The 55,293-nt window shown below is 69.2% G+C and carries 57 protein-coding genes and 2 pseudogenes (2 of these 59 cut by a window edge); 28 read left to right on the forward strand and 31 right to left on the reverse strand.

The window, feature by feature from the left end; all coding sequences use genetic code 11:
• Window positions 1-182 (reverse strand): annotated as a pseudogene (locus ATK30_RS47750) (glutamate-cysteine ligase family protein); it reaches 1,315 nt to the left of the window's first position.
• 217 nt (window positions 183-399) lie between these two features.
• Here ATK30_RS47750 and ATK30_RS22915 point away from each other — a divergent pair.
• The 3 genes from ATK30_RS22915 to ATK30_RS22925 are packed head-to-tail and all read left to right on the forward strand — an operon-like array spanning window position 400 to window position 2,210.
• Window positions 400-1,221 (forward strand): TrmH family RNA methyltransferase, encoded by an 822-nt coding sequence (locus ATK30_RS22915; protein ID WP_167441981.1) that lies wholly within the window; start codon window positions 400-402, stop codon window positions 1,219-1,221.
• Between the two features lie 32 nt (window positions 1,222-1,253).
• The gene (locus ATK30_RS22920) at window positions 1,254-1,844 is read left to right on the forward strand and encodes a DUF2537 domain-containing protein (protein WP_101437354.1); all 591 of its coding nucleotides are present in this window, start codon (window positions 1,254-1,256) and stop codon (window positions 1,842-1,844) included.
• 18 nt (window positions 1,845-1,862) lie between these two features.
• On the forward strand, window positions 1,863-2,210 hold the full coding sequence (locus tag ATK30_RS22925; RefSeq protein WP_101437355.1) for an MmcQ/YjbR family DNA-binding protein: 348 nt from the start codon (window positions 1,863-1,865) through the stop codon (window positions 2,208-2,210).
• A 21-nt stretch (window positions 2,211-2,231) separates the two neighbouring features.
• Here ATK30_RS22925 and ATK30_RS22930 read toward each other — a convergent pair whose 3' ends face one another.
• The 3 genes from ATK30_RS22930 to serC all read right to left on the reverse strand — a co-directional run bounded on the left by ATK30_RS22930 (window position 2,232) and on the right by serC (window position 4,936).
• Window positions 2,232-2,633 (reverse strand): YunG family protein, encoded by a 402-nt coding sequence (locus tag ATK30_RS22930; protein ID WP_101437356.1) that lies wholly within the window; start codon window positions 2,631-2,633, stop codon window positions 2,232-2,234.
• An 81-nt stretch (window positions 2,634-2,714) separates the two neighbouring features.
• A complete protein-coding gene (sepH, locus tag ATK30_RS22935) occupies window positions 2,715-3,551 on the reverse strand; it encodes a septation protein SepH (RefSeq protein ID WP_101437357.1) in 837 nt (278 codons plus the stop codon).
• Between the two features lie 260 nt (window positions 3,552-3,811).
• Entirely contained in the window at window positions 3,812-4,936 is a 1,125-nt protein-coding gene (gene serC, locus ATK30_RS22940; RefSeq protein WP_101437358.1) for a phosphoserine transaminase, read from the reverse strand.
• A gap of 266 nt (window positions 4,937-5,202) precedes the next feature.
• Between serC and ATK30_RS46905 the strand changes: the two genes are divergently transcribed.
• Window positions 5,203-5,337 carry a hypothetical protein gene (locus ATK30_RS46905; protein ID WP_279630012.1) on the forward strand — a complete coding sequence of 45 codons (135 nt, stop codon included), beginning with the start codon at window positions 5,203-5,205 and terminating at the stop codon, window positions 5,335-5,337.
• Window position 5,338: 1 nt separating this feature from the next.
• Here ATK30_RS46905 and ATK30_RS22945 read toward each other — a convergent pair whose 3' ends face one another.
• The 9 genes and pseudogenes from ATK30_RS22945 to ATK30_RS22985 form a co-directional block, all read right to left on the reverse strand.
• On the reverse strand, window positions 5,339-6,685 hold the full coding sequence (locus ATK30_RS22945) for a serine hydrolase domain-containing protein (RefSeq protein ID WP_101441009.1): 1,347 nt from the start codon (window positions 6,683-6,685) through the stop codon (window positions 5,339-5,341).
• A 57-nt stretch (window positions 6,686-6,742) separates the two neighbouring features.
• Window positions 6,743-7,669, reverse strand: coding sequence for a PfkB family carbohydrate kinase (locus ATK30_RS22950; RefSeq protein WP_101437359.1), 927 nt, complete (start codon window positions 7,667-7,669; stop codon window positions 6,743-6,745).
• Window positions 7,662-9,082 (reverse strand): annotated as a pseudogene (locus ATK30_RS22955) (purine-cytosine permease family protein). Before ATK30_RS22955 ends, ATK30_RS22950 begins: the two are co-directional and overlap by 8 nt.
• 20 nt (window positions 9,083-9,102) lie before the next feature.
• Window positions 9,103-10,092, reverse strand: coding sequence for an ADP-ribosylglycohydrolase family protein (locus ATK30_RS22960; RefSeq protein WP_101437360.1), 990 nt, complete (start codon window positions 10,090-10,092; stop codon window positions 9,103-9,105).
• Window positions 10,089-10,829 (reverse strand): GntR family transcriptional regulator, encoded by a 741-nt coding sequence (locus tag ATK30_RS22965; RefSeq protein WP_101437361.1) that lies wholly within the window; start codon window positions 10,827-10,829, stop codon window positions 10,089-10,091. The genes ATK30_RS22960 and ATK30_RS22965 overlap by 4 nt, the downstream gene beginning before the upstream one ends.
• 107 nt (window positions 10,830-10,936) lie before the next feature.
• Complete coding sequence (locus ATK30_RS22970; protein ID WP_101437362.1) at window positions 10,937-11,560, reverse strand: response regulator; 624 nt, start codon at window positions 11,558-11,560, stop codon at window positions 10,937-10,939.
• On the reverse strand, window positions 11,557-12,744 hold the full coding sequence (locus ATK30_RS22975) for a sensor histidine kinase (protein WP_244194700.1): 1,188 nt from the start codon (window positions 12,742-12,744) through the stop codon (window positions 11,557-11,559). The genes ATK30_RS22970 and ATK30_RS22975 overlap by 4 nt, the downstream gene beginning before the upstream one ends.
• Entirely contained in the window at window positions 12,723-13,526 is an 804-nt protein-coding gene (locus ATK30_RS22980; RefSeq protein WP_101441010.1) for an ABC transporter permease, read from the reverse strand. The genes ATK30_RS22975 and ATK30_RS22980 overlap by 22 nt, the downstream gene beginning before the upstream one ends.
• An 11-nt stretch (window positions 13,527-13,537) precedes the next feature.
• Window positions 13,538-14,377, reverse strand: coding sequence for an ABC transporter ATP-binding protein (locus tag ATK30_RS22985; protein WP_101437364.1), 840 nt, complete (start codon window positions 14,375-14,377; stop codon window positions 13,538-13,540).
• Between the two features lie 152 nt (window positions 14,378-14,529).
• Between ATK30_RS22985 and ATK30_RS22990 the strand changes: the two genes are divergently transcribed.
• Both ATK30_RS22990 and ATK30_RS22995 read left to right on the forward strand, forming a co-directional pair.
• Entirely contained in the window at window positions 14,530-16,236 is a 1,707-nt protein-coding gene (locus tag ATK30_RS22990; RefSeq protein WP_101441011.1) for an SDR family oxidoreductase, read from the forward strand.
• Between the two features lie 14 nt (window positions 16,237-16,250).
• Window positions 16,251-16,832 carry a TetR/AcrR family transcriptional regulator gene (locus tag ATK30_RS22995; RefSeq protein WP_101437365.1) on the forward strand — a complete coding sequence of 194 codons (582 nt, stop codon included), beginning with the start codon at window positions 16,251-16,253 and terminating at the stop codon, window positions 16,830-16,832.
• A 49-nt stretch (window positions 16,833-16,881) separates the two neighbouring features.
• Here the strand turns inward: ATK30_RS22995 and ATK30_RS23000 are convergent, their stop codons facing one another.
• Entirely contained in the window at window positions 16,882-18,021 is a 1,140-nt protein-coding gene (locus ATK30_RS23000) for a citrate synthase 2 (RefSeq protein WP_101437366.1), read from the reverse strand.
• Between the two features lie 439 nt (window positions 18,022-18,460).
• Between ATK30_RS23000 and ATK30_RS23005 the strand changes: the two genes are divergently transcribed.
• Genes ATK30_RS23005 through ATK30_RS23030 form a run of 6 tightly spaced genes read left to right on the forward strand, consistent with a single transcriptional unit; the run spans window position 18,461 to window position 22,902 of the window.
• Complete coding sequence (locus ATK30_RS23005) at window positions 18,461-18,763, forward strand: urease subunit gamma (RefSeq protein ID WP_101437367.1); 303 nt, start codon at window positions 18,461-18,463, stop codon at window positions 18,761-18,763.
• A 10-nt stretch (window positions 18,764-18,773) separates the two neighbouring features.
• Window positions 18,774-19,079 (forward strand): urease subunit beta, encoded by a 306-nt coding sequence (locus ATK30_RS23010; RefSeq protein ID WP_101437368.1) that lies wholly within the window; start codon window positions 18,774-18,776, stop codon window positions 19,077-19,079.
• On the forward strand, window positions 19,079-20,800 hold the full coding sequence (locus ATK30_RS23015; protein WP_101437369.1) for an urease subunit alpha: 1,722 nt from the start codon (window positions 19,079-19,081) through the stop codon (window positions 20,798-20,800). Before ATK30_RS23010 ends, ATK30_RS23015 begins: the two co-directional genes overlap by 1 nt.
• Complete coding sequence (locus ATK30_RS23020; protein ID WP_101437370.1) at window positions 20,800-21,486, forward strand: urease accessory protein UreF; 687 nt, start codon at window positions 20,800-20,802, stop codon at window positions 21,484-21,486. The genes ATK30_RS23015 and ATK30_RS23020 overlap by 1 nt, the downstream gene beginning before the upstream one ends.
• On the forward strand, window positions 21,476-22,177 hold the full coding sequence (gene ureG, locus ATK30_RS23025; protein WP_101437371.1) for an urease accessory protein UreG: 702 nt from the start codon (window positions 21,476-21,478) through the stop codon (window positions 22,175-22,177). Before ATK30_RS23020 ends, ureG begins: the two co-directional genes overlap by 11 nt.
• A complete protein-coding gene (locus ATK30_RS23030; RefSeq protein ID WP_101437372.1) occupies window positions 22,174-22,902 on the forward strand; it encodes an urease accessory protein UreD in 729 nt (242 codons plus the stop codon). Before ureG ends, ATK30_RS23030 begins: the two co-directional genes overlap by 4 nt.
• On the opposite strand, the gene ATK30_RS23035 is transcribed toward ATK30_RS23030, so the two are convergent.
• A complete protein-coding gene (locus ATK30_RS23035; RefSeq protein WP_101437373.1) occupies window positions 22,867-24,546 on the reverse strand; it encodes a purine-cytosine permease family protein in 1,680 nt (559 codons plus the stop codon). The two genes, ATK30_RS23030 and ATK30_RS23035, sit on opposite strands and share 36 nt — an antisense overlap.
• A 244-nt stretch (window positions 24,547-24,790) precedes the next feature.
• On the opposite strand from ATK30_RS23035, the gene pdxH reads away from it, so the two are divergent.
• From pdxH to ATK30_RS23055, 4 genes are all read left to right on the forward strand, one after another.
• A complete protein-coding gene (gene pdxH / locus ATK30_RS23040; RefSeq protein WP_101437374.1) occupies window positions 24,791-25,456 on the forward strand; it encodes a pyridoxamine 5'-phosphate oxidase in 666 nt (221 codons plus the stop codon).
• A 475-nt stretch (window positions 25,457-25,931) separates the two neighbouring features.
• Window positions 25,932-27,206, forward strand: a complete 1,275-nt coding sequence (locus ATK30_RS23045) for an MFS transporter (protein ID WP_101441012.1) — start codon at window positions 25,932-25,934, stop codon at window positions 27,204-27,206.
• Between the two features lie 36 nt (window positions 27,207-27,242).
• Window positions 27,243-27,806, forward strand: a complete 564-nt coding sequence (locus tag ATK30_RS23050) for a DUF3558 family protein (RefSeq protein WP_167441983.1) — start codon at window positions 27,243-27,245, stop codon at window positions 27,804-27,806.
• Between the two features lie 46 nt (window positions 27,807-27,852).
• A complete protein-coding gene (locus tag ATK30_RS23055) occupies window positions 27,853-29,226 on the forward strand; it encodes an APC family permease (protein ID WP_101437376.1) in 1,374 nt (457 codons plus the stop codon).
• Here the strand turns inward: ATK30_RS23055 and ATK30_RS23060 are convergent.
• The gene (locus ATK30_RS23060; RefSeq protein WP_101437377.1) at window positions 29,186-30,814 is read right to left on the reverse strand and encodes a thiamine pyrophosphate-binding protein; all 1,629 of its coding nucleotides are present in this window, start codon (window positions 30,812-30,814) and stop codon (window positions 29,186-29,188) included. The two genes, ATK30_RS23055 and ATK30_RS23060, sit on opposite strands and share 41 nt — an antisense overlap.
• Window positions 30,811-31,608, reverse strand: a complete 798-nt coding sequence (locus ATK30_RS23065) for a cyclase family protein (RefSeq protein WP_101437378.1) — start codon at window positions 31,606-31,608, stop codon at window positions 30,811-30,813. The genes ATK30_RS23060 and ATK30_RS23065 overlap by 4 nt, the downstream gene beginning before the upstream one ends.
• Window positions 31,609-31,796: 188 nt before the next feature.
• On the opposite strand from ATK30_RS23065, the gene ATK30_RS23070 reads away from it, so the two are divergent.
• The gene (locus tag ATK30_RS23070; protein ID WP_101437379.1) at window positions 31,797-32,939 is read left to right on the forward strand and encodes an aminotransferase class V-fold PLP-dependent enzyme; all 1,143 of its coding nucleotides are present in this window, start codon (window positions 31,797-31,799) and stop codon (window positions 32,937-32,939) included.
• Window positions 32,940-32,948: 9 nt separating this feature from the next.
• Window positions 32,949-34,385, forward strand: coding sequence for an amino acid permease (locus tag ATK30_RS23075; RefSeq protein WP_101437380.1), 1,437 nt, complete (start codon window positions 32,949-32,951; stop codon window positions 34,383-34,385).
• Here the strand turns inward: ATK30_RS23075 and ATK30_RS23080 are convergent, their stop codons facing one another.
• A complete protein-coding gene (locus tag ATK30_RS23080; protein ID WP_101437381.1) occupies window positions 34,386-34,949 on the reverse strand; it encodes a TetR family transcriptional regulator in 564 nt (187 codons plus the stop codon).
• Between the two features lie 87 nt (window positions 34,950-35,036).
• Between ATK30_RS23080 and ATK30_RS23085 the strand changes: the two genes are divergently transcribed.
• Window positions 35,037-35,762, forward strand: a complete 726-nt coding sequence (locus ATK30_RS23085) for an SDR family oxidoreductase (RefSeq protein WP_101437382.1) — start codon at window positions 35,037-35,039, stop codon at window positions 35,760-35,762.
• Here the strand turns inward: ATK30_RS23085 and ATK30_RS23090 are convergent.
• From ATK30_RS23090 to ATK30_RS23105, 4 genes are read right to left on the reverse strand one after another with little or no spacing between them, the layout of a single operon-like run.
• Window positions 35,749-36,501, reverse strand: a complete 753-nt coding sequence (locus ATK30_RS23090; RefSeq protein WP_101437383.1) for an MBL fold metallo-hydrolase — start codon at window positions 36,499-36,501, stop codon at window positions 35,749-35,751. The two genes, ATK30_RS23085 and ATK30_RS23090, sit on opposite strands and share 14 nt — an antisense overlap.
• Before the next feature lie 8 nt (window positions 36,502-36,509).
• Window positions 36,510-37,358: an MBL fold metallo-hydrolase gene (locus ATK30_RS23095; protein ID WP_101437384.1), complete on the reverse strand. Its 849-nt coding sequence runs from the start codon at window positions 37,356-37,358 to the stop codon at window positions 36,510-36,512.
• Window positions 37,355-38,170, reverse strand: coding sequence for an MBL fold metallo-hydrolase (locus ATK30_RS23100; RefSeq protein WP_101437385.1), 816 nt, complete (start codon window positions 38,168-38,170; stop codon window positions 37,355-37,357). The genes ATK30_RS23095 and ATK30_RS23100 overlap by 4 nt, the downstream gene beginning before the upstream one ends.
• The gene (locus ATK30_RS23105; RefSeq protein WP_101437386.1) at window positions 38,170-38,745 is read right to left on the reverse strand and encodes a TetR/AcrR family transcriptional regulator; all 576 of its coding nucleotides are present in this window, start codon (window positions 38,743-38,745) and stop codon (window positions 38,170-38,172) included. Before ATK30_RS23105 ends, ATK30_RS23100 begins: the two co-directional genes overlap by 1 nt.
• 88 nt (window positions 38,746-38,833) lie before the next feature.
• On the opposite strand from ATK30_RS23105, the gene ATK30_RS23110 reads away from it, so the two are divergent.
• Genes ATK30_RS23110 through ATK30_RS23120 form a run of 3 tightly spaced genes read left to right on the forward strand, consistent with a single transcriptional unit; the run spans window position 38,834 to window position 41,450 of the window.
• Complete coding sequence (locus ATK30_RS23110) at window positions 38,834-39,739, forward strand: aldose 1-epimerase family protein (protein WP_101437387.1); 906 nt, start codon at window positions 38,834-38,836, stop codon at window positions 39,737-39,739.
• Window positions 39,706-40,209: a GNAT family N-acetyltransferase gene (locus ATK30_RS23115; protein WP_101437388.1), complete on the forward strand. Its 504-nt coding sequence runs from the start codon at window positions 39,706-39,708 to the stop codon at window positions 40,207-40,209. The genes ATK30_RS23110 and ATK30_RS23115 overlap by 34 nt, the downstream gene beginning before the upstream one ends.
• Before the next feature lie 20 nt (window positions 40,210-40,229).
• On the forward strand, window positions 40,230-41,450 hold the full coding sequence (locus ATK30_RS23120; protein WP_101437389.1) for an amidohydrolase: 1,221 nt from the start codon (window positions 40,230-40,232) through the stop codon (window positions 41,448-41,450).
• Between the two features lie 93 nt (window positions 41,451-41,543).
• On the opposite strand, the gene ATK30_RS23125 is transcribed toward ATK30_RS23120, so the two are convergent.
• On the reverse strand, window positions 41,544-42,371 hold the full coding sequence (locus tag ATK30_RS23125) for an NmrA family NAD(P)-binding protein (protein ID WP_101437390.1): 828 nt from the start codon (window positions 42,369-42,371) through the stop codon (window positions 41,544-41,546).
• A gap of 65 nt (window positions 42,372-42,436) precedes the next feature.
• On the opposite strand from ATK30_RS23125, the gene ATK30_RS23130 reads away from it, so the two are divergent.
• Window positions 42,437-42,799: a winged helix-turn-helix transcriptional regulator gene (locus ATK30_RS23130; RefSeq protein ID WP_101437391.1), complete on the forward strand. Its 363-nt coding sequence runs from the start codon at window positions 42,437-42,439 to the stop codon at window positions 42,797-42,799.
• On the opposite strand, the gene ATK30_RS23135 is transcribed toward ATK30_RS23130, so the two are convergent.
• Window positions 42,796-43,941: an acyl-CoA dehydrogenase family protein gene (locus ATK30_RS23135; protein ID WP_101437392.1), complete on the reverse strand. Its 1,146-nt coding sequence runs from the start codon at window positions 43,939-43,941 to the stop codon at window positions 42,796-42,798. The genes ATK30_RS23130 and ATK30_RS23135 overlap by 4 nt on opposite strands.
• Window positions 43,942-44,044: 103 nt before the next feature.
• Between ATK30_RS23135 and ATK30_RS23140 the strand changes: the two genes are divergently transcribed.
• The 4 genes from ATK30_RS23140 (at window position 44,045) to ATK30_RS23155 (ending at window position 48,564) form a co-directional block, all read left to right on the forward strand.
• Window positions 44,045-44,632, forward strand: coding sequence for a TetR/AcrR family transcriptional regulator (locus ATK30_RS23140; protein ID WP_037369544.1), 588 nt, complete (start codon window positions 44,045-44,047; stop codon window positions 44,630-44,632).
• 55 nt (window positions 44,633-44,687) lie between these two features.
• Window positions 44,688-45,629 carry a carbohydrate kinase family protein gene (locus ATK30_RS23145; RefSeq protein ID WP_101437393.1) on the forward strand — a complete coding sequence of 314 codons (942 nt, stop codon included), beginning with the start codon at window positions 44,688-44,690 and terminating at the stop codon, window positions 45,627-45,629.
• Window positions 45,630-45,819: 190 nt separating this feature from the next.
• Window positions 45,820-47,136 (forward strand): citrate synthase, encoded by a 1,317-nt coding sequence (locus ATK30_RS23150; RefSeq protein WP_101437394.1) that lies wholly within the window; start codon window positions 45,820-45,822, stop codon window positions 47,134-47,136.
• A 69-nt stretch (window positions 47,137-47,205) separates the two neighbouring features.
• Window positions 47,206-48,564 carry a cryptochrome/photolyase family protein gene (locus ATK30_RS23155; RefSeq protein ID WP_101437395.1) on the forward strand — a complete coding sequence of 453 codons (1,359 nt, stop codon included), beginning with the start codon at window positions 47,206-47,208 and terminating at the stop codon, window positions 48,562-48,564.
• Here the strand turns inward: ATK30_RS23155 and ATK30_RS46305 are convergent.
• From ATK30_RS46305 to ATK30_RS23185, 6 genes are all read right to left on the reverse strand, one after another.
• Window positions 48,551-48,745 carry a MerR family transcriptional regulator gene (locus ATK30_RS46305; RefSeq protein ID WP_244194701.1) on the reverse strand — a complete coding sequence of 65 codons (195 nt, stop codon included), beginning with the start codon at window positions 48,743-48,745 and terminating at the stop codon, window positions 48,551-48,553. The genes ATK30_RS23155 and ATK30_RS46305 overlap by 14 nt on opposite strands.
• 94 nt (window positions 48,746-48,839) lie before the next feature.
• Window positions 48,840-50,018 carry an ABC transporter permease gene (locus tag ATK30_RS23165; RefSeq protein WP_101437397.1) on the reverse strand — a complete coding sequence of 393 codons (1,179 nt, stop codon included), beginning with the start codon at window positions 50,016-50,018 and terminating at the stop codon, window positions 48,840-48,842.
• Complete coding sequence (locus ATK30_RS23170; protein WP_208637659.1) at window positions 50,015-50,914, reverse strand: ABC transporter ATP-binding protein; 900 nt, start codon at window positions 50,912-50,914, stop codon at window positions 50,015-50,017. Before ATK30_RS23170 ends, ATK30_RS23165 begins: the two co-directional genes overlap by 4 nt.
• Before the next feature lie 2 nt (window positions 50,915-50,916).
• Window positions 50,917-51,177 (reverse strand): helix-turn-helix transcriptional regulator, encoded by a 261-nt coding sequence (locus ATK30_RS23175; protein ID WP_101437399.1) that lies wholly within the window; start codon window positions 51,175-51,177, stop codon window positions 50,917-50,919.
• Between the two features lie 65 nt (window positions 51,178-51,242).
• Window positions 51,243-52,778, reverse strand: coding sequence for a glycerol-3-phosphate dehydrogenase/oxidase (locus tag ATK30_RS23180; protein ID WP_101437400.1), 1,536 nt, complete (start codon window positions 52,776-52,778; stop codon window positions 51,243-51,245).
• Window positions 52,775-53,419: a TetR/AcrR family transcriptional regulator gene (locus ATK30_RS23185; RefSeq protein ID WP_101437401.1), complete on the reverse strand. Its 645-nt coding sequence runs from the start codon at window positions 53,417-53,419 to the stop codon at window positions 52,775-52,777. The genes ATK30_RS23180 and ATK30_RS23185 overlap by 4 nt, the downstream gene beginning before the upstream one ends.
• A gap of 16 nt (window positions 53,420-53,435) precedes the next feature.
• Here ATK30_RS23185 and ATK30_RS23190 point away from each other — a divergent pair, with 16 nt between their 5' ends.
• Window positions 53,436-55,046 (forward strand): FAD-binding oxidoreductase, encoded by a 1,611-nt coding sequence (locus tag ATK30_RS23190; protein WP_208637402.1) that lies wholly within the window; start codon window positions 53,436-53,438, stop codon window positions 55,044-55,046.
• Here ATK30_RS23190 and ATK30_RS23195 read toward each other — a convergent pair.
• Window positions 55,039-55,293: the end of a gamma-glutamylcyclotransferase gene (locus ATK30_RS23195; protein ID WP_101437402.1), read on the reverse strand. 276 nt of this gene lie beyond the right edge of the window; only the last 255 of its 531 coding nucleotides appear in the window; the start codon falls outside the window, past its right edge; its stop codon occupies window positions 55,039-55,041. The genes ATK30_RS23190 and ATK30_RS23195 overlap by 8 nt on opposite strands.

The following is a 55,293-nucleotide window of genomic DNA, read 5'->3' on the forward strand; positions in this document are numbered from 1 at the left end:
ATCGACGGGCGCAGTTGCCCGTCCACCAGATTCAGCTCGACTTCGAGGCCGATGTTCTTGCGGGGAAAGGAAAAACTTCCGTCAGTGAGCATTCGCGCCAGGGTGTCGAGGCACCGCTGGACCTTCCGGCGGTACCGTCCGCGATCGAGCCGGCCGGGGTGTGCCGAGAGATCCGTACCCATGGTTCGACGCGCTCCTTGGCTGCTGTCCGCAGTGGTCTGGGCGGCTGGGACGCCAGGCAGACCACCGTCGCACAGCGCGGCGCCATGGGCTAGCGGCCAAACTGGTGCTCTCCGTCACCGACGGTTGACCCTGCGCGAAAATAGGCCGTTTGCAGTAAAAGGCGCCATGCGTTCGGACCAGTCGGCGCGGGTTCGGCCGGGTGCGAGACTGTCCGATGTGGTTCAACTGATCTTCACTGAGGACCGGGCGCATCCGGGCCTCGACGACTTCCGCGACCTGTCCACAGCGGACCGTCGCCCGGACCGCCCCGGCGGGCGCGGGCTCGTGATCGCGGAGGGAACCGTCGTGGTCGGACGGCTGCTTGCTTCGCGCTACCCGGTGCGAGCGCTGCTCGGCGTGGAGAGACGGCTGCGGGAATTGGAAGACGAACTCGCCGGCGTCGACGTGCCCGCGTATGTGACGTCGGCGGAAACGATGGCGGAAGTCGTCGGTTTCCATCTCAATCGCGGCGTGCTCGCGGTCGCCGACCGCCCGGAACCGCCGACGGTTTCCCAGATCGTGGACAGCGCACAGGTGGTGGCCGTGCTGGAAGGTGTCGGCGATCACGAAAACCTCGGCGCGCTATTCCGCAATGCCGCGGCGCTCGGCGTCGGCGGCGTATTGCTCGGGCCAGGGTGCTCGGATCCGCTTTACCGGCGCAGCGTGCGCGTTTCGATGGGACATGTGCTGCGCGTCCCGTTCGCCACTTTCGACAGCTGGCCCGGCGGTCTGGATGTGCTTCGCGCACGGGGTTTCACGGTGGCCGCGCTCACGCCGCGAGCGGATTCCGTGCGGCTGCGCGGATTGCGCGAGAAGGTGCCGGGTCCGATCGCGTTGCTGCTCGGTGCCGAGGGACCGGGGCTGACGGAGGAGGCGATCGAGGCCGCGGACATCGCGGTCCGCGTGGAGATGGTGTCCGGCGTCGACTCGCTGAATGTCGCCACGGCCGCGGCGATCGCGTTCCACGAAGTCTCCGCGGGGGTCGCCCCACTACAGTGACCCCCGGCACGTTTCTTGCGGGGAGGGGCACGATGGAGCTGCGGATCCGCGGCGAGCAGGCAGTGCTCGCCGGGCCGGGCGGCGAGCACGCGCGCGAGGTCGACCCGCGCCGGCTCGCGATCGGTGCCGACCTCGCCCAGGCCTTGCACGAATGGGCGCGCGTGGCGTCGGCGGTAGCGCGCTCCGACGCAGGTGTCGACGTCGCCGGTTCGGTCGTGTCGCAACGCGGACGCCAGCTCGCCGCGCGGCTGGCCGCGGTGATGGGCACCCAGGTGCGCTTTGTCGACCCGGTGACGGGCGTGGAGACGGTGGTCGAACCGCCGCGGCGGCCGGATCAGCCCGCGCGGGCGCGCATTCCGGAGGAGCCGACGCCTTGGTGCACCGGGCTGACCGTGTCGGCGTTCGCGGCCGCGGTGGTGATCGTGGCGATGCTCGCGCTGGCTGGCACGCTCGCTCACGAGACAAGCACGTGGCTGGCGCTGATCGCGTCGCTCGTGGTCACCGGTGGTGTCGCGCCGTCGCTGTGGCTGGGGCGGAAGGTGCCGATCCTGCGCTGGGCGGTGTACGGCGCGGGCGGCGGCCTGGTGCTCGCGTGGATCGGCGTGCTGGCCACGGTCTTCTGACTCGCGGATACTGAGCCGATGGCTCCGCTCGACAAGCTGCGCGCGCTCTGCCTCGCCCTGCCCGAAACCACCGAACGGCTCAGCCACGGCGAGCCGACGTGGTTCGTCCGCGGCCGGAAGACGTTCGTGATGTTCGCCGACCGGCACCACGACGACAAGGTCGCGTTCTGGTGCCCCGCGCCGCCCGGCGTGCAGGAGGAACTGGTGCGCACCGAACCGGACCGGTTCTTCCGGCCGCCCTACGTCGGAGTGCACGGATGGCTCGGCGTGCGGCTCGACGTGGACGTGGACTGGACCGAGGTGGACCAGATCGTGCGCGAGGCCTACCGGCACGTGGCTCCGAAAAAGCTCGCCGCCCTGCTGTAGATCATCGCGGGCGTTTCCTGATCAAGCAGGGCCAGGCAGCGGACCGAGACGGGTGCTGAGCCGCTCGCGGAGGGTCTGGTACTCCGCAGTGCGCCGGAGCAGCCGCTGTGGGCGCTTGACGACGCGAGGCTCGGTGACCGTCTGGCCGAGTGGGAACTGTTCGCGCGTCAGGTCGACTTCAATGCCGCTGGGAAGCCTGTTCCACCAATGAAAGCCGTGGCGCTCCCCGGCGGACCAGACCTCGCCGACCATGAGGTCGCCGCCGAAGATGTCGTTGACGACCAAGGCCGTGATGTCGCAGTGGCCCCACGCGGGGTTGGCAGGCTGCCAGCCGACGCGAGCGAGGTCGTCCGGCGAACACGTGTCAGCTGCCCAGCTGTCGCGAAGGGCCTCGTCGAGATCAAGCAGGTTCCAAGGCGGCACGCAGGCAGCATGGCAGCCGCCACGCACCTCAGACCCCAGGATTGATCGGGGCCCGCCGCATCGGGGCTCGGCTCGGGCAGGTCAGCCGCGCTGGGTGCGGACCCCGAGCAGCACGTCCTCCCAGGAGGGCACGATCGGGTGGTTCTTCTTCGCCTTCGTGCGCGGCTGTTCGGCCTCGTCCCCGTCGGGTTCGCCCGGGACATGCGGGATCTCGCGCGCCTCGTCGTCGCCTTCGTCCGGACCCTCGATGGCGCGCTGCTCCTCGACGGCGTCGAGCGTCGGCTGGACCACCGAATCGCGAGCGGGAGCCAGCGCGCGCACGGTGCGCGGGGCGACGTACGAGTTCGGGTTCAGCAGGACTTCGGCGTTCTCGTCGAGCGCGTGCACCGTGCCGCCGTGCGCGCCGGGCGAGAACGACCAGTGCGCGCGGTTGTCGGAGCGGCCGGCCTTCCAGCGCAGCACGACGACCCACTTGCCGTCGTCGCCGCGCCAGGCGTCCCAGGTGGCCTGGTTGTAGTCGTGGCCCCGGACGCCGAAGGCGTAGGCGATGACCTCGCCGAGCGTCTGGACGTCGGGCCCGTCCTCGCGGACCGGGTGCGCCGACTGCGCGAGTTCCGCCGTGCGGGACCGTTCGAGCAGCACCGGGTAGGCGAAGCGCTCCACCCGCTGCGTCGAGACGCCCGCGCTGCTCGCGACCTGCTCGACGGACTCGCCCGCGCGGATTCGCGCCTGGATCTCGCGTGGCCGCATCTGGCTCTCCAACTCGATCTCGATCTGGCCCAGCCGGGCTATGTCCCCCCTCGCCGCCGCACGCAGTCTCTCGTCGGCCGGGAGCAGGAAGCGGGTACGGCTCGCCGGGTCCTCCAGCACGAGGGACTTCCCGTCCTCGTGCAGCCCGACCACCCGCAACGCCCGCATTTCTCGCCTCCCCGGTGTTCACCTTTGTGGGTGCCCACGTTAGAACGGCGCGTCGGCTTGACGTGCGAGGCGCGCCGACGCCTCACCCAACCGGACTCAATCCGACGGCACTTTCCCGGCCATTTTCAGGGTGCCGGAGATCCGGCAGAGACGTGACACGCCGACCACGGTGTGTCACGAACGAGTGGTCGTCACCGCACACCGCCCCGCGAGCCGGGCGGCTGGCGGGGCGGTATGGGCGTTTCCGGTGCGGTTTCGGGTCAGCCGAGCCGTTCGACGACGTATTCGATGCTCTGGGTGAGCTTCGTGACGTCGTCCGGGTCGATCGCCGGGAACAGGCCGACGCGCAGCTGGTTGCGGCCCAGCTTCCGGTATGGCTCGGTGTCGACGATCCCGTTGGCGCGCAACGCCTTCGCGACCGCGGCGGCGTCGACCTCGTCGGCGAAGTCGACCGTGCCGACGACCTGCGAGCGCAGCTCCGGGTTCGCCACGAACGGCGTGGTGTACGACGTTTTCTCGGCCCACTCGTACAGCCGGTTCGAGGATTCCTTGGTGCGCGCGGTGGTCCAGGAGAGGCCGCCCTGGCCGTTCATCCACTCGATCTGCTCGGCGAGCAGGAACAGCGTCGCGACGGCGGGGGTGTTGTAGGTCTGGTCCTTGCGCGAGTTGTCGAGCGCCGTGGTGAGCGACAGGAATTCGGGGATCCAGCGGTCGCCGCCGCCGATCTCGCCGATCCGCTCGATCGCCGCGGGCGAGGCGAGCGCGATCCACAGCCCGCCGTCGGACGCGAACGACTTCTGCGGCGCGAAGTAGTAGACGTCGAAGTCCTCGGCCTTGACCGGGAGACCGCCGGCGCCGGACGTCGCGTCGATCGCGACCAGCGCGCCGTCGCTGCCTTCGGGACGCCGCACCGGCACCGCGACGCCGGTAGAGGTCTCGTTGTGCGCCCAGCCGACGAGGTCCGCGCCCTGCTGGTAGGCGATTTCCGGCGCGCTGCCCGGGTCGGCCTTCACCACGATCGACTCGCCGAGGAACGGCGCCTTGTTCGTGACGGTCGCGAACTTCGAGGAGAACTCGCCGTAGGTGAAGTGCTGGGCGCGCTCGCGCACAAGTCCGAACGCGGCGGCGTCCCAGAACGCGGTCGTCCCGCCGTTGCCGAGGATGACCTCGTACCCGTCCGGGAGCGAGAACAACTCGGACAGCCCGGCGCGCACCCGCCCGACGAGCGATTTGACCGGCTTCTGCCGGTGCGAGGTGCCGAGGTAGGTGGAACCGGACCGGGCGAGGGCGGCGAGCTGCTCTTCGCGGACCTTCGAGGGTCCGCAGCCGAAGCGGCCGTCGGCCGGCTTGAGGTCTGCTGGGATCGTCAACTCAGCGTCGGTCATGTGCTTAGTCTCTCAGGTCGGGACAACGCAGGTAACGGCGGTTGGCGGGTGTCCGACATGTGGAATCGTGACGGAAACGCACGGTTACCGGCCGCGCTGGGGATGGTTCGGCGGCTCCGGACGGCCGGTGCAGATTCCCGCGCTGGTCTGGGCCGCGCTGCCGGATCGGCACGGGTGGCCCGGCGACCTGGTGACCGGCTGCCTCGTGGTCGAACCCGGCTGGCCCGCCGCCGAGCTGATCGAGCACCGGCGGCTGTGGGTGTTCGGTGCGCCGCGGATGGGCGACGTCCTGGTGGGGTCTGCCCGGCCGGGACGTCTACGCGAAGGCGTGGCTGTCGCCGGCCGGACGAGCGCCCGACCTCGACGCCGAAGAGCCCGGCGTCGAGGTCGAAGCCGGGTGACTCAGCGCCACCCGTCCTCGTCCAGCCCGCCCGGGATCGGCGCGGCCGGGTCGTACGGCGTGCGGCTGAAGATGAACGTCGCGAGGTTGAGGTGGTTCGCCGTCCCGTTCGCGTCGCGGCCGACGGTGAGCGTCTCGCCCGCGTAGTAGCCGTCCAGGCCGATCCAGGCGTCCGGGCCCTCGGGGCGGAACCGCGAGGCCCGTCCGGCTCCGACGGCCGGGTTCAGCGAGATCAGGCCGTCGCCCTGCACGCGCAGGAAATACGGCGACGGGCCCCAGTGCCAGAGTCCGGTCAGCGCGAGCAGGTCCGGGTCCACAGTGGACGGGAACCACTCGTCCGGCAGCGCGGGCTCGAGGTCGTCGGCGGTGGTGAGCAGGTCGAGGCACAGCTGCGTGATGCCGACGCCGCCGGTCGAGTTCGCGAGGCACAGCGCGCCGGTGCCGCTGCGCGGGTCGACCAGGGTCGCGGCGAGGAAGCCGGGCATCGAGCCGGTGTGCCCGGCCAGGTGCCTGCCCTGGTAGCGCACGACCATCAGGCCGAGACCGAATCCGGTCGACCACACCTCGGTGTCGTCGACGGTGTTCATCGTCCGCATCTCGTCGACGGTGCCGGGGGAAAGCACGTCGCCGGTGTGGCCGCCGAGGAACGACGTCCAGCGGCCCAGGTCGGTGATCGTGGACCAGAGCTGGCCCGCGGGGGCCATCGCGCCGGCGTCCGGCCACTTCTCCGGCATGAGCACGTCGGCGAACGGGTGCACGGCGAATCCCTCGGCGTGCGCGCCTTCCGGGTGCGGGGTCGTGCGGTTCATGCCCAGCGGGGTAAGGATTTCGTCGCGCACGACGTCGAACCACGGCCGCTCGCGGTGCCGGGCGACCAGTTCGCCGAGGACGCCGTAGCCGACGTTCGAGTAGTGGAATTTGGAGCCGGGACGCAGCTTCGTCGCACCCTTTTCCAGGCTCGCGACGAGCGCCTCCCAGTCCGCGCCGGGCGAGCGTTCCCACCACTGGCCGGGCGATTCCGACGTGAGGCCGGAGGTGTGCGACAGCAGCTGCGCGATGGTGACCGAGCCGAACGCGGTGCCCGGCAGGTGCCGTTCCAGCGGGTCGGTGAGGTCGAGTTTGCCCTCGTCGCGCAGCCGCATGACCGCAGTCGCGATCATCGTCTTGGTGATCGACCCCAGGCGGTACTGCGTGTCGTCGTCCGGACGCCGGTCGCCGACGCGGCCGCGGGCACCGGACCAGACGACCTCGCCGCCTCGCACCACGGCGGCGACGAGGGACGGGGCGCGGCTGACGGACTGCTCCCGCGCGAGCAGTCGGTACAGGGCGAGTTCGGTGGAGTCGAGCATGGCCGCCATTCTGCCTGGGCCAGTCCCTTCCCGGACCGGCGGTTCGGCTGGCTTCGGTCAGCCGGAGGAGAGTGCTTCGTCGATCATCGCGGCGGTCGGAGCGGTGGCCGGTCCGCGCCGGGTGACGGCCAGCGCTGCCGCGACGTTCGCCCGGCGGGCGGCGGTCAGCAGATCGGACCCGCGGGACAGCGCCGCGGCGAGGACACCGCCGTGCGCGTCTCCGGCGCCATTGGTGTCGACCGCCGTGACGGGATGCCCAGGCAGGTGGGTCGCCGGTGTCCCGACGGTCGCGACCCAGCAGCCAGTGCTGCCAGTGCGCACGATCGCCGCCCGGCCGCGGACCCGCTGCGCCAGCTCGGCCGCGGCGGTGGCTGGCTCGTCGAGCCCGGTCAGGATCCGGGCTTCTCGGGCGTTCAGGCTGAGCACGTCGGTGTGCGCCAGCACGGCGGAGACCAGGCCGGGGTCGAGGTCGCCGACGAGCGGCGACGGATCGAACAGGACCCGGGCCGTCCGGGGCAGCGCCGTGAGCCAGCCCGGCAGGGCTTTCGCGTTGACCGGGTGGGCGAGGCTGTACCCGGAGACGTAGACCAGATCGTCCGGACCCACCGGGATCCGGTCCAGGTCTGCCCGGGTCAGCCGCCCCTCGGCCCCGACCGAGGTGACGAAGGTGCGTTCGGTGCTCGCGTCGACCATCGCGACGCAGTAGCCGCTGTCCACATCGGACAGACCGGGCTGGACGATCTCGAACCCGGACGAAGCCAGCGCGGACCGGACGATGTCGCCGAACGGACCGGTGCCGTACTGGCCGCCGAAGACCACGTCCAGCCCGTCGCGCCGGGCGGCGACCATCGTGTTGAAGCCGCCGCCGGCGGTGAGCGTGCTGGACGAAGCGACGATGTCGCCGCCGGGTTCCGGGAGCGCGTCGACCGCCAGGACGAGGTCGACGATCACGTTCCCGGTGAAAACGAGACGAGGGTCAGCCACGAGCCTGCTCCGGCACGGCGGGAACGGACGGGCGCACCTGGCCGCGGGCGCCGCCGAGTGCGAGGTAACCCGCGGCGCCCACGGCGAAGGCGACGATCCAGGCGATGCCGCTCTGTCCCATGCCGAGCAAGACGTAACCGGCGGCCACGGCCGCCAGCCAGCTGCCGACTGCCCGCCATTCCACGCCGCCGGTGTACCAGTACCGGCCGCCGCGGCCCATGTTCAGCAGCGCTTCCGGGTCGTACCAGCGCCGCTTGAGCAGATCGGCGAGGAAGACCGCGAGCCACGCGGTGATCGGGATGGCCAGCAGGGAGATGAAGCTGATGAACGGACCGTAGAACGAATCGGCGATCAGCATGAAGTAGATCGATCCGAGGAACGTGACGATCACGTCGACCGACACCGCCCACACTCGCGGGATGCGCACGCCGAGGGTGAGCGTGGTCAGCCCGGCCGAGTACACCGAGAGGTGGTTCGAAAGCAGCAGCCCGCCGAACGCGGCGATCAGGTAGGGCACGGCCATCCACGACGGCAGCAGGTCGCGGATGGCGGCCACCGGGTCGGTCGTGGTCGCGAGGGTGGTGTCGCCCGCGCTCAGCATCGCGCCGAGGCCGATCAACAGGACCAGCGGGATGCCCGCGCCGGCCGCGCTGGAGGCGACCAGGTGCGCGGCTTTGGCGCCGGTCTTCTGGTAGCGGGCCATGTCCGCGCCCGCGTTCGCCCAGCCGATGCCGGTGCCCGCGGCGATGGTGCCGATGCCGACCAGCACCGCGCTGAACGAGCCGCCCGGCGCCGCCGCGACCGCGGACCAGCGGACGGTGGCGATCAGCGCGATCGCCACCGCGATGTTGAGCGCGCCGAAGATCCAGGTCGCCCATTTCTGGATCACCAGGATCGCGGCGTGGCCGAGTCCGGACACCAGCAGCGTGCAGAGTTCGAAGATCGCGATGGCGCCCAGCGCGAGCAGCGGCACCGCCTTCGCCTCCGCCGGACTGCCGAACAGCAAGGCGAACAGGGACAACAGCACGAACGCGCCGGTGGTGGTGTTGACGGTCTCCCAGCCGAGCCGGGAAAGCAGCGACACCAGGGTCGGGCCGGCGTTCCCTCGGGGCCGAAAACCGCGCGGGACAACGTCATGCTCGGTGCCCCGCCGCGACGGCCGGCGGTGGAGATCACCCCGACGATCGCGAACGAACCGCCCGCGCCGATCGCGGCGACCACCAGCGCCTGCCACAGGTTCAGGCCCTGGATGGCGACCAGGGTCGCGCCGAGCGGCAGGCCGAGAATGGAGATGTTCGCGGCGAACCACACCCAGAACAGCTGGAGCGGGTTGCCGTTCCGCTCGTTGTCCGGGACAGGTTCGATGCCGCGCTGTTCGACGGCGGAGAGAGTGCGCATCGGGATTCCCAACATCGTCGGTGGTTAGGGGAGGGTCAGTCGCGCAGCGCGAGCAGTTCGCTGGCCAGCGATGCGAGATCGAGGTCGTTCGTCGTGAGGAGGACGGCGCGTTCGGAATCGGGCCACACTGCCGTTCCGTGGGTCGCGCCGAGGATCGCGCCGGCCATCGCGGTGACGGTGTCGGTGTCGCCGCCGAGTTCCGCCGCGAAGCACAGCGCGTCCCACGGCTCTTCCGCGGTCGCCGCTATGGCGAAGGCGGCGACGACGGATTCCTGTGACGCCACCGAAGTTCCGATCACTTCGGCGACCGCGTCGGCGCGTTGGGAGGCCGGCGTCCCTCGCAGATACGGGATTGCCCACCGCAAGCGCGGGCCGATTTCCCCGCCAGCGGCCCAGTGTCCGCGGCGAGCGCCTTCCTCGGCGGCGGCGATGGCGACCTCTACTGCTTCAGCCCGGTCGGCGCCGGCCACTCCGGCGCTCACGGCCGCACCGACCGCGGCCGCGCTGGCGATGCCGAGCGAAGTGTTGTGCGTGGCCACACTGGTCGCTTCGACCGCGTCGACGAACTTCGGGATGGACCGGGTGGACCGGGCGAGGCCGAGCGGAGTGATCCGCATGGCCGCGCCGTTGGTGGTGCCGTAGCGGCCCGCCTCGCCTGCCGGGACTCCGCCGGACAGGCGCTGCAACGCGGATTTCGTGCTGGGGCCGAGCAAATCGAGCGAACCGCGGGCGGCCATCGCGGCCTCCCAGTCCAGCAGCCGCTCAGCGAACACCGTCACGTCGACCTGGCCGGAGCCTTCGATCAGCAGCCGGGCTAGCAGGACGGCCTGTTCGGTGTCGTCGGTGATCGCGCCGGCGGGCATCCCGGCGGCGATCTTCTGCCGCGGGCCGGCCGCGCGGAAGCCGCGAATCGTCCCGTAGTCCTCGCGGATGTGCTGGCGGGACATGGATTGCGTCGGCATCCCGAGCGCGTCGCCGAAGGCCAGTCCCTCCAGCGCGCCGAGGGCGCGGTCGGACCTGGTCACCGGGCGGCGCCGAACTTCGTGTGCAGCCGGAACCGCTTCGGGTCGAGCCAGCTGGTGACCTTCTCCGCGAACCGGCCGTCCGCGGTGTAGGAGATTCGCACCGCGTGCAGGAAAGCGTCGTCCGGCCGGCGGCCGAGCAGTTCGGCGTCGGCGGGTTCGAGCGGGGCCACCGCGATCCACTGTTCGCCGCGTGCCGAGGTCAGCCCGGCCTCGGCCATGGTCGCCGTCAGCGAGTTGCCGACCAGCCCGTCGAGCGGCACGTCGGCGATCCGGCCGACCGCGGGCACGCGGCTGCGCTCCAGCGACACCGGAGTGCCGTCGGCCAGTCGCCGGACCCGGTCCAGGGCGAGGAATTCCATCCCCGCCGACGACACCGACGCGGCGAGTTCGGGGTCCACGACGAGCTGGGCCCGCACGATCTCGGCCTGAACCGGCGCACCGAGGACGGCGAACGCGTGCCCCCAGCTCGGCTCGGCGCCGAGCGGCTGGCCGTCGAACGTGACGAAGGAGCCGACCCCGGTCTGGGTGTCGATCAGGTCCTCGTCGGCGAGCGCGCCGAGCGCCCGCCGGATCGTGCCGCGGCTGACCCCGAAGCGCTGGGCCAGCTCGTTTTCCCCGGGCAGCAGCGCCCCGTTGCCGTAGCGGCCCGCGACGATCTCCGCACGCAGTTCAGCGGCGATTTCCTGGCGTTTCAGCGCCGTGCGGCCGGGTCGGTCCGGGCTTGTGTGCTCCACCATGAACCGGAACGGTACCTGTTCAGTACCTGTACCGTAAAGACCGGAGATCGGCCTAGCCTGACGAACTGAGGGTTGAGCTGGCGGTCGCGCGGAAAAACGACGGCGGTTCAGCCGAGCAGCTGCCGGTCCAGCGCCGTCGTCACCGCTGCGGTGCGGTCGGAAACGCCGAGCTTCGAGAACACCCGCAGCAGGTGCGTTTTCACCGTCGCCTCGCCGATGTGCAGTTCGCGGCCGATTTCGGCGTTGGTGCGGCCCTTCGCGACCAGCCGCAGCACCTCCACCTCGCGTGCGGACAGGGGCGACACCGGTTCCGGGTTCCGCATCCGGTGCACGAGCTTGCCCGCGACTGACGGTGCCAGCACGGTTTCGCCGCGGTTCGCCGCCCGGATCGCCCCGGCCAATTCGGTGCGCGACGCGTCCTTCAGCAGATATCCCGACGCGCCCGCCTCGACCGCGCGCAGGATGTCCGCGTCGGTTTCGTACGTGGTGAGCACGACGATCCGGCGCGCGGGCGTCTCCTTGAGGATCGCGCGGATCGCGCCGACGCCGTCGAGACCCGGCATGCGCAGGTCCATCAGGACGACGTCGGGTTGTTTCACGCGGTCGAGCGCCACCGCTTCGTCGCCGGAACCGGCTTCGCCGACCACGGTGAGGTCGTCCTCGGCTTCGAGCATGCCGCGCAGTCCTTCGCGCACCACGGGATGGTCGTCGACCAGCATGATCGTGATCACGCGGGCACCTCCAGTTCCAGTTCGGCGCCGCCGTTCGCGCCGGTCCGCACCTTCAGGGCGCCGCCCACCTGCTCGGCCCGCGAACGCATGCCGCGCAAGCCGAATCCGGTCCCGTCGGCGTCCGGGGTGAAGCCGCAGCCGTTGTCCGCTACGCACAACCGTATCGCTCCATCCACAGCGGACAGCCGTACGCGAACCAGGGTCGCGCCCGAATGCTTGCGCACGTTCGACAGCGCTTCTTGCGCCGCGCGCAGCAGCACCACTTCGACCGCAGTGGACAGCGATGGCAGCGCATCGTCCACTTCGCACTCAACGGGGATGCCGGTCTCCTCGGCGAGCCGATCTGCCTGGCGCTGCACGGCTTCCGGCAGCGACCCAGTGGCCAAATCGGACGGTGCGAGCGCGGCGACCATCGCGCGGGCTTCGGCGAGGTTCTCGCGCGCGGTGCGGCCGGCGAGGGCGAGATGTCTGCGCACTGTGGACAGATCAGTGTCGAGTTCGGACTCGATGGCCTGGGTCAGCGTGATGATGCTGGTGAACCCCTGGGCGAGCGTGTCGTGGATTTCCCGCGCCAGCCGTTCGCGTTCGGCCGCGGTGCCCGCTTCCCGCGACAGCCGGGCGACCTCGGCCTGGCTCGATTCCAGTTCGCGGATCAGTTCCGCGCGCGCGTGACTCTGCTGCAGAACGTCGCTGGTGACCTTCCCGGCCAGCACGCTGAACACGATGAGGATCGCGGTCATCGGCAGCAGAATCGACAGCAGCTCCCTGTTCCATCCGCCGCTGAGCACCGCCGAGACGGGTTCGAGCAGGATCAGCAGCGTCGTCGCCACGATGGCGGGCCGCAGGTCCAGCAGCATGAACAGCAGCGGACAGGCGAGAAAGAGCACGAAGCTCGCCACGGTGGTCGCGAGGATGGCGGTGGCGGTCAGCGCGATCAGCGCACCCGCCGCGATTCTGCGGGCGGTTTCGTTGTCGTCGCCGTGCACGACGCGCCGTCCGGCGGCGAGATACCCGACGGCGATCGCGCCCATCGCCGCCTCGGCCACGATTTTCGCCGTCGTGGACCCGTCGTTGGCGAACACCAGGAGGGCGGTCGCCACGTAGGCGACCGCGAACAGCACCTCCCAAGACCAGTACGACCGCTCCCACGCGTCGGCCTGGTTCACTTCGCTTCGTTTGTCCACCGGAACGTCACCTTCGCGAGCACCAGGCCCACCGCGCACCACACCGCCAGCACCAGCGCCACCTTCGGAAGCTCCCATGTCCCCGCCATTTCCTGGGTCGCGGCCTCCGGCGGAAGGAACACCGAGCGGAAGCCCTGGCAGATCCATTTCAGCGGAAAGAACGACGCGACGTCGACCATGATCCTGGGCAGATGCGTGATCGGCGTGACGAACACTCCGGAAATGAACTGCAGCACCAAGTACACCAGCTGCACCAGCGCCACGGTGCCGTTCGCGGTGCGGGTGGCCGAGCTGATCGCGATGCCCAGCAGCGTCGAGGAGACGATGCCGAGCACCAGCACCCAGACCAGGGTCAGCCACTTCGCCGGGTCCGACGGCAGTTCGAGGCGGAACAGCAACATCGCCACCGCGGCCATCAGCACGGTCTGCGACACGCTGGTCACCGCGACCATCACCATCTTGCCGACGAAATAGGCCGCCGCGGGCATCGGCGTGCCCCGCAATCGTTTCAGCGCACCGATTTCCCGATCCGCGGCGATGCCGATGCCGACGCTGTTGAACGACGTCGACACGATGCCCGCGCCGATCATCCCGGCGGCGAGCAGCTGTCCGGACGACACTCCGGTCTGCGCGGTCGGACCGTCCAGGATGGAGCCGAGCAGGATCATCAGCACCGCGGGCAGCGAGAAGGTGAACACCACCTGCTCGCGGTTGCGGAAGAACTGCCGGAGTTCGAGCGCGCCGCGGGCGAGGCCCAGACGGACCGTGCCCGGCACCGCCATCGTTGTCGTGGTCACGGTTGTTCCCCGATCAGGTCGAGATAGACGTCTTCCAGGCTGGGGCGGGTCACCGTGAGCCCGGCGAGTTCCCCGCGGTCGGCGGCGAGCTGCGAGACGAGTTTCGTCGGGAACGGCGTGCGCTCCTCGTGATCGCCGCGTTCGTCCTGCCACCGCACGACGGCCTCGGCGCGTTCTCGGCCGCCGAGCGTCGCCGGCGTCCCCTCCGCGACGACCGAACCGCGCGCGATCACCGCGAGCCGGTCGGCCAGCGCCTCGACCTCGTCCAGATAGTGCGTGGTGAGAAGGATCGTCGTGCCCTCGTGGGCGAGCGCGTCGATGAGCGCCCAGAACTGCCGTCGTGCCTCCGGATCGAAGCCGGTGGTCGGCTCGTCGAGGAACAGCAGTTCCGGACGTCCGACGATGCCGAGCGCGACGTCCACCCGGCGACGTTGCCCGCCGGACAACGACTTCACCCGCGCGCCCGCCTTCGCGGTGAGGCCGACCTGGTCGATCACCTCTTCCGGATCCCGCGGGTTCGGGTAGTACTTCGCGAAGTGCCGCACGGTTTCCGCGACGGTCAGTTCCGCCGCGTCGGTGGCCGTCTGCAACACGATGCCGAGGCGGGCGCGCCACGCGCGTCCCGCGGTACCCGGGTCCTCGCCGAGGACAACGGCTTCCCCCGAGGTCCGCTGCCGGTGCCCCTCCAGAATCTCGACGGTGGTCGTTTTGCCCGCGCCGTTGGGGCCGAGCAGGGCGAACACCTCGCCGTCGGGGATGTCGAGATCGATCCCGGCCACGGCGAGGTGGCCCGGGTACTCCTTGCGCAGTCCGCGCACTCGCACTGCTGTGCTCATGCCGTTCAGCGTGCGCCCCCGAGGGCGGTTCTCGGGACGTCCGAGCAGTGGAATCCGGCTGTCCGTCGAACGGTGGACACGCTGGTTTCCCGTGGAACCAGGCGGCTCGCTGTTGACAAGTTGTCTAACATGACAAGATGTCTCACAAGCAGGTGACTGCCAGCGACGGAGTCCGCCTTTCGGTCCGGGTGAGCGGCAATCCGGACGGGCCCACGGTCGTGCTCGTGCACGGATATCCGGACAACAGTTCGATGTGGGACGGCGTCGCCGAGGAGCTGCGCCGCGAGCACCGCGTGGTCGTCTACGACGTGCGCGGCGCGGGCGAATCCGACAAGCCGCGAGCGCGCCGGGCGTACCGGCTGGACCAGCTCGCCGACGACCTCGCCGCGGTGGTCGACGAGGTGCAGCCGTCCGGCAAGGTCCACCTCGTCGCGCACGACTGGGGTTCGATCCAGGCGTGGCACGCGGTCACCGGAGACCAGTTGCGCGGACGGATCGCCTCGTACACTTCGCTTTCCGGGCCCAGCCTCGATCACGCCGGAGCGTGGTTCCGGGCTCAGCTGACCCAGCCGACGCCGCGTCGCCTCGTGCACGCGTTGAAGCAGTTCTTGCACTCGTACTACATCGTCGCGTTCCAGGTGCCGTTGATTCCGGAACTGTTGTGGCGCACGGGAATCATGCGCACGATGATCCGGAAGCTGGAGCCCGCCGAATCGTCGCCGAAGACGTCCGACGGCGTGCACGGCCTGAAGCTGTACCGGGCGAACATGGGGCCGCGGTTGTCCCGTCCGCGCCCGCGTCCGGCGGAAATCCCGGTGCAGGTGCTCGCGCCGACCGGCGATTCGTACGTCACCGCGCCGCTGCAGACCGAGGTCGAACGCTGGGTGCCGGACCTGTACGTCCGGCGAGTGATCGGGTCGCATTGGGTCACCCGGACCAAGCCGACGGTCGTCGCTTCCGCAGCGGCTGAGCTGATCGCGTCGGTGGAAACCGGCGAGGAAACGCGGGCGCTGCGGCGTGCTCGGGTCGGTGGCGGCAGCGGTCGCTTCGCGCACCACCTCGTCGTGGTGACCGGTGCGGGCAGCGGGATCGGCCGGGAGACCGCGCTGGCGTTCGCGGCCGAGGGCGCCGACGTGGTCGTCAGCGACATCAACGGCGATTCGGCCGCGGAAACCGCGAAACTGGTCCGGGAACGCGGAGCCGACGCCGGCGAGTACACAGTGGACTCCGCGGACGGCGAGGCGGTCGCCCGGTTCGCCGCGCAGGTGCGGGACGAGTTCGGCGTGCCGGACATCGTGGTGAACAACGCCGGGATCGGCATGTCCGGCCCGTTCCTCGACACGACGATCGAGGACTGGGAGAAGGTCGTGGACGTCAACCTGTGGGGCGTGATCCACGGCTGCCGCGCGTTCGCGCCGATGATGAAGGAACGCGCCGAGGGCGGGCAGATCGTGAACCTCGCGTCGGCCGCGGCTTATCTGCCGTCCAAGATTCTCACCGCCTACGGCACTACAAAGGCGGCTGTGCTCGCGTTGAGCAATGGCTTGCGCGCGGAGCTGGCATCCGAGGGAATCGGCGTCACGGCCGTGTGCCCGGGACTGGTGAACACCAACATCACCAAAAACACCAAGTTCGTCGGCGTGGACGAGGTCGAGGAGAAACGGCGGCAGAGGGAATCGTCGAAGCTCTACGCCCGGCGCAATTTCGGTCCGGAACGCGTGGCGCGCGACATTCTGCGTGCGGTGGAGAAGAATGTCGCGATCCAACCGTCCACTCCGGAAGCGAAGGTCGCGTTGGTCCTTTCGCGACTGACGCCGGGTCTGCTGCGTGCGGCGGCGAAACTGGACGTCACGCCGTGAGCCGTCCGCGCCGGATGACCGCGCAGGCCCGGCGGGACGATCTGATCGCGGCGGCACTGGACCTGTTCGGCACCCGGGCTCCGGAACTGGTCACGGTGGACGACATCGTGGCGCGTGCCGAGGTGTCGCGGCCGTTGTTCTACCGGTATTTCCCGAGCCTGCGGGAATTGCAAATGCAGGCGTTGCGCACGGTCACCGACGGTTTGGTCGACCGGCTCGCGACCCTTGAGGAAGGCCCGCCGGAAGAACGGCTGCGTGCCGCCGTGCGCGGTCTTGTCGATGTCGCCGCGCACTACCGCGAAGGCTATGTCGCGTTGCTGCGAAGCGGTTCAGTCATCGCGACCTCGGAGACGGACGCGGCGATCGACGAGGTCCGCAACCGTGCCGTCGAGCTGATCCTGGAAGCGCTGGCGATTCCCGAACCGTCGCCGTTGGTGCTGCTGACCTTGCGCTGCTGGACCGCGGTTGTCGAAGGCGCTTTGCTGTCGTGGCTGCAGGAAGGCACTGTCCCGCGCGAAACCCTGGACGGCTGGCTGGTCGACCAGCTCACCGCGATGCTCGCCGCCACCGACGCGCAGCTCGCCAAAAAGCCGTGAAGGACTCCTAGCAGGAATTCCCGCTAGGAGTCCTTCACGGACTAACGGCTCAGATCTGGGTGACGCTGTCCCAGCCCTCGACCTCGGACGGCGTGCGCGGACCGGGGCCGACGTACTTCGCCGACGGACGGACCAGGCGGCCGGTCTGCTTCTGCTCCAGGATGTGCGCCGCCCAGCCGGCGGTGCGCGCGGAGGAGAACATCGCCGGCATCATGTGCGGCGGCACCTTCGCGAAGTCCAGGATCACCGCGGCCCAGAACTCGACGTTCGTTTCGATCGGGTGGTCCGGACGGCGTTCGCGCAGCTCGGCCAGCGCGGCCTGCTCCAGCGCGGCGGCCACCTCGTAGCGTTCGGCGCCCAGTTCCTTGCAGGTGCGGCGCAGCACGCGGGCCCGCGGGTCCTCCGCGCGGTACACGCGGTGGCCGAAGCCCATCAGCCGCTCCTTGCGGTCGAGGATGCCCTTGACCAGCGCGCGGGCGTCACCCGTGCGCTCGACCTCCTCGATCATCGGCAGCACGCGCGCCGGGGCCCCGCCGTGCAGCGGGCCGGACATCGCGCCGATCGCGCCGGACAGCGCCGCCGCGACGTCCGCGCCGGTGGAGGCGATGACGCGCGCGGTGAAGGTGGAGGCGTTGAGGCCGTGCTCGGCGGCGGAAACCCAGTACGCGTCGACCGCCTTGACGTGCGCGGGGTCCGGCTCGCCGCGCCAGCGGATCATGAACCGCTCGGTGATCGACTTCGCCTCGTCCACCCGGGACTGCGGGACCGCGGGCTGGCCGATGCCGCGCGCGGACTGCGCGACGTAGGACAGCGCCATCACCGAAGCGCGGGCAAGCTGGTCGCGCGCCTCCTCGTCGGTGATGTCGAGCAGCGGCCGGTAACCCCAGATCGGGGCGAGCATGGCGAGCGCGGCCTGGACGTCGACGCGGACGTCACCGGTGTGCACCGGAAGCGGGAACGGCTCGGCGGGCGGAAGCCCGGTCCCGAACCGGCCGTCGACCAGGAGGCCCCATACGTCGCCGAAGGTCACCTTCCCGGCGAGGTCCTCGATGTCCACGCCGCGGTAGCGCAGCGCACCGCCGTCCCGGTCGGGTTCGGCGATTTCGGTCCGAAACGCGACGACGCCTTCAAGGCCAGGCCGGAACCCGTCGTCGGCTTCGTTGGTCTTGCTGATCGTGGAGGTAGTCACTCTTCGCGAACCCTTTCGATGCGCATTTCCCCGGCTGTGTTGTGCACGCGCGGACGGGATACACGCTGGCTCCTTGCGCGCCTCATCGCACGGTGGGACAAACCATGCTCCCTTTGCCCGGCCGGGGCAACGGAAGATGTCGTGGTTTCGGTCACGATTACGAGAACGATTCAGTCCAGGTAAGCCCCACACGCCACTTTCTCCCGTCCAGCGAGGTGGCCGCAGACTGGTACCCCGGTGGACGGCAGGTGAACCCCGGCTTGCCGCAGGCCCCGCGGGAGACGGGCCGGCGTTACGGACGGTGAGCGCGGCGAACGCGAAGGGTGCTCTCGGGTGACGTTGCCGATTCGAGAAGGCGCGTTGGCCCCGCACGGCTCACCACGTAAACACTGTGTTGCCGAATCAGGCGGAGCGCGGCCGCCGATGGTAGACCTTGGCCATGCACTTGAGCCCGCAGGAACGCGACAAACTGCTGGTCCACGTCGCGGCGGACGTTGCTCGCAAACGGCTCGAACGGGGTCTTCGGCTCAATCATCCCGAAGCTGTCGCGCTCATTACCGACTACGTCGTGGAGGGGGCGCGCGACGGCCGCACGGTCAGTGAACTGGCGGCGGGCGGGCGCGGCGTGCTCACTCGGGCGCAAGTGCTCGACGGCGTGCCGGACATGATCGAGTCCGTGCAGGTGGAAGCCACTTTTCCGGACGGCACGAAGCTCGTCACGGTGCACGAACCGATTGCTTGAGGAGGAAGTCTTGCGGCCAGGCGAGATCATTCCCGGCGAGGAGCCGGTGCCGCTGAATCCGGGCCGCGCCCGGGTCCGGCTGCGCGTGCGCAATCTCGGCGACCGGCCGGTGCAGGTCGGTTCGCACTATCACTTCGCCGCGGTCAATCCCGGCCTGGAGTTCGACCGCGAAGCCGCCCGCGGGCACCGGCTCGACGTGCCGGCCGGGACCTCGGTGCGCTTCGAGCCCGGCATCGACCGCGAGGTCGACCTGGTTCCGATCAGCGGAAACCGGCGCGTGCCGGGGCTGCGCACCGAATACGCCGGGGAGTTCTGATGCCGGAAATCGACCGCGCCCGCTACGCCGAACTGTTCGGCCCGACCGCCGGGGACCGGATCCGGCTCGCCGACACCGATCTGCTGATCGAGGTGACCGAGGACCGCTCGATCGGCCCCGGCGGCAGCGGCGACGAGGTGCTTTTCGGCGGCGGGAAGGTGATCCGCGAGTCGATGGGCCAGGGCATGGCCACCCGCGCCGAGGGTGCGCCGGATCTGATCATCACCGGCGCGGTGATCCTCGACCACTGGGGCGTGGTCAAGGCCGACGTCGGCGTGCGAGACGGGCGCATCGTCGGCATCGGGAAGGCGGGCAATCCGGACACTATGGACGGTGTCGACCCGGCGCTGGCGATCGGGCCGTCGACGGAAGTGCTGGCGGGCAACGGGAAGATCCTCACCGCGGGCGGCATCGACTGTCACGTGCACTTCGTCTGCCCGCAGCTGGTGGACACCGCGCTCGCGGCCGGACTGACCACCTTGGTCGGCGGCGGCACCGGGCCGAACGAGGGCACCAAGGCGACCACGGTGACTCCCGGGGCTTGGAACCTCGGCCGGATGCTGTCCGCAATGGACGGTCTGCCGGTGAACGTATTGCTGCTGGGCAAGGGAAACACCGTCCGACACGAGGCGTTGCGGGAGCAGCTGGCCGCCGGGGCGGGCGGGTTCAAGTTGCATGAGGACTGGGGTTCGACGCCGGCCGCGATCGACGCCTGCCTCACGGTCGCCGACGAATCCGGCGTGCAGGTCGCGATCCACACGGACACGCTCAACGAGGCCGGTTTCCTGGAGTCCACTGTGGAGGCGATCGGCGGCAGGTCGATCAACGCCTACCACACGGAGGGGGCCGGCGGCGGGCACGCGCCGGACATCATCGAGGTCTCCGGAATGGCGAACTTCCTTCCCTCGTCGACGAATCCGACCCGCCCGCACACCGTCAACACTCTCGACGAGCACCTCGACATGCTGATGGTCTGCCACCATCTGAACCCGTCGGTCCCGGAGGATCTCGCCTTCGCGGAGAGCCGGATCCGGCCGAGCACGATCGCCGCCGAGGACGTCCTGCACGACCTCGGCGCGATCTCGATGATGAGTTCCGATTCGCAGGCGATGGGGCGGATCGGCGAGGTGATCATCCGGACCTGGCAGACCGCGCACGTGATGAAAGGCCGCCGCGGCGCGCTGCCCGGCGACGGTGCCGCGGACAACCTGCGCGCTCGCCGCTACGTCGCGAAGTACACGATCAACCCGGCGATCGCACACGGAATGGACGCGGAGATCGGCTCGGTGGAGGTCGGCAAACTCGCCGATCTGGTGTTGTGGGAACCGAAATTCTTCGGCGTTCGCCCGCATATGGTGCTGAAAGGCGGATTCCCGGCGTGGGCGGCGATGGGGGACGCGAACGCCTCGATTCCCACGCCGCAGCCGGTGCTCGCGCGGCCGATGTTCGGTGCCGCGCCCGCCGTGGCGGCCGCGTCCAGCCTGCATTTCGTGGCTCCGGAAGCGCTGGATTCCGGTTTGCCTGAACGATTCCGCATCTCCCGGGCGTTGGTGCCGGTCGCCAACACGCGCCGTCGGACGAAGGCGGACATGGTCCTCAACGACGCGACCCCGGAGGTGCGCGTGGATCCGGACAGTTTCGCGGTGCGCGTGGACGGGGAACTGATCGAACCGCATCCGGTGGCTGAACTGCCGATGGCGCAACGGTATTTCCTGTTCTGATGGATCCGGTCGCCCTCATTCTCTCCGACTCCCGGTTCCCGGGCGGTGGACACGTCCATTCCGGCGGTCTCGAAGAGGCAGCGGCGCGAGGCCTCGTCCGGTCCGAACGCGACTTGCCGGGATTCCTCTTTGGACGGTTGCGGACCGCGGGCTTCCTCGCCGCTGCGTTCGCCGCTGCCTCGGCGCACGCCGCGGCCCGAGCGGTCGAGAGGGTCCATTGGCGACGGCTCGATCAGGAACTCGACGCCCGCACGCCATCGCTCGCGCAACGGGAAGCGTCTCGGGCCCAAGGCCGAGGCACCGCGCGAGCTGGACGTGCTGCGTGGCCTTCGCCAGTGCTGTCCCAACTGCTCGCCGAGACCCCGCGCCCGCACCATCCGGTCATCAGCGGCGCGCTGGTCGGTATCAGCGGCGGTAGTCCGTTCGACGCGGCGATGGCGGTCGCCTACCTCGCCGTGAGCGGCCCGGCCAGTGCGGCCGTGCGGCTGCTCGGGCTGGACCCGTTCGCCGTGAACGCGGTGGTCGCGCGGCTCGCCGGACCATTGCGCGAAGTATGCGGCGAAGCCGCCGAGACCGCCGGTGCCGATCCGGCCGAGTTACCCGCACCAGCGTCGCCGGCGCTGGATTTGTTCGCCGAGGAACACGCTCGGCATCACCAGGAAGAGGTGCGTCTCTTTGCCAGCTGAACACGGTCACGGGCACTTCCACGCGGTCAACTTCGACCCGACTGCCGCCGAGCCGGACCACTACGACGCGGCGCCGACCGCCGGACGGGCTTATCGGATCGGCATCGGCGGCCCGGTCGGCAGCGGCAAGACCGCGCTCACCGCCGCCCTGTGCCGCGCACTCGGCGGCGAGCTGAACCTGGCCGTGGTCACCAACGACATCTACACGACCGAGGACGCCGACTTCCTGCGCCGGGCAGGAGTGCTGGACCCGGAACGGATCGAGGCAGTGCAGACCGGCGCCTGTCCGCACACCGCGATCCGCGACGACATCACCGCGAACCTCGACGCGGTCGAACGGCTGGAGGAGAAATTCCCCGGCCTGCAGTTGGTCATCGTGGAAAGCGGCGGAGACAATCTGACCGCGGTGTTCAGCCGCGGACTGGCCGACAGCCAGATCTTCGTGGTCGACGTCGCGGGCGGGGACAAGGTTCCGCGCAAGGGCGGGCCCGGCGTGACGACGGCCGATTTGCTGGTGATCAACAAAACCGACCTCGCTCCGCTGGTCGGCGCCGACCTGACCGTCATGACGTCGGATGCCCACCACATGCGCGGCGACCTGCCGGTGTTCACACAGTCCCTAGTGGACACTCCGGATGCCCCGGCTGTCGCGGACTGGGTGCGTTCGCTGGTTCCGGTCCGGCAGGGGTGAAGGCACACGCCCGCCTGGTCGCCGCTGTCGGCAATGGACGGACGGTGCTGCGAGAACTGAAGTCGATGGCACCGCTCACGCTCGTCCCGCGTCGCCAGCGCGGCCCCGGTGCGGTGGTGCACCTGGTCAACTCAGCCACCGCCCCGCTCGGCGGGGACGAGCTGCGCCTTGAGATCCGGGTCGAGGCGGGAGCGGAGCTGAAACTGTCCGGGGTTGCCGCGACGCTCGCGCTGCCTGGGCTGCGCGAGGTGCCGAGCTTGTCCACTGTGGACGTCGTCGTCGCGGACGGCGGTTCGTTCGAGTACCTGCCGGAGCCGACCGTCGTCACCGCGAGAGCGAACCACACAGCCGTGCTTCGCGCCGAGCTGGCGGAGGAAACCCGGTTCCGGACAAGGGAAGTCCTCGTCCTCGGCCGCGAGGGCGAGCGGCCGGGCAGGCTGACCTCGACCGTCCAGGTCGTTCGCGGCGGCGTCCCCGCGTTGCGGCAGACCCAGACGATCGGCGACGGCCCGCTGGACACGAGCCTCGCCGTGCTGGCCGGGAATCGGGTGCTGCTGACCGATCTGGATTTCGGCGGGCCGCCGCGGCCGGCGGAGTCCGGTCCCTGGTGGTCCCGGACCCCGCTCGCCGCGGGCGGCGTGCTCACGACGGCGCTGGCCGCCGACGTCGTGACCGCGGTCCGGCTCGGCTCATCCGGCGGTGCGGAACCTCGGCTCGGGCAGTGACACCGGGCCCGCGGTCTGGCACATGTCGTGGCAGGTGCGGTCCAGCGTGCAGCACAGCGAGCAGATCGCCGCGCCCTGCTTGGCGCAGTCCGCGATGTCCGGAAGTTCGTAGGCGTCGCCGCAGACCGAACAGGTGTGCTCGGCGCGCGGGTCGGCGGCCACGTCCGGACCGGAAACCAGGTTGGGCCGGGCCAGGTAGTACCGGCCGCGGGTGAGCACCGCCAGCGCCGGGACCAGTGCCACCGCGATCACCATCGCCAGCAGCGGGCTGAACGCGGCGAGCACCTCGCCGAACGCGCCGAAGTAGGCGGCGATCGACACCCCGGACGCGATCAGCATGGCGCCGAACCCGACTGGGTTGATCTTGCGCAGGTAGGCCCGCTTGAACTCGATGTACCGCGGCGAGAGCCCCAGCGGTTTCGCGATCACCAGGTCCGCGCACACCGCGCCGATCCACGCGATCGCGACGTTGGAGTAGAAGCCGAGGATCTTGTTCAGGAATCCGAACGCGCCGAACTCCATCAGCGCGAGCGCGATCCCGCAGTTGACCAGCACGTACCACGCCCGGCCCGGATGGCGGTGCAGCACGCGGGAGAAGAAGTTCGCGAACGACAACGAGCCGGAGTAGGCGTTCGTCGTGTTGATCTTGATCTGCGACACCACGACGAACAACGCGGCGAAGGCGAGCGCGGCCGGGCCCAGCGCGGGCTTCACCGCTTCCAGGTACGGCGCGATCGGTTCCAGCGCGGCGGTCTTGCCGACCACGCCGAGGGCGAGGAACGCCAGCAGCGCGCCGCCGATCTGCTTCGCCGCGCCGAGCACGACCCAACCGGGTCCGGCGGCGAGCACCGCGGCCCACCACGAGCGCTTGTTCTCGGCTGTCTTCGCGGGCATGAAGCGCAGGTAATCGGCCTGCTCGCCGATCTGCCCGATCAACGAAAGCGCGATGCCCATGCCGAACCCGAATCCGACGGCGGAGAATCCGGAACCCGCGCCCTCGGTGCCCCCGAACGTCGCGAATTCGGCGAACCGGCCGGGTTCGCGCACCAGCACCACGACGAACGGCAGCACCAGCCCGGCGATCCACAGCGGTTGCGTCCAGGTCTGCATCTTCGCGACCGCGCCCATGCCGTAGAGCGCGAACGGCAGCACGATCAGCGTCGCGAGCAAATAGCCGATCGGCAGCGGGATGCCGAGCGCGAGCTGGAACGCCTGGCCCATGATCGAGCCTTCGAGCGAGAAGAAGATGACCGTGAAACTGGCGTAGACCAGCGAGGTGAGCGTGGACCCGAAGTAGCCGAAACCGGCCCCGCGTGTGAGCAGGTCCATGTCCACGCCGTAGGTCGCGCAAGCGCGGGCGATCGGAACGCCCGTCACGAAGATCACCACGGCCGCGGCGAGGATGGCGAGCACGCCTGAGGTGAAGCCGTAAGTCAGCACGATGCTGGCGCCGATGGCGAAGTCGGCGAGGTAAGCGATCCCGCCCAGCGCGGTCGTCGCGACCACGAAGGGGGACCAGCGCCGGAACGAGTGCGCGGCGAACCGGAGCGAATAGTCTTCGCGGTTCTCGTTCGCGGCGAGTGCGGCGTAGGCGCGCTGGGGCTTGGCGGTCTCGTCGTCGCGTTCGGAGAGGATTTCAGTCATCTGGCCTGCCTCCGGGAGTGGGGAACGGGCGCGGAGCAGCCCGAAGGTAGGGGCGGCCTGTATCGATCAGGGCATGTGCGGTGAACGGCGCGTTACAGCTCGCCTTCCTGCGGTTACGTGCGGATGGCGGCCAGGCGTGGCAGGAGTCACCGTTCGGTGGGTTTCGCCGGGACCGGCGAGCCAATACCGTCGCTGGATAGCCGTGATTCGACACCCTCACCAGGGGTAACGGAGGTTGGGCCGGATGACACCGGAGATCGACGAGGCGGTCGTGCGGCTGCCCGGCATGCGGGTGGCCTACGACGGTGCGCCGTTTGACGAGTCAGCGCTCGCCGCCACGTGGCATGAGCAGCTCGAAAGCTGGCTGAGTCAAGCAGTGTCCGAAGCACTCGCGGAACCGAACGCGATGGTGCTCGCGACCGCCGACGCCGAGGGCAGGCCTTCCTCGCGCACGGTGCTGTGCAAGGGCTTGGACGAACGCGGAGTGGTTTTCTACACGAACTACACGTCGGCGAAGAGCCACGACCTCACCGCCACGCGCTACGCGTCGGCCACCTTCCCCTGGTACCCGCTGCACCGCCAGGTCACGGTCCGCGGCGAGGTCGAGAAGGTCAGCGCCGACGAGACGGCCGCCTACTGGGCCCAGCGTCCGCGCGGTTCGCAGATCGGAGCGTGGGCGTCGCCGCAGTCGCGAGTGGTCGACGGACGGCGCGCGCTGGACAACGCCCTGCGGAATATCGAACGCCGGTTTGCTGATGTCGAGCAGATTCCGGCTCCGCCGCATTGGGGTGGCTGGCGTATCCGGCCGGATTTCGTGGAGTTCTGGCAGGGGCGGGAGGACCGGATGCATGATCGGCTTCGGTTCCACCGCACCCACGACGGCTGGCACGTGGAGCGGTTGGCTCCCTGATCTTTGGGTGGTTGTGGACGCCGTCCTTGGGCTTTGGCCTGGGGGCGGCGTTTTGGTTGCGGCTCGTCTCGGGCGGCTCGTCTCGGGCGGCTCGTCTCGGGCGGCGACATTGCAGGCGGGTGGTTGCATGGGGCACCCCGAAGCCGAGTGTGCTGACGGTTCGGGGGTGCTTGTCAAGGCGGGAAAGATGCCTTGACAAGCACCCCCGAACCGCAGGGGGGCTTCGTATCGGGGTGCGGGGGTGGTGTGGGTGCCTCGATTGTTGGGTGCGTTGGTGGCGGTTCGCTGTGGGTGGGACGTATCGGGTGCATCTGACGCGTCCAATGTGGCATGGGGGCACGCCGATCTGGCGGCTGGCGCCCGGCCATGCCCGGCTCGTCTCGGAAGCCGGGCGATCAGCGTGCGTGGAAAATCACCTGCGCCAGGTTCGTTAGCGCAGCTAAGCTGATAGCTCGTGACTTCAGAACCGGGGATACTGCCGCCCCGCAACGGGGCTCGCAAGCTCCTCGGCCGGATCGTCGTCGATACTCGTCCGCTCAAGATTCCGGCTTTCCGGCGGCTGTGGATGTCCACCGCGGTGACCGCGGTCGGCTCGCAGCTCACCGCGGTCGCGGTGCCGAAGCAGGTTTTCGATATCACCGGATCGTCCGGTTACGTCGGGCTGACCGGCGCGGTCGCGCTCGTTCCGCTGCTCGTGTTCGGGCTGTGGGGCGGGGCGATCGCCGACGCGGTCGACCGGCGGAAGCTGCTGCTCGTCACCAACGTCGGCGTCGCGATCACCTCCGCGCTGCTCTGGCTCCAGGCGTTCACCGGAATGCATTCGGTGTGGCTCGTGCTCGGACTGCTCGCCGCGAACCAGGCGTTCTTCGCGATCAACATGCCCACGCGCGGCGCGGTCGTCGCGCGGCTGGTGCCTGCTCCGCTGCTGCCGTCGGCGAACGCGCTCAATACCACGATGTCCACGTTCGGCGCGGTGTTCGGGCCGCTGTTCGGCGGGGCGCTGATCCCGGTGATCGGGCTGTCCACTTTGTACTTGGTGGACGTCTGCGCCCTGGCGATCACGCTGATCGCGGTCTGGCGGCTGCCCTCGATCCCGCCGCTCGGCGAGGGGACGCGCAGGGCCGGGGTCAGCTCGGTGGTCGACGGCTTCCGGTATCTGGCCAAGCAAAAAGTGCTGCTGGCGTCGTTCGTCGTGGACATTATCGCGATGGTCGCCGGCATGCCGCGGGCGTTGATCCCGGAAATGGCCGAGCGGACGTTCGGCGACCAGCCCGGCGGCGGTCCGGCGCTCGGCATGCTCTACGCCGCGCTGCCCGCGGGCGCGATGCTGATCGGGCTGTTCTCCGGCTGGCTGCACCGGGTGCAGCGGCAGGGTGCGGCGGTCGTCATCGCGATCTGCTGCTGGGGTGCGGCGATGGCGGCGTTCGGGCTCGCGCATTCGCTGTGGCTGGCCGTGGTGTTCATGGCGCTCGGCGGGGCCGCGGACATGGTCAGCTCGGTCTACCGGCAAGCGATCTTGCAGACGGCGACCACCGACGAGATGCGCGGACGGCTCCAGGGCGTGTTCACCGTGGTCGTCGCGGGCGGGCCGCGGATCGCTGACCTCACGCACGGCTGGTCCGCGGCGGCGTGGGGGACCAAGGCCGCGGCGACCGGCGGCGGGCTGCTGGTGATCGTGTTGGTGGTGGCTTCGCTGGGCGTTCTACCTGGATTTTGGCGGTATCGCGCTCCGGTGGAGGAGGGGCACTGACAGTAGTGTTACTCCATTCGGACTAGCATGCCCGATATGCGTGCATACCCGATCGCTTTGTTGATCTCCGCCGCCGCTGTCCTTACTGCCTGCTCGTCTGGGGAGCAGAAAGCCGCCGCGCCGGCGCCGCCGCCCGCGAGCAAAGCACCGACCTCGTCCTCCGCGCCTGCCAACAAGGCCTCCGCGGACACCTGCGCTTTGCTGCCGTCCGATGACGTCAGCCAGGCGATCAAGATCCCCGGCATCACCTCGAAGGCCGGACCCGCTCACGACAACCCGGGCAACGGCGGCAAGGCCACGAGCTGCGAGTACGTCGTCGAAGGCAAGACCGCGGGCGCGCTCGCGGTGACCCGTTACGAGGGCCGTCAGGCCAAGCCCGCCGACATGATCGCCGCGATCAAGAAGGCCAAGCCGGGCGCGGTCGACGTGCCGGGCTTCCCGGACGGCGCGGTGTTCTACACCGACGAGCAGAAGACCGCGACGCTCGCCGCGGCCAAGGTGTCCAACGGGGTTCCGGTGCTGGTCAACTACACCGGACCGGTCAAGATGACCAAGGAAATGATGACCCCGCTCGTGCACACGGCGGTCGCCAAGGCCTGACCGGCGGACTTTCCGTCCACGTCCGGACAAGGCACACTAATCGCCCATGACGGACGTGAGCGAGGGTGCCTCCAAGGTCGCCGAACCGGCACTGCTGCGGGTCATGGGCCCGAAGCTGCTGCTGTTCTTCGTGGTCGGCGACATCATCGGCACCGGCGTGTACGCGCTGACCGGGCAGGTCGCCGGACGCGTCGGCGGCGCGTTGTGGCTGCCGTTCCTGCTGGCGTTCGTGGTCGCCTTCATGACCGCGTTCAGCTATCTCGAGCTGGTCGGCAAATACCCGCGCGCGGCCGGCGCGGCGCTGTACACGAACAAGGCGTTCGGCGTGCCGTTCCTGACGTTCATGGTCGCGTTCGCGGTGATGTGCTCCGGGATCACGTCGGCGTCGTCGGCCGCGGTGGCGTTCGGCGCGACCTATCTCGCGGCGTTCGTGAAGCTGCCGACGGTGCTGGTCGGCATCGCGTTCGTGATCCTGCTGGCGTTGATCAACTTTCGCGGCGTCGGCGAATCGGTGAAGGCCAACGTCGTCCTCACCTGCATCGAGCTGTCCGGGCTGTTGATCATCATCGGCGTCGGCGTGTGGGCGGTGCTGAACGGGGATGGCGAACCGTCTCGGCTCGTCGAGATCGACACCGCGGACAAGACGTGGCTCGTCGCCATTTCATCGGCGACCTCGCTCGCGTTCTTCGCGATGGTGGGCTTCGAGGACTCGGTGAACATGGCCGAGGAATGCCATGACCCCGTCCGGATTTTCCCGCGCGCGATGCTGTGGGGCATGGTCATCGCCGCGACCATCTACGTGCTGGTCTCCGTGACGTCGTCACTGCTGGTCCCGGCCTCCGAGCTGGCCGGTGCCAAGAGCGACGCGCTGCTGAAGGTGCTGGACGTCGGCGCGCCTGGCTTCCCGCGGGAAATCTTTTCCGCCATCGGCCTGTTCGCGGTGATCAATTCCGCCTTGATCAACATGCTGATGGCCAGCCGGTTGCTGTACGGCCTGGCGAACGAACGCGTGCTGCCGCCGGTGTTCGGCCGCGTGCATCCGACTCGCCGGACGCCGTGGGTGTCGATCATCTTCGCCAGCGTGATCGCCATCGTTCTGGTGTCCTTTGCAGACATCAGTGCGCTCGGCGGCACGACCGCGTTGCTGCTGCTCGTGGTGTTCGCCATCGTCAACATCGCGCTTTTGGTGCTGCGCAAGGACAAGGTCTCGCATAAGCATTTCCGCGCACCGACCGTGGTGCCGGTGCTCGCCGCGGTGTTCTGCCTGTACCTGGTCAGCCCGCTGTCCGGCCGCCCGGCGCAGGATTACCAGGTGGCTGGCCTCCTGCTCGCCGTCGGCGTCCTGCTGTGGGTGGTGAACCTCCTGGTGAAGCGGGCGCTCAGTGGTGCGTCATCGCGGCCTGGAGCCACCAGGCGCTGAATCCGGCGATTTTCGCGTCGACCACCAGCGGACGGTCGAGCCCGGCGGCGACCCGCGTCGCCACCTCGTCGAGGTCTTCCTTGGCGCGGACGGTGAGCGCGTCACAGCCGTAGCCACGGGCGATAGCGGCGAGATCAGTGTCCGGGAAGGTGACGGTGTCGGCCGGATGTCCGCCGGGCTCGAAGAAGTACACCTCGGCGCCGTAGGCGTGGTCGTTGTAAACGACGATCAGCATCGGCAGCTTCAAGCGCACGACGGTTTCCAGTTCGGCGATGCTCATCAGGAACCCGCCGTCGCCGCACGCCGCGACCGGGAAACGGTCCGGGTGGGCGAGTGCCGCGCCGATCGCGGTGGCGAGTCCGAGGCCGATCGACTGGAACGCCTGGGTGAAGCAGAAACCGTTCTCGTCCGGGACGTCGAGGTACATCGTGGGGTAGCCCATGAAGTTCCCCGAATCGACGCCGACGACCCGGTTGGCGGGAATGAGTTCGTCCAGGGCGACGGACAACGTGCGCGGGTCGATGACTTCGGCAGACCCAGCGTCGTCGTATTCGTTGTCGCGCCACCGGATTTCCCGGGCGATCCGGGACTTGAGCTCGTCGCTCCGGTATCCATTGTGGACCTCGACCAGTTCGGCCACCGCGAGAGCGGTGCCGCCGACATCGCCGACGACGCCGAGGTCGACCGGCCGGTTCCGGCCCAGCGCGGCGGATTCCAGGTCGACCTGCACCAGCGACGTTTCCGGCGAGAGCAACCGGCCGTGCGCGGTGGTCCAGTCGTTGAGCGCGGAACCCCAGCCGACGACGACGTCCGCGCCCTGGATCAGCTCGGTCGTCAGCGGGGACGAAAACCCGCCGGAAACCCCGATCGCCCATGGTTCACCGGTGAACAGTCCTTTCGCGACCGCGCCCTCGGCGAGCAGTGCGCCACAGCGGTCCGCCAGTGCGACCAGCTCCTGCCGGGCGGCCCGAGAGCCACGTCCACAAAGGAATACCGGACGCTCGGCTCGCTGCAGGACCGAAGCGAGCGCCTTCACCTCCGCCTCGGCGGCTCGCGGCTGAACCAGAGGTTCAATGGCGGCCAGGCCGTCGAGAAGGCTCTCCTCGAACGGTTCCGCCTGCACGTCCAGCGGGAGTCGCAAAAGGACAGTCCGTCGGTCGCGTCGAGCTTGAGTGAACGCGCGCCGCACGTCGGCAAGCGCGGTTTTCGCTGACCGCACCAGAATGCTGCTCGCTCCCACCGACCGGGCCAGCGCGTCCTGGTCGATGTGGAAGTTGGACAGCGGATCCGTCGCCTCGCCGGTCACGATGATCAGCGGCGTCCGGCTCTTCGCCGCCTCGCCGATCCCGGTGGTCGCGTTGCCCAGCCCGCAGCCCTGATGCACCGACACCGCCGCGACCTCGCCACTGCACCGGGCGTAGGCGTCCGCCATCGTGGTCGCGCCGCCCTCGTGCCGGGCCGCGACGAACTCGGCCCCGCCCTGAATCAGGCCGTTGGTGACGTGGAAATTTCCGCTCCCGACCACCCCGAACGCCTTGCGGACGCCGAACCGCGCCAACGCGATACCGACGGCTTGGGCAACATTCACGACCGCACTCCCGGCGTTACCGCGAGCACGCGAGCAGGGCTGCCGGTCCCGCCGACAATCGGCAGCGGGCACACCACGACGAGCGCGCCGGTCGGCGGCAGCGAGCCGAGGTTCTGCAGCGAGGTGATGCCGTACTTGTCCGCACCGAGCAGATGGTGGTGCGCGGGCATCGGCGGGTCGAGCGCGAAGCCGTTCCCGGCGTCGATGCCGACAGTCTCCACGCCGTACCCAGCGATCGGCGTTTCCTCGGCGAGCCATTTCGCCGCGGCGGCTGAGATTCCTGGGGTGTGGCTGGCCCCGTCGGAGAAATTGAGGAACGCGTCGCGGTCCTGCGCGTAGTGATCCCATCCGGAGTGCACGAGCAGCCAGCCGCCCTCGCGCAACGGTCCGTGCTCGGCTTCCCAAGCCTGGATGTCCTCGATTTCCAGCAGGAAGTCCGGATTCTCGGCGACGCGCGAGGAAATGTCGAGGACGTGCGCGGGTCCGATCAGCCGGTCGACTGGCACTTCCGAAACGTCCGCGCCGTCGCGGTTGGAGATCCAGTGCCGCGGTGCGTCGAGATGGGTGCCAATGTGCTCGCCGGTGTGGATGTTGTTGTGCCGCCACAACGGTCCGGAATCGTCGAACTCGCTGACCGGTTCGAGGCTGAAGTCGATCAGGTTGGCGAACGGTTCCGGCAGTTGGAGGGTCGGGGTGGCGGCGCTGAGCTTGTTGGTGAGGTCGACGACCTGAAGCCGGCCCTGCGCCAGCTGGGTCAGGAGCTGGTCGACCCCGGTTTCGGCGGGGGTGCTCATCGGTGCGTCCTCTCGGTCGCGGGGCGCGCTATTGCGGATCCTTGACGGTCGTTGACAGCGCGGTAGGCCCTATCTACAGTACCGGTTTCAGCAGCACTGACGGAATAGCTGCCGAAGATCAGTCAGGGTGAACGCGGAGCCTCGACGAGGGCATGCGGCCTCGCCCGCCAGTTACGGAACGGAGTGTCGTGACCGACCAGCCCAGCCCAGCCGCTTTCCGGGCGCATTTTCCCGCCTTCGCCGACTCGGTGCACCTCGCGAGCTGCAGCCAGGGCGCGCTCTCGGACGCGCTGGCCGCGGAGCTTTTCGAGTTCCAGCACACGATCCGCGAGCACGGGGCGCCGTGGGACAAGTGGATGGCGAAGGTCGCCGAGGCGCGGGCATTGTTCGCTCAGCTGATCGGCGCGGACGCCGACGACATCGCTGTCGTGCCGTCCGCGTCCGAAGGGGCGTATCAGGTCGCGTCCACGCAGGCGTGGCCGGAGCGGCCGGTAATCGTCACGACCGACCTGGAATTCCCTTCGCTGGGCCATGTTTGGCTGGCGCAGCAGGGACGCGGCGCGAACGTCCAATTCGTTGCGCACCATGACGGTCTGGTCGACACCGAGGACTACGCGGCACTCATCACCGAGCGAACGCGGCTGGTGTCCGTCCCGTTGGTCAGTTATGCCAATGGGTTGCGATTCCCGGTGCGGGAAGTCGCCGCGCTGGCGCGGGTAAACGGTGCCCGAAGCTTCGTCGACGCGTACCAGGGCCTCGGCGTCGAACCGGTCGACGTCACCGAACTCGGCTGCGATTACCTCGTCAGCGGCAGCCTGAAATACCTGCTCGGCATCTCCGGGATCGCCTTCCTCTACGTGCGGCCGGGCTTGCGCGACGCGGTCTCCCCGCCGCTGACCGGCTGGTTCGGCCGCACGAACCCGTTCGAATTCGACCCGCGGCATCTCGACTATCCCGAGCACGCCCGTCGGTTCGAGACGGGAACGCCGTCGATTCCGTCCGCGTACGGCGCGGTCGCCGGGCTGAAGATGGTGCACCAGGTGGACGCGCACCGGGTGCGCGACCACATCGGAGGGTTGACCGGGCAGCTGCAGCAGCGGCTGCTCGACGCTGGGGAACGACTCCGGTCCCCGCTGGACGACGCGCGGCGCGGTCCGCTCGTCGCCTTGGCCGACCGGGATCCCGACGCGCTGGCGGCGTTTCTCGCCGGGCGGCGGATCGTGTGCAGTGCCCGCGGCGACGTGCTGCGGATGTCCTTGCACTACTACAACGTCGAGTCCGATCTCGACGCCGTTGTCGCGGCGATCGCCGAGTACCGGGCGAGCCAGTAGGGAGCAGACATGGCCGAGTCCCCGTCCCCGAACCGGTTGCAGCGGAGGCTGCGCGGCAGGCAGTTGACGATGATCGGAATCGGCGGGGCCATCGGCACCGGCCTGTTCCTCGGATCGAGCCTGGCGATCTCGCACGCGGGACCTGCCGTCGTCCTCGCCTACGTCCTGTGCGGACTCGTGGCGCTGACGATTTCCTGGGCATTGGCGGAAATGGTGGTGGTGCACCCGGCCGCGGGCGCGTTCGGCAGCATCGCGCACAAGTACCTCGGCGCGGGCAGCGGATTCGTGGTGCGCTGGGCGTATTGGGCCATGCAAGTGATCGCGATCGGCGGCGAGACGATCGCGGCCGGCGTGTACGTCCAGTTCTGGTGGCCGCAGATTCCGTTGTGGGTGCCGGTCGCGGTGTTCTCGTTGCTGGTGATCGTCGTCAACGGCGCGGCGGTGCACATTTTCGGCGAGTTCGAGTACTGGTTCGCGATGATCAAGGTGTGCGCGATCCTGGTGTTCGTCGCGCTCGGGCTGATTCTCGTCTTCTTCGGCCTGCCGAAGGCTCCCGCGCCCGGTTTCGCGAATCTCAGCACGGGCGGAGGATTCCTGCCCCATGGCATGTCGGGCCTGTTGCTGGCCATGGTGTTCGTGCTGTTCAGCTACATCGGCACCGAGGTGGTTTCGGTGACCGCGGCCGAATCCGAAAACCCCACCCGCGACGTCCCACGTGCTGCCCGCGCAATGGTGGTGCGGTTGGCGATCTTCTATGTCGCCGCGATGCTGATCGTCGTTTTGGTGGTGCCGTGGACCGTCACCGGCGAAGGCGGATCTATTACGGCCAGCCCGTTTGTCCGCGTCTTCCAGGCGGCCGGAGTTCCCGCGGCGGCGACGATCATGAACTTCGTGGTCCTGACCGCCGCGTTGTCGAGCGCGAACACCAACCTCTATCTCACCACGCGCATGCTGCATTCCCTTGCCGAGCACCGATTCGCCCCGTCCTGGGCCGGACGGCTGACCAAGGCCGGAGTGCCGCGCAACGCGCTCGTGCTGTCCACCGCGGGCCTGGTGATCGCGACGATCCTGTCCAAGGATTCCGATTCCAACGCGTATCTCGTGCTGTTCGGCATTTCGATCTTCGCCGCGCTCGTGGTGTGGATGATCATTCTGGTGACGCATTTGGCGTTCCGGATCCGCCGACGCCGTGCCGGGCTGCCGCCTTCGCCGGTGCGGTTGTGGGGCGCGCCGGTCGTGAACGTCGTGGTGATCGCTTTCCTCGCGACCGTACTGATTTCCACGTTCTGGATCGAAGGTCTCGACCCGGCGTGGAAGTTCGGGATCCCGTTCTTCGTCCTGCTGGTGGTGGCCTATCTCGTGCTGCGGACGACCGGGCGCACCAAACAGGCCGCGGAAGCGGAATTGGAGGATTCGACGGTGGTCGAGGTGCGCGAGCGGACCTGATCACGGGGTGAGGTGGGCGGCGAGTTCAGCTGCCGCCTCCCGCACCCGCGCGGCGAAATCCGCTCCTTCGGGGTGTTCGGCCCACCGCTCGAACGCGGTGTGAAAAACGGTGATGCCGACCTGAGCGAGCATCTTCGCGCTCGACTCGTTCGCGCCGCGTTCCCGCAGTGCTTCCACGACTGCTTCAGTGACAGCCGCCAGCTTCGTGCGCTCGCGTTCCTGCAGCTCGGGGCTGGACGCGATGATGGCGCGGCGTTGCGCGGCATGCGAAACCAAGCCAGCGAACAAATCGCCGGCGTCCACGAGTGCGGCCAGCAGCGCTTGGAACGGCGGAAGCGCGGGGTCGGCGCGCCGGACGGCGTCGGCCATGGCGTCCGGGAGCTGCTCGGACCCGGCGAACAGCACGTCGCGCTTGTCGGCGAAGTAACGCGAGAACGTGCGCCGGGTCAGTCCGGCGCGCTCGGTGATCTGCGCGACCGTGGCGTTGTCGTAGCCGCGCTCGGCGAACAGCTCCAGCGCGGCCGCGCGGAGCCGCTCCTTGGCTTCGGGGTCCCAGCGCGGCATGCGCCGATCTTAACAGTGATGACTCAGTGGGTCATCACTGCTACTGTTGATGTCTCAGTGAGTCATCAACGTCCGGAAAGGCTCCTCATGTCTTTGGTTGACCAGCGGGTTGTCGTCATCGGCGGCAGCTCGGGGATGGGATTGGCGACCGCTTGGGCCGCCGCGGCGGCGGGCGCGTCCGTCACGATCGCATCGAGCGGGAAGGAACGACTGGACGCGGCGCTCGCCGAATTGCCGGACACCTGCGAAGGATTCGTCACCGATGTACGCGACGACGCGAATGTCGCGGCCCTGTTCGAGCACGTCGGCGAGCTGGACCATCTCGTGTACACCGCAGGTGACGCGCTGGATCAGCGGCCGCTCGCAGAACTGCCGCTCGACGTCGCGCGGAGCCTGTTCGACGTCCGTTTCTGGGGCGTCGTGGCCGCGGCGAAGCACGCCGCGCCGCGGATCCGGCCAGGCGGTTCGATCGTGCTGACGTCCGGGATCATCGGCGTCCGGCCGACGCCCGGCGCGGCGCTCGCGGCCAGTTCGGTCGGCGCGATCGAGGGGTTGGCGCGCGGTCTGGCCGTCGATCTGGCTCCGGTGCGGGTCAACACGGTCCGCCCGGGGCCAGTTCACACGCCGATGTGGGACGGCCTTCCGCAACCGCAGCTGGACGCGATGGTCGCCGCGTTCACGGAACGAACGCTGACCAAGGCGATCGGCGAGGCGGACCAGGTGGCGGCGACGAACCTGTACTTGATGGAGAACAGGTTCGTCACCGGTGCGGTGATCACCGTCGACGGAGGGTTCGTGCTTACCGGAAGCTGACCTGGTCCCCGGGCTTGAGCAGGTGCAGCCGGTCGGCGAGCCCGGCCTGCGCGAAAGCGGATCGCAGCGTGTCCGGACCCTGGGTGAAATGCGCCCAATGCTCGAAGTGCAGCGGGACGACCTGGCGCGCGTTCAGGATCCGGGCCGCCTCGGCCGCGCCGTCGCTGGGCAGCGTGAGGTACGCGTCGCCGACCAGCGCCGTTTGGGCGCCGCCCGCGAACAGGACGGCGATGTCGATTCGCTCGAAGCGTTCCGCGATCTGCCGCACCACGTCGAGGGAAGCGTTGTCGCCGCTGACGTAAATGGTCGGCTGGCCCTCGCTTTCGAGCACGAAACCGGTGACCTCGCCGACGAGATGCTCGCTGCCGTCAGGCCCGTGCTGCGCGGGCACTCCGGTGACGCGAACGCCGGCGAGGTCGTACGACTCCCAGTTGGCCAGCGCTCGAACGGGGCCGCCGATCCGCTCCCTCGTCGAGGCGGTGGACAGGACGAGAGGGGCGGCAAGGGCGTACTTGCGCCCCGCGGTGTCCAGGTTGTCGGGGTGGTGGTCGTGTGAAAGCAGCACCGCGTCCACCGCGCCGACCTCCGCGGCGGTGACCGCGGGGCCGGTGGTTTTCGCCAGCTTGCGAGTGCCGATCGGGTAATCGCCGGGGCCGTCGAAGGTCGGGTCGGTGAGCAGGCGGACCTCGCCGTACTCGAGGAGGGCGGTCGGGCCGCCGACGTACCGGATGCGCGTCATGCGGGTACTCAACCCGGAAAGGCCTGCGAGGTATTCCGGCGCAGGGCTTGGAATTCGACCGGGCTGTGCGCGCTGAACACCGAGACCTCGTCCTGGTGGTCACGGGCGAGCGTCTGCAGCCGGGCGAGGTTGGCGCGGCGGGCGGAGCCGTCCATCTGGTTCATCACCTCGAAAGCACGCATGCCGGGTGGGCAGTGCGGGCTCACCGGGGCGACTTCGCCGTGGAAGAAATACGCGTCGCCGGCGTGCAGGAGCCAGCCGTCTCCGGTGTCGACCGCGACGCCGGAGTGTCCGTGCGTGTGGCCGGGCAGCGGGACGAGCAGGATTTCCGGCGGCAGGCCGCGCAACGGCCGCACCGCGTCGAAGCCGAACCACTTTTCGCCGGCCTCGTCGTACGTGCTCCACAGTGGACTGTGGGCGAATTGCTCGGCGCGGTACCGCGTTTTCTCCGGGAAGCTCTTCGGGTTCCCGGCGGCGCGGCGTTCGGTGGCGCGGACATGCACGGTGGCGTCGGGGAAATCGGCGAGCCCGCCGGCGTGGTCGACGTCGAGGTGGGTCATCACGATGTGCCGGACGTCGGCGGGATCGTGGCCCAGCGCCCGGATCTGCGCCACGGCGGTTTCTTCCATGGCCGGCTTCGCGCCGACCATCGCCATGAACGGACCGCCGAGCCAGCGCCGCGATTCGGTGACGCCGCGGGTGCCGAACCCGGTGTCGACCAGCACGAGCGCATCGGCGGTCTCCACGAGCAGGCAGTGCGCCACGATCGTGCTGCGCCGCAGCATCCCGGGGCGGCCGTCGAGCGCCTTGCCGCCGAGCGGACGCATCGTGCCGCAGTTGAGGTGGTGCACCTTCATACCGCGCTCCTCTCGCTGAGCCGGACGAAATCGGTCAGGTCGTGCGAGGCGAACACGGTCACCTCGTCGGCGTGGTCCCGGCGCAGCTCGCGCAGCCGGCGCTGGTTCTCGCGCCGCGGCCCGGGCAGCGTCTGGACCCGCCGTTCGAACATAGCCAATCCGGGCGGGCAAGAGGGCTCGACGTCGATCTCCTGGTGGAAGAAATACGCGTCGCCGGCGTTGAGCACCCAGCCGGACCCGGTGTCGACCGCGACCCCGGCGTGTCCGACGGTGTGCCCGGCGAGCGGCACGAGCGCGACACCCTCGACGCCGTCCAGTTCGCGGACCGCTTCGAAGCCGAACCAGCTGTCCCCAGCGTCCGAATAGGACTTCCACTGTGGACCGTGCCGGAACTGGACGTCGCGGTAGCGCGGGTTTCCGGCGCGGTAGGCGTCGAGTTCCTTGCCGTAGACGTGCACGCGGGCTTGCGGGAAGTCGACGAGCCCGCCGGCATGGTCGAGGTCGAGATGGGTGAGGACGATGTCGCGGACGTCGGCCGGGTCGAAGCCCAGCGCGCGAATCCGGCTCAGCGCGGTTTCGCTTTCGTCCGCCACCGGGTTGGAGGTCCGCAGGAAGCGCGGGCCGAGCCAGCGCGCCGCGTCGGTGACGCCGGGCGAACCCATCCCGGTCTCGACCAGTGTTAGCCCGGTGCCGGTTTCGACCAGCATGCAGTGGCACACAAGGGTGGCACGGCGCAGCAGCCCGGGCTTTCCGTCGACCAGCCTGCCGCCGATCGGACGCATGGTGCCGCAGTTGAAGTGGTGTACCCGCATCAGGCGAACTCCCGTTCAACGGTGGTGTGCAGATGGGCGGCGACGGCTTGCAGCGGCGCGGTATCCCGTCGAGTGCGCGCGAGCAGCAGCGCGCCTTCGATCGCGGACAGCACGACGGTCGCCAGCGAAGCGGCGCGGTCCTCGGCGAGGCCGCGTTCGGTGAAGTAAGCGGAAATGTGGCGCAGCCAGCCTTCGTAACCCTGATCGCAGGCGGCGCGAATCGGTTCGTTGTCGGCGGCTTCCAACGCGACAGTCGCGATAGGACAGCCGCAGCGGTAGTCCGATTCGGACAGCGAGGTGGCCAGCGCGGTGACGATGAGATCGATGGCGGTGGCCGGATCCGGTGCGCCAGCGGTGATTTCGCGGAAAACTCCGGCCAGCCGTTCTCCGGAAAGCTGCACCGCTTCGGCGGCGAGCTGTTCCTTGCCGCCGGGGAAATGGAAGTACAGCGAGCCCTTCGGGGCCCGGCTTTCGGACACGAGCTGGGTCATCCCGGTGGCGTGGTAGCCCTGGGTGCGAAACAGCTCCGCCGCCGATTCGAGCATCCGGCGGCGCGTGTCGGTGCGGTTGGCCATGGCGTCCACCGTAGCTCAAACTATGACGACCGGTCTAGTTAGTTCGCGGCCTGCCCGCGCGGCGCGGCCGATCGGTAATCTCAGCGCCATGGCGAACCCCACCGGAGAACAGTTCGAGATCACCCGCGGCAACGCGCGCGCCGTCATCACGGAGATCGGTGCCGGACTGCGTGCGTTCGAGATCAGCGGAGTGCCGTACGTCGAGACGTTCGCCGAGGACGAGAAGCCGCCGAAGGGGCTCGGCCAGGTGCTGCTCCCGTGGCCCAACCGGACCAAGGGCGGCAAGTGGGAGTTCGAGGGCGTGCAGCAGCAGCTGGAGATCACCGAGGAGGCGCGCGGCAACGCCATCCACGGCCTGACCCGGCACCGCGAATGGGAGCTGCTGGAGCACGCGGAAACGTCGATCACGCTCGCCGTCGACGTCGAGGTGCAGCCCGGCTGGCCGGTCCCGCTGCGCGCGACGATCACCTACGATCTGCAGCCGCGCGAGCTCGTCGTCACGCACGAGATCCGCAACGAAGGGGAGAAGCCGATCGGCGTCGGCGTCGGGACCCACCCGTACTTCCGGATCGGCGACGCGCCCACCGATGAGCTGACCCTCACGCTGCCCGCCACGCGCGTCCGGCCGTACGAGGGCGATCAGCAGATGCCGTACGCGGACGAACAGGACGTCGAGGGCACCGAATACGACTTCCGGCGGGGCAAGCTTCTCGAAGGCGTCGACCTGGACACCGCGTTCGGCGGACTGGAGCTGGCCGCGGACGGGACGCACCACTACGTGCTGTCCCACGGGGACCGCCAGCTGGTGGTCTGGACCGGCCCGGACTTCCGCTGGGTGCAGGTGTTCACGCCGGACGACCTGGTCGGCCGCGGCCGTGCGGTGGCGATCGAGCCGATGACCTGCCCGGCGGACGCGCTCAACACCGGCACCGACCTGATCGAACTGGAGCCGGCCACGTCGTGGACGGGCAGCTGGGGAATCCGGGTCCCGTGAAACTCGAGCTGCTGACCGACGCGGACGCGGGCGAGCTGCTGACCCTGCAGCAAGCCGCGTACATCACCGAGGCGCGGGCGCACCAGAACTTCGACCTGCCGCCGTTGCTGGACACCCTCGACCACGTGCGCGCGGCCATCGCCGACCCGTCGATCACGGTCTGGGGCTTCCGCGACGGCGGCCGGCTCGTGGCGAGCGTGCGGATGCGCGTGGACGGTCCGGTCGGCGAGATCGGCCGGCTCGTCGTGGCACCGGATCGCCAAGGCGAGGGACTCGGTACCGCGCTGCTGGCGGCCGCGGAGGAGGCGACCCCGGCGGAGGTGACGGTGTTCCGGCTGTTCACCGGCGAGCGTTCGGCCGGTCCGCTCTATTTGTACCGAAAGCTCGGTTACCGCGAGACGCATCGGTCGCCGGAAGCGGACTATCAGTTGGTGCACCTGGAAAAACCCCGGGTGCGCGAACCCGGGTGAGTTCGTTAGCGTGTCAAACTATGGATTGCAAGGCGATTGTCGGGGGCTATGTGGTCCCCGTCGGCGCCGCTCCGATCGAGGGCGGCACTGTGCTTATCGAAGACGGCCGGATCACCCAGGTCGGGACTGAGGCCGACGTCGAGGTGCCGGAGGACGCGGAGCTGGTGGACGCGTCCGGCTGCTGGGTCCTGCCGGGATTCATCGACGCGCACGCGCACCTCGGCGTGCACGAGGACGGCGAAGGCTGGGCGGGCAACGACACCAACGAAATGACCGACCCGAACGGTGCGCGCTTCCGCGCGGTCGACGGGATCGACCCGTACGAACCGGGCTTCGACGACGCGCTCGCCGGCGGTGTCACGAGCGTGGTGATCAAGCCGGGGTCGGGCAACCCGATCGGCGGGCAGACCATCGGCGTGAAGACGTGGGGCCGGTCCATTCTGGACATGACGTTCGCCGAGCAGGTGAGCGTGAAGAGCGCGCTGGGCGAGAACCCGAAACGGGTTTACGGCGAGAAAAAGGTCACGCCCTCGACCCGGCTCGGCGTGGCCGCGATCCTGCGCGAGGCGTTCACCAAGGCGCGGAATTACCAGGCGAAGCGCGAACACGCGCAGACCGAGGGCAAGCCGTTCGAAACGGACCTGACCAACGAAACCCTGGCGAAGGTCCTGGACGGCGAGCTGTACTGGGACCAGCACGTGCACCGCGCCGACGACATGGTGACCGCGATCCGGCTCGCCGACGAGTTCGGCTACAAACTGGTGATCAACCACGGCACCGAAGGCCACCTGATCGCGGACCTGCTGGCCGAACGCGACATCCCGGTGATCCTCGGCCCGCTGTTCACCACGAAGTCCAAGGTGGAACTGCGCAACCGCACCCTGCGCTCGGCCGGGATCCTCGCGCGCGCCGGGGTGAAGATCGCGATCACCACTGACCATCCGGTGATCCCGATCAACTTCCTGGTGTACCAAGCCGCGTTGGCGGTGAAGGACGGCCTCGACCCGGAGACGGCGCTGAAGGCACTGACGCTGCACCCGGCGCAGATGCTCGGCCTGGACGACCGGATCGGCACCCTGACGCCCGGCCTGGACGCGGACGTGGTCGTGTGGTCGGGCGACCCGCTGGACGTGATGAACCGCGCGATGCGGGTGTTCGTGCGGGGCCGGGAGGTCTACCACTTCGACGAGACGACCGGCGAGGGCGTGTCGGCGGATCGGCGGTACCGGGAAGCCCGCTGACGACTCGGTTGAGGCGGCCGGCCCGGTCGCCTCAATCGAGCAGGGCGGCGAGATCGATTTCCGCGGGAAACGGCTCGATGGTGTCCATGCCGCTCACGGTAAGCGAGGGGTACGACACTTTCCGCCAACATAGTCCGTCAGGAACGCCCGCAACCCCCGCGGCGCGCGCCCGGTAATCGCGGCGAAATCATCGCTCAGCCAGGCCCCGTCCCCCTGCGCGAGCAGCTCGAAAACCTGCGCGTTCGACCCCGCCTCGGGCACCCCGTTCTCCACCAGCGCCGCGCGGTGCTCCTCGACCGAGATCCGGCGATACTCCACCGCCCGCCCCGTCACTGAAGCCCATTCCCGTGCGACATCGGCGAATGTGACCAGCTCCGGCCCGGTCAGCAGGTACGTCCGTCCCGCATGCTCCGCCGGTGCCGTAGCGAGCACGGCTGCCGCCGCCGCGACGTCCCGGGCGTCGATCATTCCGATCCGGCCATCGCCCACCGATCCCGAAAAGCCGCCGGTCTCCGCGACCTCCGGCGCGAGGGCCAGCAGATTCTGCATGAAGAAGTTCGGCGCGAGCAGCGTGTACGCCATCCCCGACGCCTTGAGGTGCGCGTCGATCCGCGCGTGCTCTCGTCGTCGGGCGACTGGCGAATCCGCGAAAGCCTGGTGGTTCGTGACCCGCACGACGTGCCGCACTCCGTGGGCGAGAGCGCGGTCGAGCACCGCGATCTGCTGATCCGCGACTGCGGGCCCGATCAGCAGGAGCGTGTCGACCCCGCGCAAAGCGGCGTCGAGGGTGTCCGGACGGTCGAAATCGCCGACTACTTCTCCGGGCCTGCCGGTCGGGGTGCGGACGAGCGTCCGGACCGGTCCGAGCAGCCGGACGGTTTCGCTGCCGATTGTGCCAGTAGCGCCGGTAACCAAGATCATTCATCGATCGTGCGCGCACCGGTATCGTTTGTGAAGAAGGCACCTCAACGAGCTATAGGTACCCAATGGATACCAAGTATGCGAAAGCCTGCCCGTCGCGCACGGTGATGGACGTGCTGGCGAACAAGTGGACGCTCTACGTCCTCGGCCTGCTCCGGCAGTACGACCGGCCGTTGCGGTTCACCGAGCTGCGCCGCGGCGTCGAAGGGGTGACGCAGAAATCGCTCACCCAAGTACTGCGCAACCTTGAACGCGACGGGCTGGTCAGCCGCACGATCTACCCGACGATTCCGCCGCGCGTCGAGTACGCGCTCACCGACCTGGGCAGGGACGCCGGCGCGTTGACCGGCGCGATCGCGGACTGGTCGAAAGCCAACGCGGACCGCGTCCATGCGGCCCGCGCGGCTTACGACAAGCGGCCGGACTAGGCGTTCTTCAGCGAACGGGCGATCAGCATCCGCTGGATCTGGTTCGTCCCCTCGAAGATCTGCGGCACCTTCGCTTCGCGCATGTACCGCTCCACCGGGAAGTCCCGCGTGTAGCCCGCACCGCCGAGCACCTGGACCGCGTCCGTCGTCACCTTCATCGCGCCGTCCGTCGCCACCAGCTTCGCGACCGACGACTGGCGCTGGAAGTCCAGCCCGCGGTCGCGGCGGCGAGCGGCGTCCAGGTAAGTAGCGCGGGCTGATTCGACCGTCGCCGCCATGTCCGCCAGCAGGAACTCCAAACCCTGGAAGTCCGCGATCGGGCGGCCGAACTGCGTGCGGCCCTTCGCGTACTCCACGGCCTCGTCCAGGGCCGCCTGCGCCAGGCCGACCGCGCACGCGGCGATTCCGAGCCGCCCCGAGCTGAGCGACGACAGCGCGATCTTCAGCCCGGAACCCTCGCCGCCGATGAGCCGGTCGGCCGGGACGCGCGCGTTCTCGAACAGCATCTGGGCCGTCGGAGACCCGGTGAGGCCCATTTTCCGCTCGCGCGGCGCCGCCGACAGACCCGGAGTCGACGAGTCGACAAGCAGGCACGAGATGCCGTGGCCGCCGTCGTCGCTCGTGCGGACCATCGTCGTGTAGAAGTCCGCGACCCCGGCGTGGGTGATCCACGCTTTCGTGCCGTTGACCAGGTACTCGTCGCCCTCCAGTCGGGCGCGGGTGGACAGCGCCGCCGCGTCCGAGCCGGCGTGCGTTTCCGAGAGGGCGTACGCGCCGAGCAGCGAGCCGCCCAGCATGTCCGGCAGCCAGCGGTCCTGCTGTTCTTCCGTGCCGTAGTTCGCGAGCGCGTAGCAGGACATCGTGTGCACCGACAGCCCGACACCGACGCTCATCCACGCGGCGGCGATCTCCTCCAGCGCCTGCAGATAGACCTCGTACGGCTGCTCGCCCCCGCCCCAGCGCTCCGGGTACGGCAGCCCGAGCAGGCCGGACTTGCCCATCAGCGTGAACAGGTCGCGCGGGAAGTTCTCGGCCTCCTCGTCGGCCGAAGCGCGCGGTTTCAGCTCGTCGCGGGCGATTTCCGTGACGAGTGCGAGCAGGTCCTCGGACTCCGGCGTCGGCAGCAGACGGTCGACCGGCATGGCGTTCCTCCCAGACAGCTGTACTGAAAACAGTACTAACGGCTTGTTGAGAGTACCGTATGCGGGGCGCGACTGTCCCTGATCGGTAGGAGATAGTGACGTGATGTCCACCCCTGAAGCCCGTCGCAGGCCCACCGCGCGGCAGCAGGCGCTGCTGCGCGAGCTCGAGGCGTTGTTCCTGGCGGAGGGCTTCGCCGGCTTCACGCTCGACGATCTGGCCGCCCGGCTCCGCTGCTCGAAGTCGACGCTGTACGCGCTCGCGCCGAGCAAGGAGCAGCTCGCGGTCAAGGTCGTCGCGCACTTCTTCCGCGACGCCGCCGAACGCCTGGAGAAGCGGATCGCGGGCATCGACGACGCCCGTGAGCTGATCGGCGAGTACCTCTCCGGCGTCTCGGAGCACCTGAACCGGGCGTCGCCGGAGTTCATGGCCGACATCGCCGCCTTCGCGCCCGCCCGCGACACCTATCAGCTCAACAGCCGCGCCGCCGCGCGCCGGATCCGCGCGTTCATCGACAAGGGCGTCGCCGATGGAGTGTTCCGCGACGTGCACGCGCGGCTCGTGGCCGAAATGACCGGACTGATCATCGAGGGCATTCAGACCGGCGTGCTCGGCCGGCGCACCGACGTATCCGACGCCGAAGCGTTCACCGCGCTCGGCGAACTTCTGCTCGGCGGGCTCGACAAGAACTGATGTGTCCGCATCGGGACAGGAATTGTCAGCACTGCTTCCTCTACACTCGCCGCTTGTGATCGTGGTGGGTGGAGAGGCGCTGGTCGACCTCGTTCCGGGCGAACCGTTGGATTCCACTGTGGACGGTGGGTTGCGCGCGCTGCTGCCCCGGCTCGGTGGCGGTCCCTACAACGTCGCGCTCGCCGCGGCCCGGCTCGGCGTTCCCGCGTCGTTCCTCTCCCGGGTTTCCACTGACCGGTTCGGTGTCGCGTTAGTGGATCGCCTTTCCGCTTCGCACGTCGACACTTCGTTGCTGCAGCGCGGCAACGAGCCGACGACGCTCGCCGTCGTGGCGCTCGACCAACGCGGCGCCGCGCGATACACGTTCTACGTCGAGGGAACCGCCGATCGGCTGGTTTCCGATCCTGGTGCGCTGCCGGAAGAAACCACCGCGCTGTCGCTCGGAACGCTGGGCATGGTGCTCGAACCGGGCGCGAGCGCGTACGAACGGATTCTGCGCCGCGAATCCGCGCGTGGGACCCTGACAGTGCTCGACCCGAATATCCGGGAGGCGCTCATCGCCGATCCGGCGGCTTATCGCGCGCGCTTCGCGTCGTGGCTGCCCGACGTCCGGCTGTTGAAAATCTCCGACGACGACGCCGCGTGGCTCGCCGAGGGAGCCGACCCGGTGGCCGCCGCGAAATCGTGGGTGGAGTCCGGTGTGGACGCCGTCGTGCTCACCCGGGGCGCGGACGGCTTGTCTGTGATCACTTCGGCCGGTGAGCTGGCCCACGTTCCGTCTCGCAAGGTGACCGTGGCGGACACGATCGGCGCCGGCGACACCGTGCAGGGCGCGCTGCTCGCCTGGCTGCACGAGCGCACCGTCCGCGACCTGGCCGCACTCGACGCCGGCGCGTGGACCGAAGCGCTTGCTTATGCCGCGAAAGCGGCGTCGATCACGGTCTCCCGCAGCGGAGCGGAGCCGCCGACCGCCGCGGAAATGGCTGCCACCGTGTGAACCTGGTCCCAATGGGGCCTTTTGGGGCAACGCAGCGAGTGCGGAGTGACCCACCCTTCGACTAGCGTAGTAGTGAATTCATACCCAGCGGGGCGGTGTGCAGCGAGGCGCGTGTTTCCTCGCGTGAACACGTGGCTACTGCGGAACCCGCAGACGCCGCCGTCCCGTGCCCAACGTGAGAGGGACCTGCATGTCCGACGCGACGAATGCGGGGCAGTCCGGCGGCGAAACCGCGACGCTGCGCCTGCCGAGTGGCGAGCACGAGTTCAAGGTCGTCAACCCGGTCGAGGGCGCGCCGGGGATCGAGCTGGGAAAGCTGCTGGCGCAGACGGGGTACATCACCTACGACCCCGGGTTCGTCAACACCGGCGCCGCGTCGTCGGCCATCACCTACATCGACGGTGATGCGGGCATCCTGCGCTACCGCGGCTACCCGATCGAGCAGCTGGCGGAGAAGTCCACCTTCATCGAGGTGTCCTACCTGCTCATCTACGGCGAGCTGCCGACCGAGGCCCAGCTGGCCGACTTCAGCGAGCGCATCCAGCGGCACACCCTGCTGCACGAGGACCTCAAGGCGTTCTTCTCCGGCTTCCCGCGCGACGCGCACCCGATGCCGGTGCTGTCCAGCGCCGTCTCCGCGCTGTCGACCTTCTACCAGGACTCGCTGAACCCGTTCGACGAGCCCAACGTCGAGCTGTCCACCATCCGCCTGCTGGCGAAGGTGCCGACGCTCGCGGCGTACGCGTACAAGAAGTCCGTCGGCCAGCCGCTGCTGTACCCGGACAACTCGCTGGGCCTGGTCGAGAACTTCCTGCGGATGACGTTCGGCTTCCCGGCCGAGCCGTACGAGGTCGACCCGGACATCGCGAAGGCGCTCGACCTGCTGTTCATCCTGCACGCCGACCACGAGCAGAACTGCTCCACCTCGACGGTGCGGCTCGTCGGCTCGTCCGAGGCGAACCTGTTCGCCAGCATCTCGGCGGGCATCAACGCGCTGTTCGGCCCGCTGCACGGCGGCGCGAACGCGGCGGTGCTGGAGATGCTCGAGGGCATCCGCGACGACGGCGGCGATGTCGCGACGTTCGTCAACCGCGTGAAGAACAAGGAAAAAGGTGTCAAGCTCATGGGCTTCGGGCACCGGGTCTACAAGAACTACGACCCGCGCGCGAAGATCATCAAGAACACCGCGGACGAGATCCTCGGCAAGCTCAAGGGCGGCGACCAGCTGCTCGACATCGCCAAGAAGCTCGAGGAAACCGCCCTTTCCGACGACTACTTCGTCGAGCGCAAGCTGTACCCGAACGTGGACTTCTACACCGGTCTCATCTACCGCGCGCTCGGGTTCCCGACGAAGTTCTTCACCGTGCTGTTCGCGCTCGGCCGGCTGCCCGGCTGGATCGCGCACTGGCGCGAGATGATCAACGACCCGCAGACCAAGATCGGCCGCCCGCGCCAGATCTACACCGGTCACGCGTCACGCGACTACACCCCGATGTCGGAGCGCTGAGTCTCCGGTTTCAGTCGGTGAAACGCCCCGTCGTGCTTTCGCACGTCGGGGCGTTTATCGTTGTGCGGCATGACGATGGAAGCGCCGGTCGTGCTGTGGTTCCGCCGGGATCTCCGGTTGCGGGACCACGCCGCGCTGTTCGAGGCGGCCAAGCACAGCAAGCGCATTCTGGCGCTGTACGTACTGGATGACCGGCTGCTCGAATCGGCCGGTGCGCCGCGGGTCGCGTTTCTGCTGAATTCCTTGCGGGAGCTGGACAAAGCGTTGTCCGGCCGGTTGATGGTGCGGCACGGCGATCCGGTGCGGGAGGTCGTCGCCGCGGCAAGGGAGATCCGGGCGGCGGCGGTGCACGTCTCTGCGGATACCGCACCGTATGGACGTAAGCGAGACGAAGCCGTGGCCGACGCCTTGGCGGAGCACCGGATTCAGTGGGTACCGACGGGTTCTCCGTATGCCGTGACGCCCGGGCGGGTCACCAAGCCGGATGGGACCCCGTATCGGGTTTTCACTCCCTTCTATCGCGCCTGGGAACAGCACGGCTGGCCTCGTCCAGCAGACACCAATGTGTCTATTGTGGACTGGGTCAAGCCCTCTTCTTCGGAGTCCTTGCCGGAAACGCCGGAGGTAGGGTGCGAGCTGCCGCCGTCGGGGGAGGAGGCCGCGCTGGCGGTGTGGCAGAAGTTTCTTTCCGACGGGCTCGAGGATTACGCGACCGAGCGCGATCGTCCGGATCAGGCTGGCACCACAAGGCTTTCGCCCTATCTGCGCTGGGGTGCGATCCATCCGCGGACGATGCTGGCCGATCTGGCGGGAAAACGGTCCGAGGGCGCGCAGGCGTTGCGTTCCGAGCTGTGCTGGCGCGAGTTTCACGCCGACGTCCTGTGGAACCGGCCGGAAACCGCGCGGCGGAACTACGACCGGCGGTTCGACGGAATGCGTTACGACACCGGGAAAACCGCGCGGGAGATGTTCGCGCAGTGGTGCGAGGGACGGACTGGTTACCCGATCGTCGACGCCGGGATGCGGCAGTTGCTGGCCGAGGGCTGGATGCACAACCGGGTCCGGATGATCGTGGCGAGTTTTCTCGTGAAGGACCTGCATTTGCCGTGGTGGTGGGGAGCCCGGCACTTCATGCGGCACCTGGTGGACGGCGATCTGGCGTCGAATCAGCTGAACTGGCAGTGGGTCGCCGGATCCGGGACGGACGCGGCACCGTACTTCCGGATCTTCAATCCGACTACGCAGGGCCAGAAATTCGACCCCCAGGGCGATTACGTGCGCCGGTATGTGCCGGAATTGCGTGGCGTGGAAGGGAAATCGGTGCACGTGCTGAAGGAGCGCCCGGAGGAGTATCCGGCTCCGATCGTCGACCACGCGGAGGAGCGCCAGGTCGCGCTGCAGCGATATGGGGCGATCACGGGGTCTTAGTGTGGTGTGCCCGCTCGTGGCTTTCCGCGAGAGATAGGCCGCGTCGCCGTTCTTCTGCGATCGACCAGAACCGCGGGCATTTCAACGGATCGCTGGCTGGACAGTGTCGTCCGTGTTCGAGCGCGGCGCGGTGACGGCCGATTTCGGACAGGGTGCAGCCGATCTCCTGGAACACCAGCACGCCGACATCCTTGACCGCGGATTCGGCGTAGCGCCGTCGGCCCGCTTCCCGTTCCGCCGGACGCGCCTTTGGTGTGCGTGCTTGGCCGCGGGCCCTAACGACGCAGCGCGTCAGCCAGCCGCACCCGGCTGCCGACTCGCAGCACTCCGTTCCCGTACACCCGTGCCCCGGCCCAGGTCACCACGACGATCAGCGTGACCGTCAGGATCAGAGACAGCGCGATTTCCCACGGGTCGACCGTCCCGAGCGCGATCCGCGCGGGCATCAGGATCGGCGACAGCAACGGAATCAGCGACACGATCCGCGTCGCCGTCCCGTGCGGTGCTTGCGTCAGCAGGTTGATCCCCGCGACGAACCCGATGACCAGCGCGATATTCACCGGCGCGACCACCGCCTGCGTGTCCTCCTGGCGTGACACCAGCGCGCCGGCCGCGCCGTACAGCATGGCGTAGAGGAGGAAGCCGAGCAGGTACCAGACGAGACCCCAGCCCAGCGTCCCCACCGCCACGCTGGATATCGAGAACACCCCGGACACGCCACCGGCCACCAAACCCGCCACGGCGAGGATCGCCAGCTGCGCCAACCCGACCAGGCCCAGCCCGATGACCTTGCCCAGCAGCAAATGCACCGGCCGGACGGTCGCGAGGAGGAGCTCCACGACGCGGCTGGATTTCTCCTCGACCACGCCCTGCGCGACGAACATCCCGTAGGTCATGATGCTGACGTACAACAGGATCGCGACCACGATCCCGGTCGCGAGTTTCGTTCCGGCCTGCGGATCCGGCGGTTCCAGAGCCTGGACGTCGGCATGGGTGGCCGAGACTGCCTGGTGCACGGCCGCGGGATCGAGGTTCGCGGAGTAGAGCTGAGCGTCCAGTACCTGTTGCTGCGCGATGCCGTCCAGCGTGGCCCGCAGCTTGGAGTCCACAGTAGACTTGACGACCACCCGCGGCCGTGCGGCGCTGCCGGAGACGAGCGCGTCGACGTCGCCGTCGCGGACCTGGGTCAATCCGTCCGATTCGGACTGTACGAGGACGATTGTGAAACGCCGGTCGGTGTTCTCCAGTTGCGTGGCGATGCCTTGTGCTTGCCCGACGAGCGCGACTTTCGTGGTCTCCCGGTCCGCGGCGAGGAATACCTGCAGGGTGATGTACCCCAGCAGCAGCAACAGCATCACCGCGGTACTGACCACAAAGGACCGGGTGCGAAGCCGTGCGTTGAGTTCTCGTTTGGCCACCAGCCGCACCGCGCGGGTGGGACGGATCCGGCTCATCGAGGTGCTCCCGGCGTGGCGACGGAATCGCGGAACAGCTCGGCCAGAGTACGGCGGCGGTGGCTGAATTCCGTCACCGGGCCGGTGGCCAGCGCGGCGGCGAGCACGGCCTGGTCGTCGGCGCTCGGCGACAGCTCCAGCACGGTCGTGGCACCGCGGTTTTCGAGCACGCGAGCGCCGGGAACCGTTGCCGCCCAGCCAGGATTCGCACTGGGTGCCGTGACGACCAGCCGACGTCCGGCGTCGCGGGTCAGCTCGTCCACGGTGCCGACCGCGACCATCCGGCCGTCGCGGATGATGCCGACCCGGTCGCACAGCCGCTCCACGAGGTCGAGCTGATGGCTGGAAAACACCACCGGCACGCCCGTCGCCGCTTTCTCCCGCAACACGCCGCTCAGCACGTCGACGGCGAGCGGGTCGAGGCCGGAAAACGGTTCGTCGAGCACCAGCAGCGCCGGATCGTGCACCAGCGCGGCGGCGAGCTGCACGCGTTGCTGATTGCCGAGGCTGAGCTTCTGGATGTCGTCCTTGCGCTTCGGCCCGAGCCCGAGCCGGGCGATCCACAGCTCGGCGGCGCGGTGCGCGTCGTTGGTGCTGAGGCCGTGCAGTTCGGCGAGGTAGACGAGCTGGTCGAGGACCTTCATTTTCGGGTACAGACCGCGCTCCTCGGGCATGTACCCGATCTGCGCGCGGGTGTCGTGCGTGACCGGCTGCCCGCCGAACCGCACCTCGCCCGAGTCGGCGGCGAGCACGCCGAGCGCGATCCGCATCGTGGTGGTTTTGCCCGCCCCGTTGCTGCCGACGAATCCGAACAGCTCGCCCGGCGCCGCGGTGAAACTCACGCCGTCGAGTGCGGTTTTCGTCCCGAATCGTTTGCTGATCCGGTCGATCTCCAGCGTCACGCGTCCCCCTCCCGCTCCGCCTCGCCCGAGAACGACGCGCGGCTGAACACGGCTTCCACCGGCAGGCCGAACACCGCACAGATGCGGAACGCCAGGTCGAGACTCGGGTAATGATCCCCGCGCTCCAGCGCCCCGATCGTCTGCGGATTGACCTCGACCGCCTCGGCGAGCTCCGCCCGGCTCATCCCGCGCTCCGCGCGCAGTACCGGCAGCCGGTTGTGGATCGGCAGCTCCGTGCCACGCCGCACCGGGCTCATGGAGCGCACTGTTGCAAAAACCCAACAACCAGTCAAGCTGCCTTGCCGGGATTTGCCCAGGGTTTTCAGGACAGTCCGGCCAGGGCTTTCTCCACCAGTTCGGCCACCTGGTCGCGGGCGGCTTCGGCGTCGGCGGGGACCAGGGCCAGCCGGGTGCGGCGTTCGAGAACGTCCTCGGCGGTCGTCGCGCCCTCGTGGCGGACCGCCCACACCACCTCCGCCGCGGTGATTTCCGTCGACGCGCACAGCGGGGCGGCGAATTCCGGCTCCAGTTCTCCGAGGGCCGCCACGCGAGGTGCTTCAGTGCCGTACTTGGCGACCAACCGCGCTGGAGCGTCCACAAGCGACAGTCGGGAGCGTGGTGCGGCACCAAGGAGCGGCAGTTTCGCGGTACGCGAAGGGCCAGCGGGCAGTCCGGCGTGGGTCAGAGCGGCATCGACGGCGTCCTCGGCCATGCGCCGGTACGTCGTCAGCTTTCCGCCGACCACGGTGAGCACGCCGTCGGAACCAGTGATCACCGCGTGTTTCCGCGAGAGATCCGCACTGCGTCCGGCGGAACCGGAAACGAGTGGCCGCAATCCGGCGTAGGAGCCGAGTACGTCCGCGGCGGTCAGCGGGCGGTCGAGGACCGAAGAAGCTGTCGACAGCAGGAAGTCCACATCGGACTCCGGAACCGTCGGCACGTCCGGGACGCCGCCGGAGACAGGTTCGTCGGTGAGTCCTAAGTAGACCCGGCCGTCGAGTTGCGGCAGCAGGAACACGAACCGGTTGGTCTCGCAGGGAACCGGGATGGTGACCGACGTGGCTCCGATCCGCACGGCATCCGGGGCGAGCACCAGGTGCGAGCCGCGGGAGGGACGGAGCTGCACCGAGTCGGTCAGGGTGTCCGCCCAGACGCCGGTCGCGTTGATGACTTGCCGGGCGTGAAGTGTGTACTCCGAAGAGCCGTCCCGGACCCGTGCTTCGTTGCCAGACAAGGAAACTGCTGACAGACGCGTGAAGATTCGAGCACCGAGCAAGGCCGCGGTGCGGGCAATGCTGACCACAAGACGCGCATCGTCGACCAAAGCACCGTCGTACGCCAGCAGCGCGCCGCGCAGTCCGCCGGGAGCGAGGCCAGGGGACAGGGCCAGCGCCTCGGCAGCTGGAATCCGGCGCGGCCCGGGGAGTACGGACGACGGCGTGCGGGCGGCCCGCCGCAGTCCGTCGCCAGCTCGGAGACCGGCGGCGAGCAGCGCCTGTTGCGCGGTGGAAGTACCGGGATAGAGCGGAAAGAGCTGCGGCATCGCGCGCGTGAGGTGCGGCGCGGTGCGGGTCATGAGGATCCCGCGCTCCACGGCGCTTTCGTGCGCGAGCCCGAGCTCGCCCTTGGCGAGGTACCGCAATCCTCCGTGCACGAGCTTGCTGGACCACCGCGAGGTGCCGAACGCGAGGTCGTGCGCCTCCACCAGCGCGACGGAGAGCCCTCGCGCAGCCGCGTCGAGGGCGATGCCCGCGCCGGTGACACCGCCGCCGACCACGAGGACGTCGACCCGTTCGCCGTCGACCAGCCGGGACAGTTCGCGTTCGCGGCGGCGCGCGTTGAGGGATCCGGTGCTCATGGTTTCAACCCCGCTTCGACCAGGTGCCGGAACTCGGCGAGCAGCGCGGCCTCGTCGACGTCGGCAGTGGCCGGGCGCAGCGAGAACGCGAACGACTGCACGACCAGCAGCACCGATCGCGCCTGCGCGGCGACCTCCGCGATGCGCACCGAGCCGTCGCGGTGACCCTCTTCGAGCAGGCTCCGGAGCACATGCTCGGCGAAGTGCTGCGTCGCACCGAGCCGCTCCACGATGTAGGGCAGCACCAGTTCGGCGTCTACGTCCAGCAATGTCCGGAACAGCGGATCGGCCGACAACGCGCCGACGCTGGCCGCCGCGAGGTGCACGATGCGGTCGCGCGCGTGAGCCGCGCGGTCGCCGGACTCGCTCACCCGCTGCAGCAGCCCGCTGAACTCGCGCGTCATCAACGCGGCGAGCACACTGCGCACATCGGGGAACCGCCGGTACACCGTCATGCGGCTGACCTGCGCGGTCCGGGCGATCTCGGCGAGCGTCGTACGCCGGACGCCGACCGCGAGCACGCACTGGCGCGCGGCGTCGAGGAGCTCGTCGTCGGCGACGCGAGCCGACGTCGGGCGGCTGCGGGCGTCCGCGAGTGCGGATGGGGCCGCTCCCGGGCGGGAGTGACGTTTGACGTCCATATGTCACACTGTAGTCGTGAGCGATCTCATCAACCACCGCGTCCGGCGTTCGTGGACCGAACAAGGCGCGGTCTCGGCTGGTCTGCCCGACCGCGCCGTCCGGTGGCTTGGCCAGCGTATCGGCCAGGTCGGTCCAGATCGAGGCGGTAAAACCGGCGCTCCGGCTCCAGTCGCCGAGTCCGCGCTGACTGTGCCCGTCCGTACCGAGTTCGAGGACCTTCTCGGCGCGGACCACGTGCTGGTCGACCCGGAGGAACGGCTCGGCCGCGCCGGCGGTCTGTCCTATCTGGACCTGCTGCACGCGCGGGCCGGCGACGAGGTGCCGGTGCCGGACGCGGTGCTGCTGCCCGCGGACCCGGACCAGGTGCAGGCCGTGCTGGACGTCTGCGTGCGGCACGACATCGGGGTGGTCCCGTTCGGCGGCGGCACGTCGGTGGTCGGCGGGGTCGCGCCGCTGCGCGGGGACAAGACGGCGGTGGTCGTGCTGGATCTGGTGCGGCTCGACGAACTGGTGTCGATCGACCCGGTGTCGCGGATCGCGGTGCTGCAAGCCGGCGTGCGCGGGCCGGAGGCGGAGCGGTTGCTCGCGGCGCACGGATACACGCTCGGCCATGTGCCGCAGTCGTTCGAGCGCGCGACGATCGGCGGGTTCGCGGCCACGCGCTCGGCCGGGCAGGCGTCGTCCGGTTACGGCCGGTTCGAGGACATGGTCGCCGGGGTCAGGTTGGCCACGCCGAAGGGCGAGTGGCGGCTCGGGGTCGCGCCAGCGTCCGCGGCCGGACCGGATCTGCGCCAGCTCGCTGTCGGCAGCGAGGGCACGCTCGGCGTGATCACCGAGGTCGCGCTGCGGATCCGGCCCTTGCCCGAGCAGCGGCATTACGAGGGCTGGATCGTCGACGGCTGGGAGGCCGGAGCGGCGGCGGTGCGGAAACTCGCGCAGGACCACGCTCTGGCTGACGTCACTCGACTGTCCGATGTGGACGAGACCGCCGTGTCGTTCTCGCTCAACGCCGGGCTGAAGACCACGGCACTGAAGACGTACCTCAGAGCGCGCGGGATCAAGAACCCCTGTCTGCTGATCGTAGGCTGGGAAGGCGACGTCGCCCGCAGGAGGCGGCGGACGTCGGCGATGCTGAAGTGCTCGGGTGCGGTGCGAATCGGCAAGGCGCTCGGCGAATCGTGGCGGCACGGCCGATTCTCCGGACCCCGGCAGCGAGACGCGTTGCTGGATCTCGGGGTGTGCGTGGAAACTCTCGAGACGGCGGCCTACTGGTCCAATCTGGACGAACTGCACGACGCGGTGCGCGCGGCATTGGTGGCGTCGCTGGGCCAGGCGATCGTGATGTGCCACGTTTCGCACGCCTACGAAACCGGTGCGTCGCTGTATTTCACCGTGCTGACCTCGCGGGACGACACTGACCCGGTTGGACAGTGGAAGCGCGCGAAGGCGGCGGCGTGCGAGGCGATCACTGGGATCGGCACGATCAGCCACCATCACGCGGTCGGGGTGGACCACGCGCCGTATCTGGAGGCGGAGATCGGCCGGATCGGGCTGGACGTGCTGCGTGCGGCCAAGTCCGCGGTGGACCCGACCGGGATCCTGAACCCCGGAAAACTGCTCAGCTGAAGGTGCGTTCCGGCGGCAGGACAGTGCAGGCAAGACCGTGTCCTGGCGCTGGTTCGCCGACGAGTGCCGCCGCGTCCGCCTGGTCGACGTCGGCGATGCGGACCGGGGATCCGTTGACCAGCAAGGGAAACCGGATCGGCGAGGCACCGACGTAAGCGTGCACTCCGGAAAGCAGCACGCCGTCCAGCCGGATGTCGGCCTTGTCCAGCATCGCCAGGTCGTACCGATTCCCGCGGCCCTCGCAGAT

Source organism: Amycolatopsis echigonensis, assembly GCF_002846615.1.
Taxonomy (GTDB): Bacteria; Actinomycetota; Actinomycetes; order Mycobacteriales; family Pseudonocardiaceae; genus Amycolatopsis; species Amycolatopsis echigonensis.

What these genes read in the sequence shown, in the direction of transcription:
- ATK30_RS23150 (WP_101437394.1), top strand. Translation starts at nt 45,820, where the DNA reads ATGTCCGACGCGACGAATGCGGGGCAGTCCGGCGGCGAAACCGCGACG.
- ATK30_RS23105 (WP_101437386.1), bottom strand. Translation starts at nt 38,745, where the DNA reads ATGGCCAACCGCACCGACACGCGCCGCCGGATGCTCGAATCGGCGGCG.
- ATK30_RS22980 (WP_101441010.1), bottom strand. Translation starts at nt 13,526, where the DNA reads ATGGCGGTGCCGGGCACGGTCCGTCTGGGCCTCGCCCGCGGCGCGCTC.
- ATK30_RS23125 (WP_101437390.1), bottom strand. Translation starts at nt 42,371, where the DNA reads ATGATCTTGGTTACCGGCGCTACTGGCACAATCGGCAGCGAAACCGTC.
- ATK30_RS23135 (WP_101437392.1), bottom strand. Translation starts at nt 43,941, where the DNA reads ATGCCGGTCGACCGTCTGCTGCCGACGCCGGAGTCCGAGGACCTGCTC.
- ATK30_RS22920 (WP_101437354.1), top strand. Translation starts at nt 1,254, where the DNA reads ATGGAGCTGCGGATCCGCGGCGAGCAGGCAGTGCTCGCCGGGCCGGGC.
- ATK30_RS23050 (WP_167441983.1), top strand. Translation starts at nt 27,243, where the DNA reads ATGCGTGCATACCCGATCGCTTTGTTGATCTCCGCCGCCGCTGTCCTT.
- ATK30_RS23075 (WP_101437380.1), top strand. Translation starts at nt 32,949, where the DNA reads ATGGCCGAGTCCCCGTCCCCGAACCGGTTGCAGCGGAGGCTGCGCGGC.
- ATK30_RS22945 (WP_101441009.1), bottom strand. Translation starts at nt 6,685, where the DNA reads ATGCTCGACTCCACCGAACTCGCCCTGTACCGACTGCTCGCGCGGGAG.
- ATK30_RS23065 (WP_101437378.1), bottom strand. Translation starts at nt 31,608, where the DNA reads ATGAGCACCCCCGCCGAAACCGGGGTCGACCAGCTCCTGACCCAGCTG.
- ATK30_RS23140 (WP_037369544.1), top strand. Translation starts at nt 44,045, where the DNA reads ATGTCCACCCCTGAAGCCCGTCGCAGGCCCACCGCGCGGCAGCAGGCG.
- ATK30_RS22965 (WP_101437361.1), bottom strand. Translation starts at nt 10,829, where the DNA reads ATGGTGGAGCACACAAGCCCGGACCGACCCGGCCGCACGGCGCTGAAA.
- ATK30_RS23100 (WP_101437385.1), bottom strand. Translation starts at nt 38,170, where the DNA reads ATGCGGGTACACCACTTCAACTGCGGCACCATGCGTCCGATCGGCGGC.
- ATK30_RS23015 (WP_101437369.1), top strand. Translation starts at nt 19,079, where the DNA reads ATGCCGGAAATCGACCGCGCCCGCTACGCCGAACTGTTCGGCCCGACC.
- sepH (WP_101437357.1), bottom strand. Translation starts at nt 3,551, where the DNA reads ATGCGGGCGTTGCGGGTGGTCGGGCTGCACGAGGACGGGAAGTCCCTC.
- ATK30_RS23130 (WP_101437391.1), top strand. Translation starts at nt 42,437, where the DNA reads ATGGATACCAAGTATGCGAAAGCCTGCCCGTCGCGCACGGTGATGGAC.
- serC (WP_101437358.1), bottom strand. Translation starts at nt 4,936, where the DNA reads ATGACCGACGCTGAGTTGACGATCCCAGCAGACCTCAAGCCGGCCGAC.
- ATK30_RS23175 (WP_101437399.1), bottom strand. Translation starts at nt 51,177, where the DNA reads ATGAGCCCGGTGCGGCGTGGCACGGAGCTGCCGATCCACAACCGGCTG.
- ATK30_RS22985 (WP_101437364.1), bottom strand. Translation starts at nt 14,377, where the DNA reads ATGAGCACAGCAGTGCGAGTGCGCGGACTGCGCAAGGAGTACCCGGGC.
- ATK30_RS23005 (WP_101437367.1), top strand. Translation starts at nt 18,461, where the DNA reads ATGCACTTGAGCCCGCAGGAACGCGACAAACTGCTGGTCCACGTCGCG.
- ATK30_RS23095 (WP_101437384.1), bottom strand. Translation starts at nt 37,358, where the DNA reads ATGAAGGTGCACCACCTCAACTGCGGCACGATGCGTCCGCTCGGCGGC.
- ATK30_RS23155 (WP_101437395.1), top strand. Translation starts at nt 47,206, where the DNA reads ATGACGATGGAAGCGCCGGTCGTGCTGTGGTTCCGCCGGGATCTCCGG.
- ATK30_RS23080 (WP_101437381.1), bottom strand. Translation starts at nt 34,949, where the DNA reads ATGCCGCGCTGGGACCCCGAAGCCAAGGAGCGGCTCCGCGCGGCCGCG.
- ATK30_RS23120 (WP_101437389.1), top strand. Translation starts at nt 40,230, where the DNA reads ATGGATTGCAAGGCGATTGTCGGGGGCTATGTGGTCCCCGTCGGCGCC.
- ATK30_RS23055 (WP_101437376.1), top strand. Translation starts at nt 27,853, where the DNA reads ATGACGGACGTGAGCGAGGGTGCCTCCAAGGTCGCCGAACCGGCACTG.
- pdxH (WP_101437374.1), top strand. Translation starts at nt 24,791, where the DNA reads ATGACACCGGAGATCGACGAGGCGGTCGTGCGGCTGCCCGGCATGCGG.
- ATK30_RS23165 (WP_101437397.1), bottom strand. Translation starts at nt 50,018, where the DNA reads ATGAGCCGGATCCGTCCCACCCGCGCGGTGCGGCTGGTGGCCAAACGA.
- ATK30_RS23085 (WP_101437382.1), top strand. Translation starts at nt 35,037, where the DNA reads ATGTCTTTGGTTGACCAGCGGGTTGTCGTCATCGGCGGCAGCTCGGGG.
- ATK30_RS23110 (WP_101437387.1), top strand. Translation starts at nt 38,834, where the DNA reads ATGGCGAACCCCACCGGAGAACAGTTCGAGATCACCCGCGGCAACGCG.
- ATK30_RS23020 (WP_101437370.1), top strand. Translation starts at nt 20,800, where the DNA reads ATGGATCCGGTCGCCCTCATTCTCTCCGACTCCCGGTTCCCGGGCGGT.
- ATK30_RS23035 (WP_101437373.1), bottom strand. Translation starts at nt 24,546, where the DNA reads ATGACTGAAATCCTCTCCGAACGCGACGACGAGACCGCCAAGCCCCAG.
- ATK30_RS23185 (WP_101437401.1), bottom strand. Translation starts at nt 53,419, where the DNA reads ATGGACGTCAAACGTCACTCCCGCCCGGGAGCGGCCCCATCCGCACTC.
- ATK30_RS23180 (WP_101437400.1), bottom strand. Translation starts at nt 52,778, where the DNA reads ATGAGCACCGGATCCCTCAACGCGCGCCGCCGCGAACGCGAACTGTCC.
- ATK30_RS22995 (WP_101437365.1), top strand. Translation starts at nt 16,251, where the DNA reads ATGACCGCGCAGGCCCGGCGGGACGATCTGATCGCGGCGGCACTGGAC.
- ATK30_RS23090 (WP_101437383.1), bottom strand. Translation starts at nt 36,501, where the DNA reads ATGACGCGCATCCGGTACGTCGGCGGCCCGACCGCCCTCCTCGAGTAC.
- ATK30_RS22925 (WP_101437355.1), top strand. Translation starts at nt 1,863, where the DNA reads ATGGCTCCGCTCGACAAGCTGCGCGCGCTCTGCCTCGCCCTGCCCGAA.